The organism is Nostoc sp. LEGE 12447, assembly GCF_015206985.1.
Lineage (GTDB): Bacteria > Cyanobacteriota > Cyanobacteriia > Cyanobacteriales > Nostocaceae > Nostoc.
Map to the genome: position 1 here is coordinate 57672 of NZ_JADEXT010000027.1, position 49272 is coordinate 106943.

Below are 49272 nucleotides of genomic sequence, written 5' to 3' on the forward strand. Positions count from 1 at the left end.
TCACACTTGAAATTCAAAACAGTTCAGTTAAGAGTTGATCCTCCCTAACCCTCCTTAAAAAGGAGGGAATAGAGCAAGTCTTAAATTAGCCCCCCTTTTTAAGGGGGGTTGGGGGGATCTTCCAAGGCTAAATATTACTAACTGAACCGTATTGCTTCAAAATTCAAAACTTTAGAGAGGAGAATTACAATGAAAATAGCCTTCACGACGAGCGACCGAGTTCATATTAATGCTCACTTCGGATGGGCAAAAATGATTGATGTTTACGAAATTACCGATGAGGGATATCACTTCGTAGAAACCCTCACCTTTGAAGGCGAACTCAAAGAAGACGGGAATGAAGACAAAATCACCCCAAAACTTGAAGCAATAGGTGACTGTACGATTGTTTACGTAACAGCAATTGGTGGTAGTGCCGCCGCTCGGTTAATCAAGAAAGGTGTCACCCCAGTGAAGGCGCGATCGGAAGAAGAAGAAATTAGTGAAGTGCTAAATAAGCTAGTGAAAACCCTCAAAGGTAATCCTCCACCTTGGTTGCGTAAAGCTTTACAGCCAAAAACCACAAACTTTGCTGATGAAATTGAAGACGAAGCAACAGTATGACCGCAAATAATAGTGTGAACGGAACCGCTACAACTGAAGTCTTGAACTCACCTTTTTTGAAGGTCTTAATCAAACAAATCCGTGGTCAAGACAGTTATGGAGTTTATCGTACTTGGTCGGATGAGTTGATTCTCAAACCCTTTATTGTTACCAAACAAAAGAAACGGGAAATCTCCGTTGAAGGCGAAGTTGATGCGGTAACTCAAGCCCGGATTATGGCATTTTTTCGAGCTGTAGCGGCTGGTATTGAACAAGAAACAGGTTTGATATCCCAGGTTGTAGTTGATTTGAGCCATGAAGGATTTGGCTGGGCGCTAGTTTTTTCTGGTCGTCTTTTGCTAACTGTGAAAACCCTGCGAGATGCTCATCGCTTTGGCTTTGACTCGCTAGAGAAATTAGCAGAAGAGGGAGAAAACTACGTCAAAAAAGGTCTTGATTTGGCGAAGCGCTTTCCTGAAGTTGGCAAAATTTAATTAGTCATTGGTCATTGGTCATTGGTCATTAGTAAAAGACAAATGACTAATGACAAAAGATGAAGGACGAAGGACAAATGACAATTGAGGAACTACAAGGACAAATCAGACGGCTTAACAGCAAAGCAGGTCAAATGAAAATGGATCTGCATGATTTAGCTGAAGGGCTACCAACAGATTACAACCAACTTATGGATGTTGCCGCCGCAACTTATGAAATCTATCGCCAGTTAGATGAGCTTAAGCAACATCTGAAACAATTGGAGAATGCCAAATGACTCGAACTATTGATGAATTCAAGAAGCTCGTAGATGCAGAAGAATTTTTCCAATTCTTTAATATGTCCTACGACTTAGAAGTTGTAAATGTACATCGCCTACATATTCTGAAAAAGTTTTCTCAATATATGCAGGAAATTGATGATAATTCTCCTGATTTAAGTCAAGAAGAGAAATTAAATCAATATTCTTTGGCTTTGCAAAAAGCTTATCAGGTATTTATCGAATCGACAGCTTATGAACAAAAGCTGTTCAAAGTGTTTAACGACAAGCCGAAAAATGTAGTCACACTGACAGAAATCACTTCTGATTAGGAGGTATAAATTGGTTAACCTAACGCCTACCGAATTAGAACGCTATCGTCGCCAAATGATGCTTCCAAATTTTGGCGAAACAGCACAGAAACGCCTGAAGTCAGCGACGGTTTTGGTTACAGGTGTGGGGGGATTAGGCGGTACGGCGGCGCTTTACTTAGCAGTAGCGGGCGTTGGGCGGCTAATCCTAGTCCGGGGTGGTGACTTGCGGCAAGATGATATGAATCGTCAGGTTCTCATGACTGATGATTGGGTAGGTAAGCCAAGGGTATTCAAAGCTAAAGAAACTCTGGATGCGATTAATCCTGATGTCCAAGTGGAAGCTGTTCATGATTATATCACCCCGGAAAATGTAGATTCGTTAGTGCAATCTGCTGATATGGCTCTTGATTGCGCCCACAATTTTACAGAGCGCAATTTGTTAAACGAAGCCTGTGTGCGATCGCGTAAGCCAATGGTGGAAGCCGCAATGAATGGGATGGAGGCTTACCTGACAACGATTATTCCTGGTGTGACTCCTTGTTTGTCTTGTCTGTTTCCAGAAAAGCCTGAGTGGGATCAGCGCGGCTTTTCAGTTCTAGGTGCTGTTTCTGGAACCCTAGCTTGTTTAACAGCACTGGAAGCTATCAAGCTGATCACCGGGTTTAGTCAGCCTCTATTATCGCAATTGCTGACAATCGACCTAAATCGGATGGAATTTGCTAAACGCCGTTCTCACCGCGATCGCTCTTGTCCAGTATGCGGTAATAGTGCGCCTTGGAGACACGCACAATCCAATTCGATGGAACCCACAGGTATTGCACAAAATACTTAATTTTTGTCATTAGTCATTAGTGAATAACAAAGGACAACTGACAAAGGACAACCCCACCTGAAATCAGAACAACTAATCGCTACAAATCAGGAGAACTGATGGCCGTTATCTTATCAGAAAAAGCAGAATTTCATCTGCGAGCATTCCTCAAAGGTTCAGCACCCGACGCTGACGGCGCAACTAAAGGTGTCCGGATCTCGGTAAAAGATGGTGGTTGCAGTGGCTATGAATATGCGATCGATATCACCAGCAAACCTCAACCAGATGATTTGGTAAGTCACCAAGGCAAAGTGGTAGTTTACGTTGATGCCAAAAGTGCGCCGTTATTAGATGGAGTTATCGTTGACTTCGTTGAGGGAGTGATGGAAAGCGGTTTTAAATTCATCAACCCCAATGCAACTGATACCTGCGGTTGTGGAAAGTCCTTCAAAACAGACGACGGCACGCCTACTGGTGTACCTTGCAGCTAACATCATTCTGTTAGGGCCAAGTCTGATTGTAGAGGCTTCCCATAGATGCATTCCACAGAGTTTCAATGCCCTTAAGGTAGCCTCTAGTTCGCTTTGCATTCCTCACCCTTATAGAGAAGCCGACTAAACTTTGCATCTCTGTAAGAAGAAGGAGAACAAAAAGTAGGATAGGTTGCTCAAAAACTTCGGAAATAAACCAACTGTATAACGTTTGAGGAGAATCGGAAAATGGCTTCCTACCAAGTTAGATTAATCAACAAAAAAGAAGACATCGACACCACAATTGAAGTTGATGAAGAAACTACCATCTTAGAAGCAGCAGAAGAAAATGGTATTGAATTGCCTTTTTCATGTCATGCAGGATCTTGCTCTAGCTGTGTAGGTAAGGTTGTTGAAGGTGAAGTTAATCAAGAAGATCAAAACTTCCTGGATGACGATCAGGTTTCTAAAGGATACGCTCTACTTTGTGTAACTTATCCTCGTTCTAATTGCACAATCAAAACACATCAAGAAGCATATCTCGTATAAAGTATTACTTTGGTTGTTGTCTTTGGCAACCAAATAAAGCATGAAGGATGAAGGATGAAAATATACTTCCTTCTTCCCTTCAAAATTATTAATTTATAATTCAAATGTTTACCCCTTTTAGTATTACTGGCTGTTCATTAGAGTTATTGAGAAAGGGAGAGCGAGGAATCGTCACCTTCTATAAAAGTAAGGATGAAAGAATCTTAAACAGACTAATATCAATAGGGGTAACACCAGGAATTACTATTACTTTAGAACAAAACTTTCCATCATTTATTTTTAAAATAGAAAATACCTCTTTAGCACTAGATACAGAAAGCATTCAAGCTATTTATGTCCGCATTATTGATAATTGAACTAATTAAAATATATAATAAATAATATTCTCTTGAACAAAAAATTTTGAATTTGTAATTAAAACCATCTATAGCAATTACGAATTACGAATTACGAATTAAATTGGCCTCACTCCTATATTAATTCAAGGAGTGAGGTCATTAAATTGAGAGATATAAATGCAATTTGATATTAGTGATAGAGGCGCTTGCAATAAAAGGCAACTTGCCTATTTTTACTCAACAGCAACTATCACATCTGATGATTTAATCACGGCATAAGCCTCCTTGCCTTCTGCAAGTCCCAGCTTTTCTGCTGATGATTTTGTGATTATTGACACTAACTCTACTCCTGGTGCAATTTCTAAAATTATCTCAGTGTTAACTGTACCAGGCACAACTTTTTTTACAGTACCTTTGAGAGAATTGCGAGCGCTAATTTCCATGTTTTGTGTGTGTTTTACTTATTTATACTTAAATAAGTTAGCAAATTTGGCTTGAAAAAAGAAAATGTTTTAAATTTCTTAATAAGTCTTAGATGTATAAAGTAAATCTCAAGATCATAATTCGTTTTTATTAAAAACAACATTTAATGGAAAAATGGTATCAAATTTTAGCTTTAATAATGGGCTTAAGACCATTGTTAAAGCTAGGGGAACTTACGCAAAAGTATATTTGCTATTAGTCTGGATAATGAAATTAGATTGTAAACAATACTGCACTTTAATTGTTTTTAAATATTTTTTCTAGATATATCCAGGGATCTTTATAAATGATTCATAATTCAAACTTATCAGAGTGATAATATATAACTAAGCTAAATTGTTGCTAGTTAACTTAGTACTCAAGCAAACCAAAATCGAATTGCTGGGTAAGGGCGGAGACTAGGGAGTGGGGAAATATTTTTTCGTTTTACTAAACTTTTAAATACCTAGCAAAGTTGCTTTGGCAAACAACAATACTTTAGCTACTCGTATAAGATTTTAAAGTAATGGTGGGTAATGCCCACCATTAAGTTTTCCAAGCATAAAATTGCTTAGAAAATACTTAATCGTGTGACGTTGAAAAAATAATTATGAGTCAATTAAACAGACAAGACTTGAGTGAAGCCACAACCAAATGGCTAATAGCAAAAGGCTATAACCCTGGCGATTTAAATCAGCCAGGCGAAAATGGCGATACAGCTTTAATGAAAGCTACAAGAGAAGGAATGTATGAAGTCGTCAAAGAGCTAATTGATACAGGTGTAGATATCAACGCTCGAAATAGCGATCGCAACAATGCTTTGTGGTTTGCTTGTTTTGGTAATCACTATGAGTTAATTAATTTACTGTTGGCTGCCAACATTAATATTGATAACCAAAATGATAACGGTGCAACCGTTTTAATGTATGCAGCATCAGCCGGAAAAACAGAAGTCGTCAAGTTACTTTTACAACATCATCCTAACTTATATTTGAAAAACTTAGACGACTATAAAGCTATCGATTTTGCCAGCAATGTAGAAGTTTTAAGGATACTTAAAAATGCCATTAAGTCAGATGTCGGGCAAAGCTTATCATGACGCTACCAAGCATTCTTACTTATCAGTACAACTCGATCCAAATTATGTAGATGCTTCAACACAGCCATCTGCATTTAAAGTTTATCCAAAGTTTTATCGGAGAGTGAAATTAAATCTCAATAATCCTGTTCACTCTTTTATCTCGTTAACCAGTGCGATAACACTAGAAAAAGTATATAAAGATGGCCCTTATAAACTGCGGGTGAATCCATCAGCAGGCGCTCTATATCCTACGGAAGTTTACGTACAGGTTCGTGGAATTGAGGGAATGGTAAATGGTATATACCATCTAGAAGTTGAGAATAATTGTCTAACTCTCATCTATGAATTAATTGATGATGGGTTGGAGAATTATATTATACCGGGTAAATGTATCAACGGATTCATCTTTTTAATTAGTTGTGTTTATTATAGGTCTAGCTGGAAATATCAAAACAGAAGCATAAGATATTGCTTCTTAGATAGCGGACACCATTTAGGTGCAGTTGCAGCTTCAGCTTTTCTCCATAACCGAGATATACAATTAATTTTCGACTTTGATAAACTTGCTCTCAATTCAGATTTGGGATTTGAGAATAAAGAGTTTATTACTGCTTGTGCGATGTCAGGAGAAGTACAAGATAAAAAAATCAGACGATTAAGGCTGAAAGTTCCTTTTGTTTCTGGTACTGATTATTTTGAATCCAATCAATTTATTGAAGATGGCTATCAAGCAACTACTCTACAAAATAGCCGCCAGCAGCAATTAGAATATCCTCAATTTGAATTCGACAAAGATAAATTTTATCAAGTTGTTTGGGATAGACGTTCTATTAGACGTTTCCGGAAAGAGTCTATTTCTCAAGAAGATTATTTATATATAGTGCAGCAAATTCAACAGTCAATACCGACAGAAAACTATGAGGAAATAGAAATTTACTCAGTCGTGCATCGAGTAGAGGGAATGACATCTGGGTTATATAAAGGTACGTATCTGGTTAAGACAGGTAATTTTAGTGAAAAGACAGGTTACTTATGTATTAATCAGGCTATTGCTAAAGATAGCGCTGTAACTTTATTTTTTGTGTCAGATTATTTAAACTACCAAACTGCTATGCAAATAGCTGGTTTTTTGGGACAGAGACTTTATTTAACTAGTAATTATTTGGGGATTCAGTGTAGTGGAATTGGTGCTTATTATGATAATGAAACCCAGGAATTATTAGAAACAAATAAAGATGTACTTTATGGAATGGTGATTGGAAGATAAGTAGTAAGCTAAAGAGAGATGACTAGAAATATGTATTACTTTAATAGTGATGATTCGCATCCTATGCAACCGACATCAGCAGATATTATACTGCGGCAACAGCTAGAGGATTCTATTAGTAGATACTTTTATGAAGCGTGCGATCGCAATATTCAAAATCTGCTGTCTGATTGCCGGTGGTATGTCACAACCCACGCCAATGCTCTGACATTGGTAATTGAATGTCCTGATCAAGTTATTAATTGGCGTATTTTGCAAAAAATCGTGCCAATGGGGACATTACTCTATGGAATTGTTAACAGTGCTAAAATCCGTGTTTGTCCGCCAGAAAGTCAAGGTATACCTTTTGAAATGAGGGTAGATGAACTTTCTGTTTATCGGGATTGGGCTTGATTTGATTTTGGATTGTTAATTAAAAGTTGATATTCTGTTTGATAAGTGCAGCTACCTCTTCAAAAACTAAATCAGCAGAATGTTTGACAACAGGACTTAACTCTAGTCCCAAACCAAGATTTGCCGCCTCAATTAAATAAACTATCACATCTTCGGGAAAGTCATTTTGAAAGATTTTCCGTCCGGCGGCTAAAGCATTATCCCAGCGAAAATCGTGCAAGTTATAACTAGGTTCTGGCAACGCTTCCAGTTCTTTTCCTGGAACTTTAAACACAGCACCCGGTTCTGAACCAGTTGAACTTGCATCAATAATTACTAATTGTTTACTACCTCTAGCTTGAAACATTACTTCCATCCCTGCGGTGCCACAGTCATAAACTTGCACGTTAGGGTGAGGGTTTTCAGCTAGATATTTTTGTAAGCGTTGGGCAATGATTACGCCTACTGCGTCGTCATTGCGATTGAGATTTCCACAACCAATAATAGTTAGCATCGAATAATGACGATTACTTGTATGAACCAATGTATGAGTACTGGTATCGAGTAGGCTGTAGATCAGATAAACAGTAGTGACTGAAACAGAGGCTTTGTCTATATTATTAGTCAAAGCCTCTGAAAAATAATTTATCAGTCGGAAACTATAAATCTACACCATGTTTCTTGGCAACTTCAGTTAGTTTCTCATACTGATGTTGTGATGCTTGAGTTAATATCTCTTCAGCCTGTTCTTTAGTACTTCCCTCTTTAGGAATTAAATACTTGACATAAAGAGATACAAAATCAGCCGCAATCGCTAAACCGGATAAAGCGTGTTTGTCAGCTTCCTTGCCAGCGATCGCAGCTACCAAACCAGCTTTAATTGGGTCTGGTTTAACTTTCATGAACTGCTCGACAAGTTTAGGAACATAGTCTTCTGGTGGCAAATTATCTAACTTACTTCTATCAGGAGTAAAGTTACATTCTGCGGCTTGAGCCTGCTCTAAAACACACCATTCTATGTATTCTTGCAATGCTGCATCGGGAACGCGAGGGAGATAATTATGTAGCGCTAAATCAGACACAAGCTTACCGTGTAAATTGCTGTTTTATGCAAATGCATTAAGGCAAGCCTAACCCACTATTTCTATAAGTTTTAGTGTGGTACGCTACGAGTTTTGAATATCAGGCATTGGGAATAGTCCATTAGTTATCACCAGATTTTTACTAAGTTAAAAGAGTTGGTGGAGTGATAACCGAAATAGCAAATGTAGTCGCCGAAGTAGTAAATACGTAGACTTAAGATTTGGCTGCCCAAATTAGGGAAATGTCATACTTATTAAACATTGAATCGGCACTCACAAGCGTCATTTCTTCTATCTGAGCCTGTGCAATCAACATTCTGTCAAAAGGATCTCGGTGGTGCAAAGGTAATGCAGCCGCTTGTAAAGCATGAGAAGCTGTAATTTCTAGTGAGCGCATTGCCAACACCGTCATCCGACTAGAAATATAACTGTCTAAGGGGTCTGCCAGTGGTAACTTGCCGATCGCAACTTTTATCCCCATTTCCCAAATGCTGGCAACTGAGAGCCACAATTCATTGGTTTCATCCGCAATATGGGCGATTGCTGCTTCATTCAAAAGCTCTGGTTGGGTAAACCACCATAACCAGCACTGCGTATCTAGCAAGAGTTTCAATCTTCACCGCCCTCAAATGCTGCTAAAATTTCTTCTGGCAAAGGGGCATTGAAATCATCTGGTACTACGAAACGCCCTTTATCTTGTCCTAAACTATTGAGTCGATTTGATGAGGATCGAAACGGAACCAACTTAGCGATCGGAATACCTCGGTTGGAAATAATGATTTCTTCTCCAAGTTCTACGCGCGACAACAGCTTTGAGAGATTCGTTTTAGCTTGATGAATATTTACAGTTTCCATAAGATTAAACTAAGTCTGTAAACTAAGTTTAGTCTGGTTGTCATAGTGGTGCAAGAGCGATCGTTTTTCGTCAACACTTGGTTTATACGTATAACCGATCAAACAATTAGATACTAGTTTTTTGTTTCACTTTGCTGACATAGCTGATTACGAAGGCTATGATGAAGCGGCCAAAATAAAAAATTTGTCTAGGAGTGCGACATGAAACTACCAGAACCTCAAACCAAAATATTTTCAACTTTGGTAGGAGAAATTAAAAATGGTCAAATTAAAATTCCACAATTTCAAAGAGAATTCGTTTGGACAATGCAGAAATCTGCTGCTCTTATTGACAGCATTATCAAAGGCTATCCCATTGGTACATTCATTTTTTGGCGCACTAATGAACGTCTTCGCTCCGTGAAAAAAATTGGTAAGCTAGATTTACCTGAACCAAAGCCAGGTGAGTTTGTTGATTACGTTTTAGATGGACAACAGCGATTAACTAGCTTGTTTGCTAGTCTGCAAGGCGTTATTTTAACTAGAGAAGACGGAAGAAAAGATAATTTCTCACAAATATTCATCGATTTGGAAGCTGAAGATTCTGAGCAAATAGTCATTACTGATGTTGAGGATAAAGATCAAAAGAGTTTGATCAGTATTCTCAATTTACTTAAAGGGGATTTTATGCTTCTAGCATCATATCCTCATAAGTATCATGACAAACTTCAAACTTATAAAAACAGGATTGAAAGCTATCAATATTCAATAATTCAAGTCAAAGATGCACCGATAGATATAGCCACAGAGATTTTTACAAGGATTAACGTTAGTGGTCAAGCTTTGTCTTTATTTGAGATTATGGCTGCTAAAACGTTTGATTATGAAAAAAAATTTGATTTAACAGAAAAATTTCAAGAGTTGATAGAAAATCTCAAGCCTCTCAATTATGAGACTATTTCAGATGCTACTGTGCTACAAGTTGTTTCAATCCTTCTCTCTAAAGAGTGTCAAAGAAAAGTCATATTAAAACTAGATAAGAATAGTTTTATTGATGTTTGGGATAAAGCAATAGATTCTATTGAACGCAGTGTAGAGTATTTCAGAAATTTTTATCGTATTCCGGTTTCTCAATTACTTCCATATAATGCCTTAATCGTTCCCTTTTCGTATTTCTTCTTCCACCACCAAGATAGACCAATTGGTGATAAACAAAGATATCTAGAGGATTTTTTCTGGAGATGTTCTTTATCTGGACGCTATTCTTCTTCTGTAGAAAGTAAATTAGCACAAGATATAAAAAGAATAGATGAAATTCTTGTCGGAGATTTACCCAGCTATGACTGGTCAATTGATACTTCTCCAAAATTTATTAAGGATAATGGTTGGTTTAGTACGTCTAGAAGCTATATTAAAGCAATATTGTGTATATATGTGTATCATCAACCAAAGTCATTTAATGATAACTCTATCGTCAATGTCAGTAACTATTGGTTAAAACAAGCAAATAGCAAAAATTATCATCATTTTTTCCCAAAAGCACATTTAAAAAAACAGGATTATTTAGATTGGTACATCAACCATATTCTAAACATCACCATAGTAGACGACTTTTTAAATAAAAGAGAAATTAAGGCAAATGCACCTTCAAAGTACATGGCTAAATTTCAAGCAATAAATCATGACTTGGAAACTACTATGAGAACTCATTTAATAGAAAATTTAGATAGTTTTGGGATTTGGAATGATGATTATGAGCAGTTTTTATCTGAAAGAGCAAAAATTGTGAGTCGAGAAATTTCCAAAAGAATCATTAAGCAGGAAATAGACAAAAAAGGACAATCGAATTTAGTTGATGATTTTGAAGAAGAGTTAACAACTATTGAGTAAATACTACTATTTAAAAGTAAGATAGAGGTACGATAGAAAATTCTTTGCGTACCTCCGCGCTTACCTTCGCGCCACTTTGCGTTTAAACTTAAGCAGTCCGAAAACGCGCCAACTCTTCACCAGTTTTAGCATCATGGGCGTGGACTGTACACACCAAACATGAATCAAACGATCGCGCCACATGACCAACTTCCACCGGATCGCTAGAATCGTAAATGGGTGTCCCAATCAACGCTTCTTCAATTGGGCCGCGAATTCCTTCACCATCACGAGGGCCAATATTCCAAGTACCTGGGGCGATGACTTGGTAATTCTTAATCTTACCGCCCTCTATTTCCACCCAGTGAGATAAAGAACCCCGCGCTGCTTCCGTTGCACCCCAACCGCGTCCATCTTTTTCTTTGGGTTTGATATACCAAGGGTCATTTAACTTAAATTCGCGCAAACAGTGTTCGGCTTGGCGATATAACTTGACAATTTCGTGAAGTCGTGCAAGCTGACGCACATGAATACTAGGCCCACCCATTTGTTTGAAGACATCGAGGATAAAACCGTCGTAGTGTTGCCAAGATTCGCCATGTTGACCACCAGCTACTAATTGCCGCGCTAAGGGGCCAGTTTCCAAACGTCCGAAGTCTTTGTGAAGGACTGCACTCGACCAAGAGTAGGCGTTATCGAAGTCTTTGGTATTGATTGCAGTGGGTTTAGTCGTGCGATCGCTAGGGTGAATATCTGCTGTCCCTTCATCGTACCAAGAGTGAGTTGTATTCTCGCGGGTAAATGACTGATCCATTAAAACATGAGTGTCTGCGAAGCTGTCGTACACTCCACTTTTCATGATCATCGCCGCATTTCGCCCTTCAATAGTCGGCTTTTGGTATTTATCTTCATGGGCTAAATATCCCCAAGTCACATATTTACCAACACCAGCGCCATATCTATCTAAACCAATGTCTAAACCCATGCGCCAATAAAAACCTAAGTCGGAATCTCGATGATTTCGGTCTTCATCTAACCAATCTCTGAAATCGTCATAAGTTTGAATTTGTTCGTAGCGTTCTAAAGAACAACCTAACCACACTGGTTCTAACCAATTGGTGCGGAAATATTCGAGAATCGCCCAAGCGCGGGTGATGTCTGTTAAGGTTGGGGCGCACATCACACCACCAGGAACCATGTAGCTAGAATGAGGCCATTGTCCGCCTAATAGTGCATAAATTTCTACAGGTTTAGCAGAAATTGTTATGCCTAGTTCGTAAGATTTGCCAGTGAAGGCGGCAAAACGTTTAACAGCTTCCTCATAATAGCGACTATTGCGGTATTTTCTATTTGTTAAATCAATGGCAAACAGTCCATAAAAATAGCGGGGGATGCTTTGAATTGTCTCGACAATTTGGCCAAGATTTCTGGCTAAAATTGCATTACGGGGAACTTCTGTTTCCCAAGCTGTATCTAATGCCCAAGATGCAGAAGTTAGGTGAGAACCGCCACAAATTCCGCAAATGCGAGGTGTGACTATTAATCCGGCTTGCGGATCTTTACCGCGTAGGATAACTTCAAATCCGCGAAATAATTCCGCGTGTGTCCAGGCGTTGACTACTCTTCCATGTTCAATATCAACTCGAACATCTAAATCGCCTTCAACTCTACCGACGGGCGAAATGTCTAATGATTGAATTGTCATTTGTCATTTGTCCTTTGTCATTTGTTATTTGTCCTTGGTCATTTGTCATTTGTCATTGGTAATTATTCACTCGCCTCTCCTGCAAAATGGTCGAAACCCTTGATTTATCGTTGATGGGAGTGTGAAAGGTTATAGTCTAATACGCTTGGGTTTTCAAGACGCGATAAATCGCCGTCTCTACAAGTGTTTTGTTGCTCATTCTGAACTGTATTGGGTTATAGTCATTGGTCAAATCACAAAGGACAAATGACTAATGACCAATGACAAATGACTAAACTGTAAAAAAGTCTTCTTCTGCCCAAGGTGGTGCTGCGTCTTTGGCGACCATTGTGAGTAAGGCGTAGTCTTTTTTGTTCACTCCTGGCGGTAATTCTTTGGGAACTCCCATTACTGTTTGGGTTTTGAATACTGTTCCTGGTTTGAGATCAAAGAAGGGAAATTCTGGTTCTGTGCAACCTAAGCAAGGCATTCCAGCGCGAGTTTTAGAAGAGACGCGGTTCCATAAGACGCGGTTGCAGGAAGAATGAGTCATGGGGCCGCGACAACCCAAGTCATAAAATAGACAGCCTTTGCGCTGACCAAATTCGGCGGTTGATGCTTTGTAGGCAAAGTGGACGTTGCGGGTACAACCTGTTTGGGTGTAGGTGTTGAAGAAGGTTTGGGGACGATTTAGTTCATCGAAAGCAATGTCTGCTATGCGTCCAGTAGCGATCGCAACTAATATCTGCGTAATCCAGTCGGGATGGGCGGGACATCCAGGTATATTAATTACAGGTAATCCGGCTTGCGATACGAAATCTTTCCCTAAAAAGCCGCCTTCTTGACGTTTGAGAAATTGCAAACCTTCTGATTCGCTGGGGTTGGGTGACATTGCGGGAATTCCTCCCCATGTGGCACAGTCTCCCACAGCGACAATAAATTTAGCAACTTTGGCGAGGTCTGCTAACCAATCTTTCATGGCGCGATCGGCAAACCGATTCCATTCGCCAGTACCGTTGGGGGCGTTAACAACACTGCCTTCAAATACCAAGATATCTAAAGGAATTGTGCCAGAAATACAGTTTCGTAGCAGTGTTTGCAAATCGTTGCCTAGTTCCAGCCCCAAGGAAGGATGCCAAAGTATATTGATACCAAAGTCGGCAATTAAATCGCAGACTGTCGGTTCTTCAGCGTTGAGAAATGACATGGTGTTGCCTGAACAAGCACCACCTTGTAGCCATAGTACGTTAGTCATGGGCTAGGTGTTTTTGTATTGTTTGCCATACGTGACTTAGTAAATAATGCTTGTAGAGTCTCACGTATTTATCAATATTTATTTATTTATATTAGTGGATTTTCCATTGAATTATCTTTTGTTAAATAAAAATTAATCATTGCTAAGAATTTAAATGTACTTAAGATTGCTTACAATGTTGTAGCAAGAATATAATTTTTCACTATAGCTTGAATAATAAACGAAGCACACTGATTTTAGATAGCTGTTTTAAATCATTTTGAGATAGTTGTAATCTCAACTTTTATATATAAATGGGCTAATATTTTAGAGGTGAAAGTCTTGTAAGTTAAGAAATATCACCACTAACCAAAAAAAGTAAATAGTAAATAAAATTATTTTTAAATTCAAAGCCAATAGTTATATTTTGATAACAAAGTTAGGTCTTAAATATATAAGATGTTATCAATTCAATATAGAATAACTGCGTTGTGTCAGGTCATGATACAGAACACCTTATCAAAATGTAAGGTGTTTAAAGCTGACATTAATATTGGCAATTTCCCCCTAGAATTTTAGAAATAGAGTGTTTTATAGTAAAAAAATTGATTCACTCAATTTAGGGGATTGAGGATTAGGTATTAGGTATTGGGAAAAATTTTCTTAGTCCCTAACATCATTAATCCCTAGCCTCTAATTTCAGACAAAAGGGGAATTCCGCCTAAAGGACTCGAAGCCTGCGTAAATCGGTATGGCCCGTGATGAGATGCGTAAATGTGTCTCGTTCATTCATGGGTGTTGGACTCAATTCCCAATTGGCTAGAGTACGGCAGAGTTATGACCCCCAGCATTACAGATTCAGCAGTGAAGGCTGCGATAGCGGCTGTTGCTTCAGAGTCAGCCACAGCAGAGGAAAAAATCCAAATGCTGATTGAGATAGCACAGGGTTTTCAAAAAAAGCCCAAAGCGGCCCAAGACTTGCGGAATGCAGTTGGCTTATATTACCGGGCCTACGAGATGTGTGGTGAGGAGTATCCCTTATTGAAAGCCAGGGCCAAAGTGGGCATGGCGGGGACGTTACAGGCAATACCGGATGCTGATTACCAACTGTTGATGCAAGCTAAAGTCGGTTATGAAGAGGCATTACCGATTTTACAACAATTAGCTTTGCCAGAAGAAGTGGCAGAAACGCAGATGAATTTTGGGCTGGTGTTGCAGTCGTTAGTGCCATTCAATTTGGCGCGAATAACCGACAGCATCCAGGCTTATCATGAGGCTTTGCGGGTGTTCACTTGGGAAGATTACCCCCAAGAATACGCGATATTGTATAACAATATTGCGATCGCTTACCTTTCTATGCCCCTAGCATCAGAACGGGAATACTTGCGTCAAGGGTTAGCTGTGCAATCATTTGAGGTGGCGCTAAAGCATATTAATCTGATCGATCATCCCAGAGAATATGCGATGTTGCAAAATAATTTGGGTAACGCTTTGCAATATTTAGTGAGTTCCCATCCTGTCGAGAATAACTTACGTGCGATCGCAGCTTATGACGAAGCGTTAAAAGTGCGTAACGCCAAAGATACACCCCTAGAGTACGCTAACACAATTTCCAACAAAGCCAACGCCCTATTCAACTTACCAGACGACCCTGAAAAACCAGAAGCTGGTAATCCTCAAAATCTTTTGCAAGCCCGTATCTACTACCAAGATGCTTTAGAAATATTTACAGAATACCAACAAATTGCACAAGCAGAGGTAGTAGTCCAAGCATTACAAGATGTAGAAGCAGAAATGAAGGGTTAGGAGTTATGGGTTATGGATCTAATTTGATTCTTAACTCTTTAACTCTTTACTTAAACAATGAGGAAAAAACAGCATGAGAGACATTTTAACAACGCCAAATCTGATAAATTTTCTCACAAGTTTAGTAGATGGCGATCTTAACATAGCAACAGAATTGGTCTGGCTAATTATAGCAACAGCCTTGGCTATGGTTGGCGGTGCAATTGGTGGAATGCTATTAGCTGGTAAAGATATAGGATATCAGCTTTCAGCAATGCTTGGTGCATTATTTGCCCCTGCGGGTGTAATTCCTGCCATCTTCTTAGGGCTTGTTGCTTTAAATTTCTTGACAAATTATTAGGAGAAAATATGTTAGAGCTAGGATGGTTATCTGCCAAGTTATTTTTTAAAGGAAAGCTAATACGCAATCCAATATTTTTTGTCAAGCAAACTACTATTGGTATTGCTGTAGGTTTCTTACTGCTAGTGTTACTTGCACAAGCCCCCATTCCCTTCTACTTACCAATCATATTATCTAGCTTAGTGACGGGCATGATTATGCCGTTTCTCTTGAAGGATTTTAAAACGAAGTGAATTGTCATTGATAAACAACCAATCCCCAATGCTAATGACAAATGACAAATGACGAATGACGAATGACAAATAACAAATGACAAACCTTGAAGAATTAATTCAGGAAATTAATCGTTTTGAGGCAATTATATCCGAGTGGGATGAAAGCCAACGGTGTGTAGCAGTAGGTCTAAAAAGAGCGATTGAAGCTTTGCATAAAGCTGCATTGACTAATTTGATTAAAAGCCTAAAACAAGAATCAATGCCAGCTTTGCGTCATGCTGTTGCAGATGAATTAGTGTATGCAGTGCTACTGTATCACGAACTAGTCAAACCACCAAAACCCCCACTCTCACAACGCATTCAGGCAGCCCTTGAAGAAGTTCGCCCAGGTTTAAAAAGCCATGATGGGGATGTAGAATTAGTGGCAATTAAGTCACCAGATACAGTAGAAGTTAGATTAATCGGAACTTGCAGCAGTTGTCCGGCTTCTACTTTGACTTTATCTCAGGGAGTAGAACAGGCAATAAAAAACCATTGTCCTGAAATTACTAAAGTTGTTGCAGTCAATAATAGCCCTGCTGTTAAGAATGCGAATTCTGGTTTAATCAGTCCATTTTCTGCAAAAATCACTTGTACTTGGATGAAAGTAGCGACCCTTGATGAAGTTCCTGAATTTAGTGTAGTCGCAGTACAACTTGCTGGTACTTCACTAATTTTACATCGTCAAGGCGTTACAGTTAAATGTTACCGTAATGCTTGTACTCATTTAGGATCTCCCTTAGAAAAGGGTAAAGTTGAAAATGGTATTATTACCTGTCCTGCCCACGGATTCCAGTACAAATTAGAGACAGGTAAATGCTTAACCGTGCCTGATGTTTCGCTTCAGTCGTATCCAGTCAAGGTTAAAGAAGATAAGGTTTTTGTGAAACTACAAAAATGATAATACGAAGGTAAGATTTCAGCAAATTTACTTGGCAATTAGTCAATCACGGCTAATTTGCTTTTTCATTTCAGTAGTTCGCGCATTCTTTGTGCAAGCAAAATGCCTGAGTGCTTTCTCAATATCCCTAAATTCATTCTCATTTGTGTAATTCAGGTATTGATTTTAGTGTTTTGAGAAAGTAAAAAGGCATATTACTTTCTCAAAAGGTCATTTGACTTATTCAAACCCCAGTTTGCTTATTCATTTTAGTGTTTTCCGCAAGCAAAATGAGCTTTTACTTATTCAAACTCCAGTTTGCTTACTCATTTTGGTGTTTTCCGCAAGCAAAATGAGCTTTTACTTACTCATTTTAGTGTTTTCCGCAAGTAAAATAAGCTTTTACTTTCTCAAACCCCAGTTTGCTTTCTCATTTCAGTAAATCGCGCACTCATGCCAAAGATCCGCTATGTAGCAAAACTTACTAAAAGGTTTTTTGAAAAGTATTTTGCTGTGACTTTAGGCATTTTTAGATCCCCCCTAACCCCCCTTAAAAAGGGGGGAACCGGAATCAAAGTCCCCCTTAAAAAGGGGGATTTAGGGGGATCTAAAACTATTTAATACCGAGAATAGGACTTTTCAAACATCCTCTAAAGGCTATCTTGATTTTTTAGCTTGATTAATACAGAAGTTGATTAGAGGTTTGAATTAGATTTGAAAAAAGTATAATGCAAAACTGTTACTCTTGTTACACGCTAATCAACATTAATGTTTTTAAATAATTATCAGCGTCTATCTGCGGTTCATGGATATCCCAATCATAAGTAATCCCATATCACAATTACCGCTAGAAGCAACAGAAATTTCTCAATATTTGCCTCTATCACCTCAAGGTGCGGAGGTAATTTTAGGCAACATTATTGAACCCGAACAATTAGTTATACCTGTAGCGCCCAATGCCACAACAATGTTTGGGCCTCGTGGTGCTTGTTTGTTATCAGAAACTGGCCCATTATGGGTATCAGATACAGGACATCATCGATTATTAGGATGGCAGAATTTACCCACGAGAGATAGTCAACCGGCTGATTGGGTAATTGGACAACCTGACTTTTATCATGAAGGACAAAATGCTAAAAGTACACCGGGAAAGGCAACCTTAAGTGTACCAACAGGCATTTGTGCTTGTGGCGAAGGGTTAGCTGTCGCCGATGCTTGGAATCATCGGGTTTTGATTTGGAAAAACTTACCAGAAGATAATAATGTTCCAGCAGATTTGGTGTTAGGACAAGTTAATTTTACTGATAATGAACCAAATCGAGGTAATCAACAAGCATCTGCTAGTACAATGTACTGGCCTTATGGTGTTTACTATCATCAAGGACAGCTATTTATTGCTGACACTGGTAATAGAAGACTATTAATTTGGCATCAGTTACCAACAGAAAATGGTCAACCTGCTGATTTAGTTTTGGGACAACCGGATATGATATCTCGCAATGAAAACGGTGGTGATTCTCCAACCGCAGCGAGTATGCGTTGGTGTCACGACATCGCTTTTTGGGGAGAAAATTTGGTTGTCAGCGATGCAGGTAATCACCGAGTAATGATTTGGCAGGGAATGCCAACAGAAAATAATGCACCTTGTGCAGTGGTTTTAGGACAAAAAAGCTTTGATTTTGTGGAAATGAATCAAGGGGTTTATTTGCCTAGCGCTAGCAGTTTGAGTATGCCTTATGGTGTGGCTGTGGCTGGCGATTGGTTAGTAGTTGCAGATACAGCTAATTCTCGTTTGTTAGGATGGAGAAAGCCGGAATCAATTTTATCACTGCAAGGTGTAATGGCAGATGGGTTGGCAGGACAAATAAATTTTCAAAGTAAAGGTGAAAATCGGAATTTCGGGCTGCCTAAACGAGATAGTTTAAATTGGTGTTATGGGATAAAAATTTGTGGCAATAGGTTGGTAATAGCTGATTCTGGAAATAACCGAATATTGCTGTGGCAGTTTAATAATTCGTAATTCGTAATGGGCTACGCCCCGCTACGCTAACGTAATTCATAATTCGTAATTTTTGAAAGTCAGATTTATATGGCGACTGAAGAAATTAGAGTTCGCGGTACTGTTCAGGGAGTAGGATTTCGCCCTACTGTATATCGTCTTGCTAAAACCTGCGGTTTGTATGGAGATGTTTGTAATGATGGGCAAGGTGTATTAATTCGGGTATCTGGTAGTGAGGAAACAATAAACAAATTTATTGCCAGATTGCAAACAGAATGTCCACCGTTGGCAAAAATTAATCAACTAATTAGAACTCCTTATGAAGGTGAATTTAAATTTGATAATTTTGTGATTTCTACTAGTGTCAGTAATGCCATTAAAACAGAAATTGTCCCTGATGCAGCTATTTGTCCACAGTGTCAACAAGAAATATTTGACCCCTTTAGCCGCTTTTATCGTTACCCCTTTACTAACTGCACTCATTGCGGCCCTCGCCTGAGTATTATTCGTGCGATTCCTTATGACAGATGCAATACCAGTATGTCTGCGTTTGTTATATGTCCCGAATGTGCAAAGGAATACCACGATGTTGAAAACCGCCGTTTTCACGCCCAACCTGTAGCTTGTCATGTTTGCGGCCCTTCAGCTTGGTTAGAACGCGCTGATGGGAAATCGGTTACTGCTTCCATGTTCTCCATGCTGGATGATGTGGATGCCGTTTGTACCTTGTTGCAAAAGGGTGAGATTGTCGCAATTAAAGGCTTAAGTGGTATTCATTTAGCTTGCGATGCAACTCAGGAAACCGTTGTACAAAAACTGCGTCAGCGCAAAAAGCGCTATCACAAACCATTTGCTTTAATGGCACGAGATATTGAGGTAATTGAAGAATATTGTAGTGTCAACGCCAAAGAAAAAGAATTATTTACAAGTCCTGCCGCACCAATTGTTTTATTACAAGCGACAGGTAAAAAACTTGTAGCACCATCGGTAGCATCGGGGCAAAATACTCTTGGTTTCATGCTACCTTATACACCCTTACATCATTTAATTTTGCGGCGGATGAATCGCCCAATTGTTTTAACAAGTGGTAATCTTGCCGATGAACCACAATGTATTGATAATAAAGAAGCAAGAGAAAAATTAGGGACAATCGCTGATTATTTTCTCTTTCACAATCGAGATATTATTAATAGAGTAGATGATTCAGTGATGAGAGTTATCGGTGATAAAGTCCAAACAATTCGCCGTGCCAGAGGATATGCACCAGCATCGATTAGCTTACCGCCAGGATTTGACAATGTGCCGCAAATTTTAGCAATGGGTAGTGAGTTAAAAAATACATTTTGCTTATTGCGTGAAGGAGAAGCGATTCTATCTCAACATCTGGGAGATTTAGAAAATGCTGCGGTTTTCAATGCTTACCAAGAGACTTTAAACTTATACTTGAATTTATTTGAACATGCACCAGAAGTAATTGCCATTGATAAACATCCTGAATATCTTTCCAGCAAACTTGGTAAAGAACTAGCAGATACAAATCAAATTCCAATTCATCAAATCCAACATCATCACGCCCATATTGCTGCTTGTATGGCGGAGAATGGAATTCCTTTAAATTCACCTCCAGTATTAGGTATTGCTTTAGATGGTTTAGGTTACGGTGATGATAGTACACTCTGGGGCGGAGAATTTCTTTTAGCAGATTATCAGAAATTTCAGCGACTAGCAACATTTAAACCAGTTCCAATGATTGGTGCTGAACAAGCAATTTATCAACCTTGGCGTAATACTTATGCACAATTAATATCTGCTGACCTTTGGGATGACTGCCAACAACAGTATGCTGATTTAGAAATCGTAAAATTGCTGAATAAAAAACCACTAAAGCTACTAAATCAACTGATAGAGAAAAAAATTAACTCTCCTCCAGCTTCTTCAGTGGGGCGGTTGTTCGATGCAGTAGCGGCGGCTATCGGTATTTGCCCTGAAGAATGTAGCTATGAAGGACAAGCTGCGATCGCAATGGAAGCTATAGTAGATGTTAGTAGCTTAAATAATGATAAAGAAGCGCTAATATATCCTTTTAGTTTTAGCTTTTCAGATAGTATTTACTGTATAGACTCACGCCCAATGTGGCAAGCCTTACTCGATGACTTGCAACAGCAGATTCCCAAACCAGTTATAGCTGCCAGATTTCACAAAGGTTTAGCTAATGCGATTGTGGAAATGGTTAAGCATCTTTGTGAAGAAAATCTGATTAATCAGGTAGCTTTAACAGGAGGAGTCTTTCAAAATTGTATATTGTTACAGCAAGTTAGCAAACCATTAGAAACATTGGGGATAAAAGTACTAACTCATAGCTTAGTTCCAGCTAATGACGGCGGATTATCTCTAGGACAAGCAGTGATTGCAGCCGCAAAATTAATACATAAGTATTGATATTTGACAACCCTTTTCTGACAAAAAATTCTCTCTGTGTTCTCCGCGCCTCTGCGGTTAGTTTATCTTAAAAAAAAATGTGTTTAGGAATCCCCGGACAAATTATAGAAATTACCAACGTTAACCATAAACTAGCCCTAGTTAACATTGGTGGTGTGAAGCGCGAAGTAAATATTGCCTGCATCGTAGATGAACAACATCCTCCCGAAGCTTGTATTGGTGATTGGGTGTTAGTTCATGTTGGCTTTGCCATGAATCGAATTAATGAACAAGAAGCAGCAGAAACATTACAACTACTTCAAGAATTAGCAGCAGCACAAGCAGGGATTAGTACTTAAAAAATATTTTTTGTTTGACGCAGAAAGACAGTTACAAACATCTTCCTTTCTTCCTCTCTTCCTTCGCTCTCTGGTTGTCACGTACTCTTCTGGCTGTACCGTTACAAACATCTTCCTTTCTTCCTCTCTTCCTTCGCGCCCTTTGCGTCCTTCGCGGTTCGTTAAAAAAAACTCCTTACCACACAAGCGAAATTAACAGATACATAAAACTCACTACTCCTCACTCCCCATGAAATATGTTGACGAATTCCGCGAACCGGAAAAAGCCGAAGCCATACTCCGCGAAATCACCAAATTAAGCCACCAGCTAGAAAAACCCATCAAAATCATGGAAGTATGCGGCGGACATACCCACTCCATATTTAAATACGGTATCGAAGAAATATTACCCCAAACCATCGAACTAATTCATGGGCCTGGTTGTCCAGTATGCGTTATGCCAAAAGGGAGAATAGATGATGCGATCGCAATCTCCCAAAATCATAACGTCATTTTTGCCACCTTTGGCGACGCAATGCGAGTTCCCGGTTCCAAAACCACTTTACTGCAAGCCAGGGCACAAGGTGCAGACATCCGTATGGTGTACTCTCCCCTAGACAGCCTGCAAATTGCCAGAGATAACCCCGACAAAGAAGTAGTCTTCTTCGCATTAGGCTTTGAAACCACAGCCCCCAGCACCGCCTTCACCATTCTGCAAGCAGCAGCCGAAGAAATTCATAACTTTAGTATGTTTAGTAATCACGTCCTCGTGATTCCCGCCCTCAAAGCACTATTAGATAATCCCGATTTACAACTAGATGGATTTGTTGGCCCTGGTCATGTCAGTATGGTAATAGGCAGTGACCCATACCAATTTATTTCCCAAGAATATAATAAGCCGATAGTCGTCTCAGGATTTGAACCCTTAGATATTCTCCAATCAATTTGGATGCTATTGCAACAGTTAGTAGAAAATCGTTGTGAAGTTGAAAATCAATATAACCGAATTGTCCAAAAATCTGGAAACACAGTAGCCCTACAAGCCATAAATAAAGTTTTCACTGTGCGAGATAGTTTTGATTGGCGCGGCTTAGGTGACATCCCCTATTCCGGATTACAAATTAAACCTGAATATGCCCAATTTGATGCCGAACTTAAATTTACCATTCCTAATCTCAAAGTCGCCGACCATAAAGCTTGTAAATGTGGAGAAATTCTCAAAGGAGTCTTAAAACCTTGGGAGTGCAAAGTATTCGGTACAGCTTGCACACCAGAAACACCAATCGGTACTTGCATGGTATCTTCCGAAGGCGCTTGTGCAGCTTATTACAAATATGGGCGACTCTCCACCATTGCCAAAAGAACAATCACCCAAAAACCAAAAATAACTCAAGAACCCCTCCCCGCCTGCGGCTTCTCCTCAGACTAATACTCCGCGTACCTTTGCGCTTCCCTCTGCGTCCCTTTGCGTTTAAAAAAAATTTAATATGAATATTTCCCCCACAAACCCAACACAAAATCCCCTATTCCAAAAAATAGAAAAAGTCCGCCGTCGCCAAACTAAAGTGCAAGACACTCATATCACTCTCGCACATGGCAGCGGTGGTAAAGCCATGCGTGATTTAATCGATGATATCTTTATCAGCAATTTTGATAATCCAATTCTCTCCCAACTAGAAGACCAAGCCAGCTTCAACTTAACCCCTCTCCTCCAACAAGGAGACAGACTCGCATTTACAACAGATTCTTATGTTGTAGACCCGTTATTTTTCCCCGGTAGTGATATAGGAGAATTAGCCGTAAACGGTACAGTTAATGATTTAGCTGTCAGTGGTGCTAAACCTTTATATCTAACTTGCAGCGTAATTTTAGAAGAAGGATTACCTGTAGAAATCTTACGCCGTGTCGCAAACAGTATGAAAGCAGCCGCAGAAAAAGCAGGTATTCAAATTGTCACTGGTGACACAAAAGTTGTACACCGTGGTGCTGCCGATAAACTCTTTATTAATACTGCTGGTATTGGTGTCATCCCACGAGGAGTTAACATTTCCGCCCACAATATTAAACCTGGAGATGCAATAATAATTAATGGTGAAATAGGCAATCATGGGACAGCAATTTTAATTGCCCGTGGAGAATTAGCCTTAGAGACTAATATTGAAAGTGATTGTCAGCCGTTGCATAATTTAGTAGAAACTATTCTGCATATATGTCCACAAGTTCATGCTATGCGAGATGCTACACGCGGTGGTTTAGCTACAGTATTAAATGAATTTGCTCTCAGTTCAAATGTGGGAATTCGTCTTTTTGAAGAATCTATTCCAGTGCGTGAAGAAGTCAACGGAGTTTGTGAAATTCTCGGTTTAGACCCATTGTATTTAGCTAATGAAGGTAAGTTAGTTGTAGTGGTTCCAAAAGAGAATTCTAACAACGTTTTATCTGCTATGAAATCTCACCCAGCAGGCAAAGATGCTTGTATTATTGGCGAAGTTATTCCTTCACCCCCAGGTATCGTATTGTTAAAAACAGTTTTTGGTGCTGAAAGAATTGTTGATATGTTAGTAGGCGACCAATTACCACGAATTTGTTAATCTTTAATATATTTATAGTATGCACGAATTTGGAATTACCCAAAATATTGTGGCAATTGTGACTGAAAATGCCAAAGGCGCAAAAGTGCAGCGAGTTTTATTAGAAATTGGCAAACTTTCAGCCATTATGCCCGAAGCTATCCGATTTTGTTTTGATATTTGCACCCAAGGCACAGTTTTAGAAGGGGCAATATTAGAAATTTTGGAAATCCCTGGCTTAGGGCGATGTCGCCAATGCGGCGCAGAAATTTATTTAGATAAACCTTATGGTATCTGTAACTGCGGTAGCGTGCAATTAGATTTAATTACTGGTGAAGAACTTAAAATTAAAGAAATAGAAATCGAGGAATTATGTGTGTAACCTGCGGTTGTTCTGATGATGGCGAAATAAAAATTACAAATTTAGAAACAGAGAAAGCGGAACATAATCATACTCACACTTTACCAGATGGAACTGTCATCACTCATTCCCACAGTCATGACACTCATATAGAAGCACCTCAAATTCATGCCAAAATACACAATACAACCATATCTTTAGAGCAAGATATATTAGCAAAGAATGACCTGCTAGCTGCCCAAAATCGGGGATGGTTTAAAGGTCGAAATATTCTCGCCTTAAATTTAATGAGTTCTCCCGGTGCAGGGAAAACAACTCTTTTGACCCGAACCATCAATGATTTAAAGCAGCAATTATCTATTAGTGTCATTGAAGGCGACCAAGAAACTGCTAATGATGCCAAAAAAATTAAAGAAACAGGTTCTAAAGTCATTCAAATCAACACCGGAACAGGCTGTCATTTAGATGCATCAATGATAGACAGAGGTTTACAACAACTGAATCCGCCACTAAATTCAGTTGTGATGATTGAAAATGTCGGAAATTTAGTTTGTCCAGCCTTATTTGATTTAGGAGAACAGGCAAAAGTGGTGATTCTCTCAGTTACAGAGGGAGAAGATAAGCCGATAAAATATCCGCACATGTTCCGTGCTAGTGATGTAATGATTATCACTAAAATTGATTTGCTACCTTATGTAGATTTTGATGTGCAAAAGTGCATAGAATATGCTATAGAAGTGAATCCCCAAATTCAGATTTTTCAGGTTTCTGCAACTACTGGTGTAGGATTAGATAATTGGTATAAATGGGTAACTGAAAAGGTAGTAAATTAATTAACTTGATTATCACGTTTAACTATTAGCGATTCGCAAATCGAAATTCAGTGGTCAAAATTGAGTGTAATTTGCCTATGATTGAGGCTCCCCAGGATGCCCGATTACAGCAGATAAAGTAGTCAATAAATCTGTCGCTGTGTAAGGCTTAGGCAGAAACTTCTCAGCACCAACGGCAATAGCCTTTTGCTCGTTAGCGGGTAAACCACTGGTGGCAATAATCTTAATATTGGGGTTGAACGTTCGCAGGATGGAGATAGTTGTTAATCCGTCCATATTGGGCATGGACATATCTAGCAAAACTGCACTAATTCGTTCCTTATACTGGGCATACAAAGCGATCGCTTCAATGCCATCGTTAGCTACAAGGGTTTTGTAGTTATAATCTTCTAAAGTTTCCTGATTGGTTTGTTTTACTAAGTCTTCATCATCAACAACTAAAATCAATTCGCCATTACCTGAAGGTAATTCTGCCTTTGTTATTGTCTCGGTTGCTTTGCCTTCTCCTCTGGGCAAAAATACCTGAAATCGTGTCCCTTTACCTACCTGAGTTAATACTTCTACAAAACCACCGTGGTTTTTGACGATACCTAAAACTGTTGACAGTCCTAGCCCTGTACCTTTACCAACTTCTTTAGTTGTAAAAAAGGGATCAAATATGCGCTCTAAGAATTCTGGAGGGATTCCCGACCCTGTATCTGAGACGGTAACAACGATGTAGCCTCCTGCTTTCGCGTCCAGGTGCATTCGGGCGTTTATTTCGTCAATCATCCGGTTTTCGGCATTAATTGTGAGCATACCATCATTGGGCATAGCGTCACGGGCATTGACTGCCAAGTTCATAAATACCTGTTCTAGTTGGGTGGGATCGGCTTGCACCATCCATAATGTGTTTATGGGAATGTCATTAACAATTTCGATGGATTTAGGAAATGTCTGTTTGATGACTTTGACCAATTCTTGAAGCAAATGCCCAGGTTGCAACAAGATGCGCTTCCCTTCTGTACCACGGGTAAAGGCAAGAATTTGTTTAACTAAGTTCGCTCCACGCTGCGAGCTGTTTTCTAGTGTTTTAAACAGTTCTTGAGTCTGCAAATCCACATTTTTGGATCTCAAAGGCAGCAATTCGGCAATCATGATTATGGGAGCAAAGACGTTGTTGAGGTCGTGAGCAATGCCACTGGCTAGAGTTCCTACACTCTCCAAGCGTTGAGCGCGGTAAAATTGTTGCTCTAGTTGTTTTTTTTCGGTGATGTCGGTGTTGACTGATAAGATAGATTGGCTTTGTCCGAATTGATTGTGTACCAGTGTCCACCGACTAGCAACGATAATTTTTCTCCCAGTTTTGGTGGTTTTTTCTAACTCCCCTTGCCAATAACCTTGTTCCAGAGTGGTTTTGAAACCTGCTGCTAGTTGAGACAAGGATTCTACGTTGAAAAGTTCATGGACTAATTTCCCCATGCTTTCCTGTGCTGTCCAACCGTATAACTTTTCAGCACCTGGACTCCAGAACAGAATGCGGTTTTCTAAATCGCGGACAAAAATGGCATCGGTAGCAATATCAATTAAAGCTGCTTGTTCGGCAATTTTCTGTTCGGCCAGCTTGCGATCGCTAATATTGCGGCTGACGGCTGCCAGACCAATTAGCTGGTCGTTCATGTCTTTGACGCAAGAAACGCTGTAAACCATCCATAATGCTTCTCCCGTCTGGAAATGACGGAAAGGAATTTCTACTTCCGCCCGTCCCTCACGCAAAACACGCGGGAAAAATTCATTGATGATAAAGTCCTGATCTTCGGGAAAGAAAAATTCCCTGACTGGCGTTTCGCTATATTGCTGAGTGTCATTTAGGCCGACTAGTTGCATACCCGCCGGGTTCAAATAGAATGGCACAAAATTCATATCACACATACCGATAAATTCTGTGCTGTTATCGGCCAGAGAAACAAATTTACGGATTTCAAGTTCCGATTGTTTGCGTTCGGTGATATCTATATTCACCCCAATCATCTGGAGTGGCTTATTAGTAGTGTCATCATACAATACTTGACCCTTGCATACTGACCAACCAACTGTACCATCTGAGTAAATAAACCGGAATTCGAGATTATGGGGTACTTGCTGGTCAATTGCTCGCAAAACTGATTGATGCAGCAATTCGCGGTCTTCAGGGTGGACAATGAGATTTAAAAAATTTTCATAGCTGACATCAAAGGTATCAGGAGTTAGACCAAATAAAGTAAACAAACTCTCAGACCAGATAACCTGATTGGTTCTCAGATTCCATTCCCAAGTGCCAATGTTACCAACACTAAGTGCCAGTTGTAACCTTTGCTCGCTTTCTCTGAGAGTTTCCTCAGTCTGTTTACGAGCGCGCAACATGGCTTGGCGATCGCTCACATCCCGCAGTATTGAAAGATGACGATGTGGTATAAAATTGGCAACCGCCGCAAATTCAGTTTCTCGCACTGTGCCATCGGGACAATATAAGTTAAACTCACCCAACATTTGTCCTTGTTCGTAGAACTGTTGCAAAGCTTGGGTAAAATCAAATTCGGGTGCTGCAAAATCTGCGATTGTGGAACCTAACAGTTCTTCCTTCGATACACCAAATAGCTTACAGGCTGCTGGATTTACCTCTACATAGCGCCCCTCGTCATCTGCAATCGCGATCGCATCAAGAGCACGATCAAAAAGAGCTTTCCACTGATGTTCACGCTGCTGGAGTGCTATTTCAGTCTGTTTGCGCTCCTCAATTTCCCGTTTCAAACGTACATTTGCTTGCAGTAGTTCAGCTGTACGCTCCGCCACCCGTAACTCTAATTCTTGTTGAGCTTGGCGGCGTTGTTCAACTTCCTGTTCTAACTGCTGGTTGCATTGTCTAAGTTTAACCGTTTGTTCCTCAACTTTTGCTTGCAAAACTTGAATTATGCTGTCTATTTCTAGGGGATCAAGCACTTGTAGGAGATTCGTTTGTGTCACCAGTCCTTGCAATTCGCTTTGTTCTCCAACTACGGTTAATCGCCGCACCTGTCGCTCTTGCATCAACTGGTGAACAGTCCATAAAGATTCAGTGGGAGTGATGCTTAATACAGGGGTACTCATCACATCTTGCGCCTGGGTTTGGGCTATATCTAGTCCCTGTAAATGGAATTTAATAATATCTTTTTCAGTGATAATCCCTACCGGGATCAATTCCTTCTTCTGTTGGGCGACAATTACCACACAACTAATCTGGCGATCGCTCATGATTTGAGACAATTCCAGCACAGATGTAGTCGGGAGAGCATGAATAACTTCAGTTACCATTACTTCCGTCACACATTGCAATTTCAACAGGTGAACTGGTTGGATAACCTGACGAATTCTGTCTTGGGTAATTAAGCCTACCAATTGTCCAAGATCATCTACTACAGGTAGATGGCGAATACAATGTTGACGCATGAAAGATAAAGCTGTGAGGGCATTTTGAGCCTGAGCCAACCCCAGGCTGATGACTGGTTGTGTCATCACCTCTGAGATTTTGACACTGGATAAATCTTTGCCCATCCCAGTCAGTCGGATTACATCCCGTAGAGTTAATATACCTATTAAGTTTGTTTCTTCAACTACTAAAACATAACTACTAAAATCAAACTTAGACTCTACTATACTGCTATTTACCCTATTCATTAGAGCAATAACATCAATAACTGGGGTATCAGGTAATACAGTTAAAGGAGAACATTCAACTATCTGCTCTAAAGTAGGTAAATCCACAGGAGAAAGTGAGCGCATTAGTTTAGTCTGTTGGTTAAAGCAATTAAAAAATTGATTTCAAAAATCAGAGGATGACAAAATAAGCTTAAAATTTATCAATCTTCAAGCCATTTTGACAAAATTTAGCTTTCTGATTTAATCAAAGTTATGATTTTAAATTTTTGCTAAGGAACACCACACGAATAAATTACCTTTTTTAATCGCTGAACCCCTACTAATCAAGGTTAATATTTTTCAAAAGTGAAGTTATTTCACGATTCCTAATGTATTTAAATAGTTTTTTGTAATTTGATAACTTTCTTATAAAAATGTATCAGATTGATTATATAACCTAACTTGTTAATTACAAAAGTGCCTATATAAGGTAAAGACAAAGATAAAAGCTCTGAGGTTAAGCATAAAACCTTTATTCGTGACTACATGAATTGATTTGGGTAATTTTTGAGTAAATCTCTTCCAAAAGTGGATGCTCCCGATCTGAATTGTCAGGACAAGCAAAACGGGGCAATTAATTAATTGCCTCGTTTTGACTACTGTTTGCGTAAGTCCTGAATTAAATCTCAAAGGCACCTAAAGCTTTGAGAACATCTTTTTGAGCTGTGGTGATTCCTGTCACGCCTGTAATATTACTTCCTTGATAAGGTCTGTCAGGATTCAGTATTTTCAAACATTTACCCGTTTGGGCATCCCAAATCTGAATAGTCCCGTTTTGGCTGCCACTAGCGATCGCATAATGTCCTGTAGATTTGCCAAATGCGATATGCGATCGCATTGCATGAGGTAGGACAGGCAGCACTTTCAGACAAACTCCTGTATGCCTATCCCAAATTCTCACTGTTTGATCTAAGCTACTACTCGCCAAAATATCACCTTCTGGACTAAAGGCAACTGACCAAACACTATTACTATGTCCCTGAAAAATATTCAGACATTCACCTGTATCAACCGACCACAGGCGAACTGTTTCATCTTCACTAGCGCTACTGAGGATTTGCCCATCTGGACTAAAAGCGATCGCCTGGACTCTACTCGTGTGTCCTTCTAGGATTTGGAGACATTCACCAGTGGAAATAGACCACAGGCGAATGGTTTGGTCTTCGCTACTGCTAGCAAGTATTTCACCATTTGGGCTAAAGGTAACACACCAAATCCAACTGGAATGACCTTGCAAGATGTTGAGGCATTTTCCTGTATTAATAGACCATAAGCGAATGGTTCGGTCGTCACTGCCGCTTGCTAAGATTTGTCTATCAGGACTAAAGGCAACTGATTGCACCCAATTTACATGACCTGTCAAGGTTTGCAGACATTGCCCAGTGCTAACAGACCAAATACGAACGGTGCGATCGGCGCTGCTACTGGCTAGCAAATCTCCATCTGGGTGAAACGCTACGGAAGTTACCCAGCCACTATGTCCAGTGAATTTTTTCAGGCAAATCCCCGTATTGACATCCCATAATCTCACGGTTTGGTCTGTGCTGCCACTGGCAATTTGACCATCTGCATTAAAAGCGACTGAAAATACCGAATTACTATAGCCTTTTAAGGTTTTAAAGCATCTACCTGTACTAACATCCCATAGCTTTACGCTTTGGTCTGTGCTACCACTGGCAATGGTTTGACCATCTGCATTAAAAGCAACTGAAAATACTGAATTGGTGTGTCCTGGTAAAATATTCAGGCATTGCCCTGTACTAGTTTCCCAAATTCTGAGTGTTTTATCGTCGCTGGCGCTGACCAGCATTTGGGCATTGGGACTAAAGGCTACTGAACGGACGCGATCGCTATGTTCTTGTAATATATTGAAGCACTTGCCAGTACCAACTTCCCAGAGTCGAATCGTGAAATCGGCACTACCACTGGCTAGGGTTTGCCCATCTCGACTCCATGATACTGACCAGATGCGATCGCTATGTCCTTCTAAAATGCGATCGCATTCTCCGCTAATTTTCCAAAGTCGAATTGTGGAATCCGCACTACCACTTGCTAGGGTTTGACCATCTGGACTCCATGATACCGAGAGAATTCGATCAGTATGACCCGACAAAATTTTATAACAGTCCCCAGTGTTGACATTCCATAATCTTATTGTTGGTTCATCGCCTCCACTCGCAAGCATTTGACCATCGGCACTAAAAGCAACTGACCAAATCGAACTTGTGTGTCCTGACAATGTTCTCAGACATTTACCAGTGTTGACATCCCACAGCCGAATCGTTTTATCACTACTACAACTTGCTAATAATTGCCCATCTGGACTAAAAGCAAGCGACCAAACCCAACCCAGATGTCCGGCAAAATTCATAACCAGTTGCCCAGTTGCAACCTGCCACAAACGAAGCTCACCTTCTGCATCTCCTGTAGCTAATAATGCTCCATCTGGACTAAAAGCAATACCAGCAAACACCATACCAAAGGTTTCAGCAAAAACACACTGACTCAAATCAGAATATTCAAAATTAACATTATGCAAATTTACATCCTGTAGATAGGCTTGCCAAATCGTTAAATTTGAAAAATTATAGTTAGTTAAAGTTGATTGCAATTGACAAAGTAAATTTAAAATATTACCACCTGCATACCCAGTTTTAAGTGACGATGCACCTCGGAGCTTCGTCAAGCATTGAGTTAGCAAGTCCTCAATTGCAAGTTGTTCGCTGACTTCTATTAATAAACGATCGAGTAATAAGCGTTCCAGAATCGGCTTGAGAATAAAACGAACTTGTGTTTCTCGCACATAATCTTTTGCTTGAGCTTTGAGTAATGCATGAGTTTTGAACAGCAAATTTTTTTGAGCGGCATTCGCTTCTAAACCTGCTAAAAGTTCTTGACAAACTTGAGCAACCAGTTTCTCGGTAGCATATTCCATTACCACAGGCTGAAGTGAAAACTGGGTCTGATGTTTTCCAATCAGTGTCGCCTTGGTCTTCTCAATTAAAGAGCGTTGCTCTAGTGATTCTAAAATATCAATTAATTCTTGGGGCGATCTGCGTGGAAAAATATCCGATCGCAGTTCCGAAAAGGAAGCGGAATCACGATATATAGCAAGCCAATAAATAACCGTTTTTTCGGATTCAGAAAGCCGTTCAAATTGCTGCTCAATGAGATTGCGAATATTTCCAAAAACAAAAGCTTGCTGGTTGAGAAAATCAGAAATACTGCCATCAAACAAGTTTTGAATCGTAGTCGCAATAATTTTCAATGCTAAGGGATTTCCGGCATAACCTTCAACCAGCCGACTCCATTCTTCTGTTGAGCCTTGGAAATTCCCCTTTAAATGCAAAAGTTCTTGTGCTTCTGCTTTTTTCAATCCACCCAATTGAAAAGCTCGGACGGGTAAGCTTGCTCCTTCTAGAAGACGAACTTCTGGAGGTTGATCTCGGCTGGTTAACACTAAGCAGCTTTGATGGCGAATTTCTCCAATTTGTCTAAATATTTCGCCATAAGCTTCATAGCCTTCGATATAGGATGATTTAGATTTATCGTTATGTTGTAAGATAGTTTCGATATTATCAAAAATTACCAGACAACGCTGCGATCGCAAATAATGTAACAGGCGCGAAATTTTTCCCTCAACGGTTTCTGGATAATCAATTTTTTGCTGATTAGATAATAACTTTAATAACTCGGTTAATATCTCTTGTACTGGTGGTGCATTTCGCAAACTCCGCCAAATCACACATTTAAAATCACTCTGTAATTGTTGCGCCAGCTTGATAGAGAGAGAAGTCTTTCCCATTCCGCCCATTCCTGACACAGTCACCAGCCGACACTGATCAACCAAAATCCACTGCTGTAACTGAGCTAGTTCTGCTTGTCTTCCGTAGAAAAAATCAACATCAATTGCATCTCCCCAATCTTGATAGCAAGTCTGCGCTTCTACAACTAGCAGATTCTCAGTCAATTTTACTCGCGTTTTTTCTTCAATATCTTGATTTGATTGTGCCGTCGCCCGCTCGATTGCTCTTCTGAAACTTGTTTTATTAACTTTTTCTCCTAACACTTCTGAAAGGAGTTTCCAAAGCTTGGGGCCAACATCATGTTTTAAGTAAGTTGGAGAATAGCCATAAATGTCGGCAATGCGATCGTAACTTTGGCGTTCCAAAGACCAAGACTCACGCAACATAGCTTGTTGGAGATCGCTTAAATGAATTCTTGACTTGGCAAAAACAAGAGCGTCTGTAAATGCGAGTGCTTGATCGATATCCATTGCTGCGATCGCCAAAAGTTAAATACACTTTAAATTTTATAAGTAGAATGACATAATTCATTTATCAGATAACAGCAAAAACAATATGCAATCTTTTACAAATTCTTTACACAAAGTTTATGCTTCAGCCATTAATTAGTCGAATTTGGCAATCGCTTTTACGTTTACTGTTACAGAGAATTACTCTTGTACTCACGCTGATGTTATGTGCAGCGATCGCGATCGCAATTTCTAATATGTCTGCGCTTTCATCGAGCTTGATTGAAGCCCAAGCAGTGCAAAATGCTGCCTTGAATATCCAATCATTAACTCAAGCTTTTGACCTCTACAGTGCCGCAGCCGCAGATCGAGCTAAACTCGTGCCTGGAATTACCGTCACCCACGCTTACCTCAATACCAAAGGTGCAATCCCCCTACCCTCAACTTTTGCGATCGAACTCGGTGAGCAAATTAGTGAAAAAAATGCCGAAATGTCTGTAAGACTATATAGTAACTATCCATATCCTTGGCGCACGAAAGGGGGAGCAAGAGACGAATTTGAGCGCGATGCACTCAACTTCTTGAAAGAAAACCCTCGTCAAAAATTTTACCGTCTTGAGAAGAAAAATGGAAATACCACCTTGCGTTATGCACAAGCTAGCCTCATGAAAGCAAGTTGTGTAACTTGTCATAACACAGATGCTACTAGCCCCAAGAAAAACTGGGAAGTAGGAGATGTTGCTGGAGCTTGGGGGATTTCTCAATCTCTCGATAATTTAGTAACCAAGACCAATCAAAGTCTCCAAGGAACCTTCGCTATGTTAGGCGGTATGTCAGTCTTAGGACTTTCAGGATTGACGCTTGTTGTTGGGAAACTCCGAGAAAACAGCAGAAATTTAGAGCATCGGGTTAAAGAACGAACTACAGATTTAGCAGAAGCCAACACTGAATTAGAAAAAAGAAACCAATTAATTCGCCAAGTTTTTGGACGGTATTTGAGTGATACGGTTGTTGCTAACTTGTTAGAAAGTCCAGAAGGATTAAAACTTGGTGGTGAACGCCGCAAAATTACTATCCTCACCTCTGACTTAAGAGGCTTCACCGCTCTCTCAGAACGCTTTCCACCAGAAGAAGTTATTCACATTCTCAACCTCTATTTAGAATACATGGCAGATGTGATTAATCATTACCAAGGCACAATTGATGAGTTTATGGGAGATGGTATTCTGGTCTTATTTGGTGCCCCGATCGCTAAAGAAGATGATGCCCTCAGAGCAGTTACCTGTGCCTGTGCTATGCAGTTAGCAATGGGTGGCGTTAATGAAAAGATGAAAACCCTCGGCTGGCCACCATTAGAAATGGGGATTGGGATAAATACAGGTGAAGTTATAGTCGGCAATATTGGTTCCGAGAAGCGGACTAAATATGGAATTGTCGGTAGTCAAGTAAATCTCACTTATCGAATTGAGTCATATACTAGTGGCGGTCAAATTCTCATTTCCGAGCAGACTTTCAAAGAAGTCGGCTCAAGCATCAAAATTATCGGACAAAAGCAAGTTCAGCCAAAAGGTGTGAGCCAGACAATTACCATTTACGAAGTATATGGTGTGGGTGGAAGATACAATCTTTATTTACCCAAAGAAGAAGAATTATTTTTACCTGTTCCTCAAGAGATTCCGCTTTTATACACTATTTTGGATGACAAGCAAATGGGTAATCCTGTCTTTTACGGACGTTTAGTCAAACTATCAGCAAAAGGAGCTGAATTACAAGTAGATATTGCCAATGAAGTACCACCGAAGCTAACCAATCTTAAAATCAATCTTTTCATATCTAAAAACTCAGCGCAAGTCAGTGAAGATATCTATGCCAAAGTCTTAGAAAAACCGACAATTAGAGGAAAATTTTATATTCATTTTACATCTGTCCCTCCATCACTCATAGCTCAGTTTGATAACCTTTATCAGATAATTTCTCAAAAACCTAATTAAGAATTTTAATTTTATAGCAGTCTTATACTATTGGTGAAAACTCTATTTATTATCCTCCGTATTTTTTGTGTTCCTCCACACTTTTTTTGCGTTCCTACCCTACAGTCAGGCTGGAAGCAAGCTACGCGTAGCGTCTCGTAGAGAAGGCATCACGTTTAAACTAAAATCTATCATCGAAAAATAAAGTCGCTAATTTACAAAATCCCCCCGCAGGTTAATGAAAATTTAAAGTATGTTTTCTAACATCTAAAATGCATACTTCCATTTTCCTATCTGTGTGTAAATCCTCATGGCTAAAGTTGAAGAATTGACACCCCAGCAACTCTCCGAAACAGACCTAAAACCACGAGGGAGAGTTTATCCGAGTCCTATCAGTTGGCGCGACCAGTTTTTGTACCAATTGGTATTAGATAGATTCAGTGACGATAATGAAAATCAAAGAGAGCTTTTTGACCACACCAATCTTGCAAAATTCCAGGTTAAGGATAAAGCCAACTGGATGGCAGCAGGGACAAAATTTGTTGGTGGTAATCTTAAAGGAATTAAGAGTAAATTAGACTACTTGCAACGATTGGGAATAACAACGCTGTGGATTAATCCACCTTGGCGGCAACGTTCTGAGTTAGAAGTTTACCATAGCGATCGCATTCAAGAATTTTTAGATATTGACCCGCACTTTGGCACCCGTCAAGATTTAAGAGATTTAATTGATGCTGCCCACGATCGCAGGATGTATGTCATCCTAGATGTAATTTACAGCCAGAGTGCTGATAACTGGTTTAACAGAAATGACGTAATTGCAGCTCTAGCAAGAGTTTATCAATATTGGATTGCTCTTTCTGACTGTGATGGCTTGCGGATAGATAGCCTCAAGCATGTTTCTCCAGAAGATTCCCGCAAATTCTGCACAGCTGTCCGTGAATACGCCGAATCTATCGGTAAAGACAACTTTTTACTGACTGGGGAAATAACCTCTGGTAGTATGGCTGGTGCTTACATAGACATTATTGCTCGCAACCTTAGTGCTGTATTAGACATCGCACAGACCCCTAATGAATTGGCTGCATTCGCCAAAGGGTTAGTAAACCCCAAGCAATTTTTCGATTTGTATAGCGAAAACAATCTCGCTGGAGAATATCGCCAAATTGGGACATATCATGTCTCCATCTTGGATGACTATGAGATGTCATCCCGGACTAATAAGCAGCGATTTGCCGCATACAGTAATGTACCTAATCTATATGAGCAAGTTGCTCATGCTGTTGGTGTGCAATTAACTATGCCAGGAATTCCTGCTATTTATTATGGAACAGAGCAGGCTTTTGATGGAAATGAAGGTTATCACGATTACAGCATAGAGGGTGGAAGGTTTGCGGAAGATAGATATATCAAAGAAGCAATGTTTGGCGGTGCTTTTGGCGCATTTCAAACAGCAGACTGTCATTTCTTCGATATCGATCATCCTACCTATTTGCGGATAGCTGCGATCGCGCGTATCCGCAACAGTCACGATAAAATTGGTAAAGCCTTGCGCCGTGGACATCACTACCTACGCGAAACATCCTTTTGTAATTCCCCCTTCTCGATTCCCGGACAAGGCGAATTAGTTGCTTGGTCACAGACTTTATTTGACACAGAAGTGCTGATGGTACTAAATACCAACGGCTTAGAAAATCGCGGTGCAGAAGTGACAGTAGATACTTATATACATCCCCAAGACTCGACCATGACGTTTTTATACAAAAGCGATTGGAGCGATTCATATTTACGCCACCCACCCCGCGACCAAACTGTAGCTGTGCAACATCATAACGACCGTCGCGCAACTGTGCGAATTGATTTGCCACCTTCGGGAATGGTGATTTTGGCGTAAGCAAACATTAGCTTTTGGGCAAAGCTTTGAGATAAAAAACCTGGTTTAAATTTATAACCTTTTACCAGAAGCTTTGCCCCTGAAATTACTAAATATCTATGTTCTAATTTTTATTAACTATTTTTAATCTAATACGGTTTAGTCAAATCTAAAAGTATTTGTCAAATCAATTTTTTAATTAGACATATTTATAGCAAAAAGTTTTGCTAAATACCTCTGAAGATTCATGAAAACCTGGATAAATATATTCCAATATTGAAGACTCAGATTTTAATTAGCAAAATTATATCTCAAAGCAGAGAATTACTATGGAGAATGTAATTGCTTACAACAACGATAAAGGACTTCTTGCTTACATTCAATTCCTGGCATCTAGTTCCCTAAAATTTGGAGATGGTAATACTGATAGAGTATTTGACTTCGAGGACGCACTTGACCAAACAGAAATGGCACAGCTAGCTGTTAATGAACTAAAAAAAATCCCTGAAGTGAATGCGTTGTTTACAGAACGTTGGCTACCAGCACCTTTCAATTTAGATGATTTAGGTAAACTCCCAGAGGGAACTTTAGGTCATGTTTATGCTAGAGAAATGAAAGCTAGAGGATTCGATCCCTACTTTTATAAAAAAGTTCCTGTTGTTGATGATATTTCCTATCTTAAAATGCTTTGGAGATCCACCCATGATATATATATATCATGTAGTCGCTGGATTTGACACAAATGGAATTGGTGAAATTGGTCTCCAAGCTTTTTTCTTAGCTCAGACTCCAATTCCCATCAGCGTCATGCTTTTGAGTTTTGGCATGGTGATGATTAGCCTTTACCAACCTAATAATTTTAAAGATTTAATGATAGAAATATCTCGTGGCTACAGGGTGGGTTCTCATACTCCAGGTAAGTTGATCGCGCAAAAATGGGATCAACTTTGGGATGTACAAGTCAGCGAAATTCGTGAGCGTCTGGGTGTGAATTCTATTTCGTAAAACTGGTATTTTGAGAGGTGGATTTGTTGAAGGAGGCAGGAGGCAGGAGGCAGGAGGCAGAAGGAGTTTTTCAGTTGGGGATTCGACCCCTACTGATAGCGCAGCGTAAAGCCTGCGGCATAGCAACTCTTAGAGACGCTACGCGTAGCTCGCTTCTCCGTAGGAGTACGCTTAGAGCGAGTCTGCGAGCGTCTTTAGAGCCACTGAACTCTCGTAAGAAAGCGGGAAGCTAACGCAACAGTGGGGGTCTTGGGCTGTTACAGAGCGCAGTTTTCCTCCTGCCTCCTGCCTTCCTCAATAAAAATTGCAACACCCTGCACTTTAAGAGTACAGGGTGTAATACAGCTATATTTTGTGTGATTCCCAGTTTCTATTTACCTCAAAGCCAATCCCGATAAGCAGATATTTCATTTACGCTGATTTCAAATGGCATCCCCTTGCCAAATGGCGGATAAACGCGGATTTTTCCATTGCTAGCAAACCGTTCTAACCTATTACCCAACTGAGCAATATTGCTAACTATATGCCAGTAAGATACTAAGTCGGGGCAGTCAACAATTAATGTTAGGATGCTAGCATTTGTCGTGAGATACCACTGACAATTAGACAACAAGACTCGCGTAATGCGATCGCAAGCTAGATAAAAGCATCTACCAGTAGACTGTTCTAGCTCCATCTGCAACATTCCATCCTCTTTCGTTACCTCAGTTGGAGGTAAATCATCGGGAGGAAGCAGGTATAGTTTAGAAGACATAATTTCGCACCTCTTGGTTGTAGCGCGTCAAACTCTCCAGGTTTTTTTGCAAATCCGCAGACGAGGGTTTGAGGGCTAGGGTAGCTAAATTTAATTCGTCTTGAAATTTCTTGATTTTGTCTCGACAAGTCTCCACATCACCGATAATTGAGTTCTCAATCAAATAATCTTCGTCGAAACAAATGTTTGTACGGTCAAATGGTTTTTGGTTGGGGTTTGCACTATTCTGCAATACTTGAGCCGTATTAGCTTTCATTTTCTGGCTAAATTGGCGGATGAAAGGCAATGCCTCACTCACTGCTTCATCAAATGTTTTACCAACATAAAAAAAGCGTGCCAGCACGAAGTTTTCTGCACCACTAGAATTTAAGGCTCGATATTTAGCAACAGTATCCTTCAATCTGTGTAGGGAGAATGGTGGCCCACCCATCAAGCTGAAGGAATGTTTAGCAGCAAGTTCGATACCATCATCGCCGCCAGTGGCAACATACACTGGTACTTGACTCTGCAATGGTTTTGGGTAAATTGTCAGGCGATCGCACTGATAATACTTGCCATTAAATGATACATCAGTTTCATATAAAAGCTTTTGAACCAATGCGATCGCCTCTAGCATCTTAGGACGAGCTTCACTTGGGAGTGTCGCAAAATGCTTATTTTGTTGGGGAAAGGGGCCGCCTTTAGCAACTCCAAATAATAATCGTCCATTGCACAGGTTATCAAGAGTGGCGATATCTTCCGCTACCCGAATCGGGTTATGGAATGGCAGTAACACCGCCGCAGTGCCCAATTGGATAGTTGAAGTCAATCCCGCCAAGTGTGCCATCAACAGCAACATAGACGGGCTGAGATTGGATTCACTAAAATGATGCTCACTCACCCAGGCTGACTCAAAACCTAAACTTTCTGCCTGTTTTATCAGCGCGACTTGCTCAGAAATGGCACGACGAGCATCTTGGTGATGATTATCGTAATTGCAGAAAATTCCAGTTTTCATTACTTGCTTTGATACTTTGTGCTGGCTATTCTAGTGGTCAATAGGTTTGAAGTAAGCACTTTAGTGCTTCAATATTTGAGGACTAAAGTCTTCACTACAAACACCTTTACTCCTCTCCATTAATGCGATCAAAGACTAATTTGCAACCCACTGCAACTCCAACCATAGCCGTGGGTTGTTATGTTTGATGTTCGACATCGGATCGCGCAATAATCGTTTGGCATTCATGCAGACTACTTGGACTAGTCCCATATTGTCTGCAACTTCTCTGAGAATTTCTTTGTGGGCTTGCACATAGGAAATCATTTCGTCAGAGCAATAAATTCCTATATATTGCAACCGTCGAGCAGGTCGTCCCCAAAAACAGGTGATGACTTTCACATAACACCCATCTAGTAATTCCCCAACTTTTGGGTAGTAGTGGTTGAGGACTCTTGTGAATTCTTTGGCTAAGATATCTTCAGCAATCATTGGAACTGATATTTCTGTAGCGTCCATCACGCTATTTAATATAACATAATTTTATCAATTAAATATGACAAAATACCTTATGAGGCTTAAATAAAATATTAAATATTACATAAAAAAAGAGGTGTACCTTATTTGGTATCACCTCCGATTTGCGTAAAGCATCTTTATATTGAATGAAATATCAAAGTATTGATTTGAATACCTCGAACGCGGCTATTAATGCAAAACCCACCTCGTAGGTTAGTTTTTTAGTTAGCGTGCAAGATTAACCGCAATTTCTCATCGACAGGTATATTTGCCAAGGATAGATGCTCCCAAATACTCTGATATCAAAAATCATGAATTCAAATAAAATGTATTTAATTAGCACATTTCAAGATTGAATTCTAAATGTTGAATTTTTAATTATTATCGAGCATTGCGTTCACAAACTAATACCTCTGCTATGATATCTGGCACATTTACAAAATCTGTGAATCCTTCAGAACCACGGATTGGTGATATAAATGTATAGTTTGGATCGCAAGCTCCAGTGTCATATACTTGAATAAACCATCTATCGGGAAATCCTTCTACACCTAATTCCACAGTGTACCAACTCTCGCCAATCAGACGAGAGTTAAAGATTGTGAACCACTCCCGATTCTCTTCTGAAATATTCCAATCTGCCATGAGCAGTTCTAAAGCGATTTGTCCTGCATCCGTTGAAGTCAACAACATTTTTACTCCTTATTGGCAACTTCAGGATTTTCAACTTCAGTATTGGGAACTTCAGGGTATAAACCCAATTCTTTAGCTAGCTCACGCGCCACAAAAAATAAAAACTTGGCACCATCTTGATTGCCTTCATGGGCAAACATCGTTGCTACTTGTAACATTGTTTCTACGAAACCAGAGTCAATTAATTCTGGCTTAGATTCTAAAATTTCTGGTTCTTGACCATTAGGGCACTTGAGCAATTCATCAATCAGATTGAAATACAGTTGCTGGCGTTGTTCTGACATGGTGTTTTGTTTTGGTTGATTTTAGTGAGTTAATTGGAAATTGGTCACTGTTCGATACCTTGCTGCCACAGTCTCTCCAACATTTCAACTTGTTCTTTTAAAACAGTTGCACGATGTACAAGATATCTGTCGTAAAAGAGAATTCCTAACCCAACACAAATAGGGGTTAACAAGAAGAACCATTGCAAGATAGCGGCAAATTTATATTGTTCAGCAACAGTCAGCATTTGATTAATCACATTACGGTCAGAGGATTGGATGCTAGTCTGAGGGGAATGTGTAACCTCTGTCTGGGGAGCCAAGTCGGGAGCATTTTTAGTCGTCTTGTTAACTTCGTAGGCTAAATTCTGGGATTTTACTAAATCCAAATGTCGCTCCCAAACTATACCAAATACTACTAGTTCTGGAGAAAGCACTGCTAAAATAACTACGCAAACTGTCAGAACATTTAAAAGTTTGGCTTTCATCTTGGCTCTCCCTTGCTAGGTAGTATGCACCCAGTAAGAAAATATCATTTGCTGTTTATCTGAAACAGTTTTGATATTAAAATATGTGTAAACGGGAATTTTCACAATTGTTAGCTATCAGTTTATTTTCTAATTACCACTGACTACTGATCACTGAAAAGTTACTAACATTTTTGCAAAACGTAGGATTATTCAATCAGAAATAACACACTTATATTCTGGGATGTGGTTTCATCTTGCTCTCAAAAGGGAGATTAAGAAGTCCCCCCTAGTTCACTCAGCTTTCGCTCAGGAATGTTGGGGGGTAGAGGGGAATCTCTGCGTAAATCCTATACGATTTATATCAGTCGCTCTCCACAAAACAGTTTACCCCAGCCCTGTTAAGATTATTAAATTCATTACAATAGTACTCAACGGCTGTAATCCTTATCAGATAGGTATTATAAAAAAATATTGGGGTATGGGTGCTAGTGTTTTTGAGATGGGGTGCTAGTGTTTTTGAAGTGGGGTTCTGGTGTTTTTGTACTCAATCTAAAAGCAATGTAGGCAAAGCTTTAGAACTGTTTTTAATGCAAGTTTTAGTAGATAAAATCTGCACTCAAAAGTAAATATCGATGTCTCTTGATAAAGATAAACTAATAAATTCAGAAAATCCATTAAATGTTTTGAAATTTAGTTATATTTCCCTAACAAATAAAGAATGATGATAAAAATTATTCATATATACAGAATTATAAAAATTGATCTTAGCCTAAGAGACAACAGTCAGCAATTCCAAATGGTAAAATAAAAGAATGGCAAGCTAAACATCTGCTGAAGATAGAATCAATGAGAGCATCTGCTAAAAGTTCTTTCTAAACTTTCAGATTTTGTGGTTTAGTTAGAATATATAGTATATGCACTCATTACCACTAAACTGCAAATTAAATACACAAAAGCTTATTGTTATAAGTAAATACTCTGTACTAAGATTTAGAATTTTAGGAGTTAAATAATGCGGATTGCTCAAGATATAACAGAACTGATCGGACGAACTCCTTTAGTTCAACTGAACAAGATTCCTCAAGCTGAAGGAGTAGTAGCAAGGATAGTTGTCAAATTAGAAGGTATGAACCCAGCAGCTTCGGTAAAAGACCGCATTGGGTTAAGTATGGTACTTTCAGCAGAAGCGGCTGGCTCAATTAAGCCTGGAAAGACTATTTTAGTTGAGCCTACTTCAGGTAATACAGGAATTGCTCTAGCAATGGTAGCAGCAGCACGTGGCTACCGTTTAATTTTGACAATGCCAGAGACGATGAGCCAAGAACGACGCGCTATGTTGAGAGCTTATGGCGCGTCTTTAGAATTGACACCAGGCGCGGAAGGAATGCGGGGAGCGATTCGCAAAGCCGAAGAGATTGTGGCTAATACTCCTGATGCTTTTATGCTGCAACAGTTCCGCAACCCTGCCAATCCTAAAGTTCACCAGGAAACTACCGCCGAAGAAATTTGGACAGATACAGACGGAGAAGTAGATATCGTCATTGCTGGGGTAGGTACTGGTGGGACGATTACCGGGATTGCAGAGGTACTTAAAGGTCGTAAAAAGACTTTTAAGGCGATCGCAGTTGAACCCAGCAACAGCCCAGTTCTCTCCGGTGGTGAAGCCGGACCACACAGAATTCAAGGTATTGGTGCCGGATTTATCCCCGATGTTCTCCGCCTAGAATTGGTTGATGAAGTAATTAGAGTCAGCGATGAACAAGCGATCGCTTACGGGCGACGTTTGGCAAAAGAAGAAGGCTTACTATCTGGGATATCCTCTGGTGCAGCTTTGTGTGCTGCCATTCAAGTAGGTAAACGTCCAGAAAATGCCGGACGTTTAATCGTGATGATTCAGCCTTCCTTCGGCGAACGTTACCTCAGCACCCCCATGTTTCAAGACTTATCCTTAGAAACTGCTGGCGTGCGTTAAAGATAAGACTTACGCAAACAATAGTCAAAAAGAAAGATTTTCCGGTAGGGGCAATTCATGAATTGCCTAGGGCAAACGCATCTAAATTACTCTTGATCACAACGAAGCTTAAGAACCAACGAAAAAATCAGGATTTCGCGTTTGATTATTTTTAAAGCCCCAAAGCGATCGCCTAATTATTCGCAATAAGCAAAGGTTAATGACATTAATTTTAGCTCTATTGAGAATAGACTTTGCTTATTGACATGATGCGGCCGCCCTAATGAATTGCCCCTACCGCGTGTATTGTTTCGTAAGTTTAAAAGAGAGCAAGAAAGGAGACAAGATAAAGATGTTTCTATCTCCTACCCCAATACTTTTTGGTTAAACCCAATAATCTCTCTTTTGGTCTGGGGAAAGGTTAAAGGGCAATGGGGAAAGGGAAATTCAAACCCTTTCCCTTTCCCCTTTCCCCCAAAACCCGAAAAGTATTGCCTCCTACCCCCTACTTCTAAATGCTAACTACAACGTTCTTGCTAACTTCCTGGCAAATTGGAATGCGGATTTGAAACTCTGCCCCCTTACCTGGTTCTGAGATGCAAGAGAGTGAGCCACCATGTTTTTCAGTGATAATTTGGTAGCTAATCGACAAACCCATACCTGTCCCTTTACCCACAGGTTTTGTGGTGAAGAAAGGATCGAACAAGCGGCGCTGAAGAGACTCCGGTATACTTAGACCATTGTCTGCAATCCGAATTTCGATTTGATTAGCATCAATTTGTTCAGTGTAAATAGTTATGGTTGGAGTTATTATTTGTCCTTGATTATCCGCTAATGACTCTTCCAAAGCATCGATCGCATTACTCAACACATTCATAAACACTTGATTGAGTTGCCCTGCATAGCATTCCACTTGGGGTAGGTTGCCGTAATGTTTAACAAGCTCAATACCGACACGATCTGACTTTTCTTTGAGGCGATGTTGCAGAATCATTAGGGTACTATCAATCCCCTGATGAATATCAACGGCTTTAATCTCGGCTTCGTCCATGCGTGAGAAGGTTCGCAGAGAAGCGACAATTTGCCGAATTCGGTCTGCTCCAACCCGCATAGAAGACATTAGTTTAGGCAGGTCTTCCAGCAAAAATTCTAAGTCAATTGCTAGAGCTTCTTCCTGAATTTCTAGATGGGGAGATGGGTAATGTTTTTGGTAAAGTTCCAATAGTGTTAGCAACTCTTGAGTATAGCCGTTGGCATGGGTCAGGTTGCCAAAGATAAAATTGACGGGATTGTTGATTTCGTGAGCAACACCAGCTACCAATTGCCCTAAGCTTGACATTTTCTCAGTCTGCACAAGATGAGCTTGGGTTTGTTGCTGTTTGTACAGAGATTTTTCTAGTTGTTCGGCTTTTTCTCGCTCTCGCATTTCAGATGCTTGTAAAGCTTCATTATTAGCTTCCAGTTGTTGCGAGTATGCTTGTAGGTTGGTGTACAGACGGGCGTTCTCGATCGCAATCGAAATTTGTGCTGTCAACAGACTCAGCACATTCACTCGTTCTGAAGGAAAAGCACCAGAAATAAGATTATTTTCCAGGTAAAGAAGACCAGTAAACTTGCCAGAGTGAATCAATGGTAGGCACAAAATCGATTTAGATTGGTGAGTGGCGATATAAGCATCAGCCGCAAAGCGAGAGTCTTTAACAGCATCATCTAAAATCAGGCTTTCTCTGGTTCTTTCTACATAATTGAATAAGGCAACCGGAAGTAAGAATAAATGAGTTTCATGCTCAAAGTTAACAACAACGTTAACGTTCTTACCTTCAACAATTCCCTCTGCTTCTAGCATCCATTGATGATTGTGCTTGACAAGAAAGTAACCTTGTTGAGCGCCAGCGTTTTCGATCGCATTTTTCATCAATTTTTCGAGCAAGCGACTCAGCACCATTTCTTCTGACAAGACTTGTGAAGCTTTCATCACCGCCATCAAGTCGAGAATTTGAGCGCCTCCGCTAGTCGTGGAGTTTGTTTGAATATTGTGCAGGTAATTCGGTTCTAGTTTTTCTGTGTTTGATTGCACAATCAATTGCGGATAGCGTGCTTCTAAATCTTTGACTTTAGCGATCGCACCCCAATGGCTGTAGGTGTAGTAAGCATTTGTCATGTATGCTTGGGCAATGGCTTGTTTACCCCATGACCAATAGAATTTGGCAGCGAGTTCGTGAGCAAGTGCTTCTTCGTTGATATACTCGTTTTCTTTAGCAAGTGCGATCGCTTGATCGTACATCTCAATCGCTTCGATTTTTTCCCCTAAAACCCGATGCCGTTCTGCCTCTACTAGATAGAATTTGTGTAAATGATTCATTGGGGCATGATCTGCCCATTTTTGCATTTTTTCTTGATTAGCTTGGACGCGATCAATAATTGCGTGTTGTCCTGATGCTTGGCGATCAGGATACACCGCTAGCCGTACTAAAGAATCATAAAAATTGAATAGAGGAACAAGGGGCATTCCTACCACTGCATCTAAATACTTCTCCGCTATAGCGAGATTCTCAATCGCTTCCGAGTAATTTTCAAACCAATAACAAAGCAAAAATTTGTTCAAATATATGTAGCCAACTCCCGCATTGTCGTTTGCTTGCTGGTGTAGTGGCAATCTTATCTGTTCATCGCAGGCTTCACCCTTGAGAAGGGAGGGATTTTCACTTTTTCCAAGTAGATTTAAGGTAGCCTGCCAATAGATTTCTATATAATTAAGCGCTGTTTCTTGCTTAATATTATGAATAGCATTTCTATTTCTTGCTATCTCTCTTTCAAGGACAGTCAGTTCTTTACCGCTAAAGTAAGCTAAACAAGAGTACTGTAGTAGACTATAGCCTGCATATTCTAAGTCTCCTGTCTCCATTCCGCTAGAGTAACTTGACAGCAAAGGCTCTAAGGTTTCTCTCAGATGCTCTTTCCAATGTCGGATAAATAGATTTACGATGAAAACTGTCTTGGCTTTGATTTCTTGAGCATTTAACTTTGACACTAGATTTAAAGCCAACTGACCAAATTTATAACCTGAATCAATATCTCCCACAATGGCACAAAGAAGAAAACCATAATTGGCATAAGCAAAGGGAGAAACGGTAGCATTACCATATTCGACGGATAATTGTACTTGTTTGCATACCGTCAAGGGCAACAGTGCAGGAGCAGCAATATATGCAGGAGCAAAGATACTTGACAAAAGTCTAATGGCTGCTAATTTATAGCGATCGCTCATTTGAGGTAGTTCAATTAAATCCTCAATTCGCGTTCCACTCAAAATTGCCGCAGTGTCTGCCAATCCTTGCCCAATATCTGACGCGTTCGGTTCTTGAGGAAACTCCACCCCTAGCAGCTTTAAAACTTGTAGCGCTGTGTTAACCGCTTCTAGCAGCCGGTTCTGCGCCATATAAGCTTGCATCTGGACTTCATACACTTTAATTTTGTCCAGTAGCGTCACAGCACAGTTTTGGACGATCTCAAACAATCTCTGCATTTCTTCAAAATCACCGCTCAAAAAAGCTGCCTCTGCTGCTTCTGAGTGCAGTGTTAATGTCAGTTCATATTCACACTTCCAGCTTTCTTCTGTTAACAATCCCAAACCAACTTGGAAATATTTGATGGCGGAATCGTGTGCTGTGGCTGCTTTTGCCCTTTTACCTGCAATCAGATTGAGTTCTGCAAGTTGAGATTTTTCTATTTCAGATATTAGTAAATCAGTACCGTAATTCAGTTGGTTAACTAAAGCAAATATATTTTCTTTGCGTTCTTCTGGTGTAGTCTTTTGCAGCAGTAATTGACCAATTTTCAGATGCGTTGCTTTCTTCTGCTCATCGGGAATCAGAGAATACGCCGCTTGTTGTACTCGGTCATGTAAAAACTTGTAGTCAACTTTAACATCTGTTAAAGTAACGCCGCCTGAATCCTCCTGAGTAAACGCTAAGGGAATTTTGTAATCCTGATTTAACGGCAAAATTAGCCCAGCTTGCAGGGCTGGCCACAATTGCGCCGCAGTTGTTAAAGAAGATGCTTCATTAACGATCGCTAATACATCCAGATTGAACGTGTTGCCAATACAAGCAGCCAGTTTAAGGACTTCCTGTGTTTCTGGTGACAATTTGCGAATATTTCTCGCCGTTAATTCAACCACGTTTAAGTCGGTAAGACCGATCGCTTGAATATGTTGGATATCCCACTGCCAAACTCCAAACTGGAAGTCATACGTTAACAAGTCTTCTTGATGTAGAGTTTTCAGCAGTTGTGTTAAGAAAAAAGGGTTTCCTCCAGTTTTGTGAAATAATAATTCTGCTAGTGGCTTGCTGGCTTCTGTGTGATTCAAGGTATCGCTAATTAACGCTTCCACATCTGTTAACTGCAACGGTGATAAGACAATATGATTCACCACTGCATTTGCTGTTTGAATCTTGTTCAAACCCATCATCAGTGGATGGGTAGGCGACACTTCGTTATCGCGGTATGCTCCAATTAACAATAAATATTTGCGTGGCTCGCCGCCGTAGGCATCGCTATCTGTCATCAATAGCTCAATTAAGTTCAGCGATGCCGAATCTGCCCACTGCAAATCATCGAGAAACACAACCAAGGGATGGTCTTGGGTCGTGAATACGCCAATGAATTGCCCAAAAACGCGATTGAAACGATTTTGAGATTCAGCCGCACCCAGTTGTGTTACTGGTGGCACAGTTCCAATAATTAGTTCGACTTCGGGAATCACATCGATAATGACTTGCCCATTCTCTCCCAATGCAGTTAAGAGTTTCTCTTTCCAAACTTGGATTTGGGCTTCGCTTTCGGTAAGTAATTGCTGAATCAAGGATTGGAATGCTTGAATCAAGGATGCATAAGGAATATTGCGCTTGAACTGGTCAAACTTGCCTGCAATGAAATAACCCTTTGCTCCCACAATGGGTTTATGAACTTCATTGACGACACTCGTCTTTCCAATCCCCGAATAACCAGAGACGAGCATGAGTTCGCTACTACCTCCTGCCACACGCTTAAACGCAGCCATCAATGTTGCTACTTCTGCTTTGCGGCCGTATAGCTTTTGCGGAATCAAAAAATGCCCGGATTTGTCTTGTCTTCCTGGTACAAAGTTTTCAATTTTTCCAGTTGTTTGCAGTTGAAACAAACATTCCTCTAAATCAGCTTTCAATCCCCAAGCGCTTTGATCAGTAAACCAAAAAGTTTTTGAGAGAAGAGCAATCGCTAGACACAATGTAGCTTATAATACTTAGAAATACAGAATTTTCTGACTAGCAGACATAGTATAGATTATGATTACTTATAATTAGCTA

General features: G+C 39.9%; 42 protein-coding genes and 1 pseudogene. 27 read left to right on the forward strand and 16 right to left on the reverse strand.

Annotated elements, in window-relative coordinates; translation table 11 throughout:
• Positions 1-189: 189 nt before the first annotated feature.
• From nifX to IQ274_RS23940, 8 genes are all read left to right on the forward strand, one after another.
• Positions 190-603 (forward strand): nitrogen fixation protein NifX, encoded by a 414-nt coding sequence (gene nifX, locus IQ274_RS23905; RefSeq protein ID WP_012407194.1) that lies wholly within the window; start codon positions 190-192, stop codon positions 601-603.
• Positions 600-1076, forward strand: coding sequence for a NifX-associated nitrogen fixation protein (locus IQ274_RS23910; protein ID WP_100900532.1), 477 nt, complete (start codon positions 600-602; stop codon positions 1074-1076). The genes nifX and IQ274_RS23910 overlap by 4 nt, the downstream gene beginning before the upstream one ends.
• Positions 1077-1153: 77 nt before the next feature.
• Positions 1154-1354 carry a CCE_0567 family metalloprotein gene (locus IQ274_RS23915; RefSeq protein WP_100900533.1) on the forward strand — a complete coding sequence of 67 codons (201 nt, stop codon included), beginning with the start codon at positions 1154-1156 and terminating at the stop codon, positions 1352-1354.
• Positions 1351-1668, forward strand: a complete 318-nt coding sequence (gene nifW / locus IQ274_RS23920; RefSeq protein ID WP_163926945.1) for a nitrogenase-stabilizing/protective protein NifW — start codon at positions 1351-1353, stop codon at positions 1666-1668. Before IQ274_RS23915 ends, nifW begins: the two co-directional genes overlap by 4 nt.
• A gap of 10 nt (positions 1669-1678) precedes the next feature.
• The gene (locus IQ274_RS23925) at positions 1679-2482 is read left to right on the forward strand and encodes a HesA/MoeB/ThiF family protein (protein ID WP_163926944.1); all 804 of its coding nucleotides are present in this window, start codon (positions 1679-1681) and stop codon (positions 2480-2482) included.
• Positions 2483-2580: 98 nt separating this feature from the next.
• Positions 2581-2952 carry a HesB/IscA family protein gene (locus IQ274_RS23930; RefSeq protein ID WP_012407189.1) on the forward strand — a complete coding sequence of 124 codons (372 nt, stop codon included), beginning with the start codon at positions 2581-2583 and terminating at the stop codon, positions 2950-2952.
• Positions 2953-3180: 228 nt separating this feature from the next.
• The gene (locus IQ274_RS23935; protein ID WP_094339973.1) at positions 3181-3480 is read left to right on the forward strand and encodes a 2Fe-2S iron-sulfur cluster-binding protein; all 300 of its coding nucleotides are present in this window, start codon (positions 3181-3183) and stop codon (positions 3478-3480) included.
• A gap of 104 nt (positions 3481-3584) precedes the next feature.
• Complete coding sequence (locus IQ274_RS23940; RefSeq protein ID WP_194143643.1) at positions 3585-3836, forward strand: FeoA family protein; 252 nt, start codon at positions 3585-3587, stop codon at positions 3834-3836.
• Positions 3837-4051: 215 nt separating this feature from the next.
• Here IQ274_RS23940 and IQ274_RS23945 read toward each other — a convergent pair whose 3' ends face one another.
• Positions 4052-4261, reverse strand: coding sequence for a TOBE domain-containing protein (locus tag IQ274_RS23945; protein ID WP_194143644.1), 210 nt, complete (start codon positions 4259-4261; stop codon positions 4052-4054).
• Between the two features lie 629 nt (positions 4262-4890).
• Between IQ274_RS23945 and IQ274_RS23950 the strand changes: the two genes are divergently transcribed.
• Genes IQ274_RS23950 through IQ274_RS23960 form a run of 3 tightly spaced genes read left to right on the forward strand, consistent with a single transcriptional unit; the run spans position 4891 to position 7021 of the window.
• On the forward strand, positions 4891-5379 hold the full coding sequence (locus tag IQ274_RS23950) for an ankyrin repeat domain-containing protein (RefSeq protein ID WP_194143645.1): 489 nt from the start codon (positions 4891-4893) through the stop codon (positions 5377-5379).
• On the forward strand, positions 5342-6628 hold the full coding sequence (locus tag IQ274_RS23955; protein WP_194143646.1) for a nitroreductase family protein: 1287 nt from the start codon (positions 5342-5344) through the stop codon (positions 6626-6628). Before IQ274_RS23950 ends, IQ274_RS23955 begins: the two co-directional genes overlap by 38 nt.
• Positions 6629-6646: 18 nt before the next feature.
• Complete coding sequence (locus tag IQ274_RS23960; RefSeq protein ID WP_194143647.1) at positions 6647-7021, forward strand: hypothetical protein; 375 nt, start codon at positions 6647-6649, stop codon at positions 7019-7021.
• Between the two features lie 19 nt (positions 7022-7040).
• Here the strand turns inward: IQ274_RS23960 and IQ274_RS23965 are convergent, their stop codons facing one another.
• The 4 genes from IQ274_RS23965 to IQ274_RS23980 all read right to left on the reverse strand — a co-directional run bounded on the left by IQ274_RS23965 (position 7041) and on the right by IQ274_RS23980 (position 8937).
• A complete protein-coding gene (locus IQ274_RS23965) occupies positions 7041-7514 on the reverse strand; it encodes a hydrogenase maturation protease (RefSeq protein WP_194143667.1) in 474 nt (157 codons plus the stop codon).
• Between the two features lie 145 nt (positions 7515-7659).
• On the reverse strand, positions 7660-8082 hold the full coding sequence (locus IQ274_RS23970; protein WP_114083647.1) for a hypothetical protein: 423 nt from the start codon (positions 8080-8082) through the stop codon (positions 7660-7662).
• Positions 8083-8296: 214 nt separating this feature from the next.
• Positions 8297-8695: a type II toxin-antitoxin system VapC family toxin gene (locus IQ274_RS23975; RefSeq protein ID WP_194143648.1), complete on the reverse strand. Its 399-nt coding sequence runs from the start codon at positions 8693-8695 to the stop codon at positions 8297-8299.
• A complete protein-coding gene (locus IQ274_RS23980; protein ID WP_194143649.1) occupies positions 8692-8937 on the reverse strand; it encodes a type II toxin-antitoxin system Phd/YefM family antitoxin in 246 nt (81 codons plus the stop codon). The genes IQ274_RS23975 and IQ274_RS23980 overlap by 4 nt, the downstream gene beginning before the upstream one ends.
• A 201-nt stretch (positions 8938-9138) precedes the next feature.
• Between IQ274_RS23980 and IQ274_RS23985 the strand changes: the two genes are divergently transcribed.
• Positions 9139-10806 (forward strand): DUF262 domain-containing protein, encoded by a 1668-nt coding sequence (locus IQ274_RS23985; RefSeq protein WP_194143650.1) that lies wholly within the window; start codon positions 9139-9141, stop codon positions 10804-10806.
• An 88-nt stretch (positions 10807-10894) separates the two neighbouring features.
• Here IQ274_RS23985 and IQ274_RS23990 read toward each other — a convergent pair whose 3' ends face one another.
• Positions 10895-12490, reverse strand: a complete 1596-nt coding sequence (locus tag IQ274_RS23990; protein WP_194143651.1) for a nickel-dependent hydrogenase large subunit — start codon at positions 12488-12490, stop codon at positions 10895-10897.
• 271 nt (positions 12491-12761) lie between these two features.
• On the reverse strand, positions 12762-13724 hold the full coding sequence (locus tag IQ274_RS23995; protein ID WP_194143652.1) for a hydrogenase small subunit: 963 nt from the start codon (positions 13722-13724) through the stop codon (positions 12762-12764).
• Positions 13725-14540: 816 nt separating this feature from the next.
• On the opposite strand from IQ274_RS23995, the gene IQ274_RS24000 reads away from it, so the two are divergent.
• From IQ274_RS24000 to hypB, 11 genes are all read left to right on the forward strand, one after another.
• Entirely contained in the window at positions 14541-15509 is a 969-nt protein-coding gene (locus IQ274_RS24000) for a hypothetical protein (RefSeq protein WP_194143668.1), read from the forward strand.
• A gap of 73 nt (positions 15510-15582) precedes the next feature.
• Entirely contained in the window at positions 15583-15849 is a 267-nt protein-coding gene (locus tag IQ274_RS24005; protein WP_163931214.1) for a hypothetical protein, read from the forward strand.
• 8 nt (positions 15850-15857) lie between these two features.
• Positions 15858-16082, forward strand: coding sequence for a hypothetical protein (locus IQ274_RS24010; protein ID WP_163931211.1), 225 nt, complete (start codon positions 15858-15860; stop codon positions 16080-16082).
• Between the two features lie 76 nt (positions 16083-16158).
• Complete coding sequence (locus tag IQ274_RS24015; protein WP_194143653.1) at positions 16159-17004, forward strand: NifU family protein; 846 nt, start codon at positions 16159-16161, stop codon at positions 17002-17004.
• A 784-nt stretch (positions 17005-17788) separates the two neighbouring features.
• A complete protein-coding gene (locus tag IQ274_RS24020) occupies positions 17789-19003 on the forward strand; it encodes a hypothetical protein (RefSeq protein WP_228058331.1) in 1215 nt (404 codons plus the stop codon).
• 69 nt (positions 19004-19072) lie between these two features.
• A complete protein-coding gene (gene hypF / locus IQ274_RS24025) occupies positions 19073-21421 on the forward strand; it encodes a carbamoyltransferase HypF (protein WP_194143654.1) in 2349 nt (782 codons plus the stop codon).
• Between the two features lie 77 nt (positions 21422-21498).
• Positions 21499-21759 (forward strand): HypC/HybG/HupF family hydrogenase formation chaperone, encoded by a 261-nt coding sequence (locus tag IQ274_RS24030; protein WP_163931202.1) that lies wholly within the window; start codon positions 21499-21501, stop codon positions 21757-21759.
• A gap of 229 nt (positions 21760-21988) precedes the next feature.
• Positions 21989-23167: a hydrogenase formation protein HypD gene (hypD, locus tag IQ274_RS24035; RefSeq protein ID WP_194143655.1), complete on the forward strand. Its 1179-nt coding sequence runs from the start codon at positions 21989-21991 to the stop codon at positions 23165-23167.
• A 58-nt stretch (positions 23168-23225) separates the two neighbouring features.
• Complete coding sequence (gene hypE, locus IQ274_RS24040) at positions 23226-24329, forward strand: hydrogenase expression/formation protein HypE (RefSeq protein ID WP_194143656.1); 1104 nt, start codon at positions 23226-23228, stop codon at positions 24327-24329.
• A 19-nt stretch (positions 24330-24348) separates the two neighbouring features.
• Positions 24349-24690 (forward strand): hydrogenase maturation nickel metallochaperone HypA, encoded by a 342-nt coding sequence (gene hypA / locus IQ274_RS24045; protein WP_163931196.1) that lies wholly within the window; start codon positions 24349-24351, stop codon positions 24688-24690.
• Positions 24681-25502, forward strand: coding sequence for a hydrogenase nickel incorporation protein HypB (gene hypB / locus IQ274_RS24050; RefSeq protein WP_194143657.1), 822 nt, complete (start codon positions 24681-24683; stop codon positions 25500-25502). Before hypA ends, hypB begins: the two co-directional genes overlap by 10 nt.
• Before the next feature lie 75 nt (positions 25503-25577).
• Here hypB and IQ274_RS24055 read toward each other — a convergent pair whose 3' ends face one another.
• Positions 25578-29279 (reverse strand): PAS domain S-box protein, encoded by a 3702-nt coding sequence (locus IQ274_RS24055; protein ID WP_194143658.1) that lies wholly within the window; start codon positions 29277-29279, stop codon positions 25578-25580.
• Positions 29280-29814: 535 nt separating this feature from the next.
• On the reverse strand, positions 29815-33471 hold the full coding sequence (locus IQ274_RS24060) for an NB-ARC domain-containing protein (protein ID WP_194143670.1): 3657 nt from the start codon (positions 33469-33471) through the stop codon (positions 29815-29817).
• Positions 33472-33590: 119 nt separating this feature from the next.
• Here IQ274_RS24060 and IQ274_RS24065 point away from each other — a divergent pair, with 119 nt between their 5' ends.
• The 3 genes and pseudogenes from IQ274_RS24065 (at position 33591) to IQ274_RS24075 (ending at position 38298) form a co-directional block, all read left to right on the forward strand.
• Positions 33591-35441, forward strand: coding sequence for an adenylate/guanylate cyclase domain-containing protein (locus IQ274_RS24065; RefSeq protein WP_194143659.1), 1851 nt, complete (start codon positions 33591-33593; stop codon positions 35439-35441).
• Between the two features lie 289 nt (positions 35442-35730).
• Positions 35731-37314, forward strand: coding sequence for an alpha-amylase family glycosyl hydrolase (locus IQ274_RS24070; RefSeq protein ID WP_194143660.1), 1584 nt, complete (start codon positions 35731-35733; stop codon positions 37312-37314).
• A 308-nt stretch (positions 37315-37622) separates the two neighbouring features.
• Positions 37623-38298: pseudogene (locus tag IQ274_RS24075) on the forward strand (Coq4 family protein).
• A gap of 379 nt (positions 38299-38677) precedes the next feature.
• Here the strand turns inward: IQ274_RS24075 and IQ274_RS24080 are convergent.
• From IQ274_RS24080 to IQ274_RS24105, 6 genes are all read right to left on the reverse strand, one after another.
• Positions 38678-39052: a hypothetical protein gene (locus IQ274_RS24080; protein ID WP_193946535.1), complete on the reverse strand. Its 375-nt coding sequence runs from the start codon at positions 39050-39052 to the stop codon at positions 38678-38680.
• Positions 39042-40049, reverse strand: a complete 1008-nt coding sequence (locus tag IQ274_RS24085) for an LLM class flavin-dependent oxidoreductase (protein WP_194143661.1) — start codon at positions 40047-40049, stop codon at positions 39042-39044. The genes IQ274_RS24080 and IQ274_RS24085 overlap by 11 nt, the downstream gene beginning before the upstream one ends.
• Positions 40050-40184: 135 nt before the next feature.
• Positions 40185-40547, reverse strand: a complete 363-nt coding sequence (locus tag IQ274_RS24090; protein ID WP_167306207.1) for a hypothetical protein — start codon at positions 40545-40547, stop codon at positions 40185-40187.
• 381 nt (positions 40548-40928) lie between these two features.
• Positions 40929-41240 carry a hypothetical protein gene (locus IQ274_RS24095; RefSeq protein WP_012407155.1) on the reverse strand — a complete coding sequence of 104 codons (312 nt, stop codon included), beginning with the start codon at positions 41238-41240 and terminating at the stop codon, positions 40929-40931.
• A gap of 2 nt (positions 41241-41242) precedes the next feature.
• Positions 41243-41524 carry a hypothetical protein gene (locus tag IQ274_RS24100; RefSeq protein WP_012407154.1) on the reverse strand — a complete coding sequence of 94 codons (282 nt, stop codon included), beginning with the start codon at positions 41522-41524 and terminating at the stop codon, positions 41243-41245.
• 44 nt (positions 41525-41568) lie between these two features.
• The gene (locus tag IQ274_RS24105; RefSeq protein ID WP_194143662.1) at positions 41569-41991 is read right to left on the reverse strand and encodes a hypothetical protein; all 423 of its coding nucleotides are present in this window, start codon (positions 41989-41991) and stop codon (positions 41569-41571) included.
• Positions 41992-42985: 994 nt separating this feature from the next.
• Between IQ274_RS24105 and cysK the strand changes: the two genes are divergently transcribed.
• Positions 42986-43945, forward strand: coding sequence for a cysteine synthase A (gene cysK, locus IQ274_RS24110; protein ID WP_194143663.1), 960 nt, complete (start codon positions 42986-42988; stop codon positions 43943-43945).
• Between the two features lie 490 nt (positions 43946-44435).
• Here cysK and IQ274_RS24115 read toward each other — a convergent pair whose 3' ends face one another.
• Positions 44436-49130, reverse strand: coding sequence for an AAA family ATPase (locus tag IQ274_RS24115; protein ID WP_228058332.1), 4695 nt, complete (start codon positions 49128-49130; stop codon positions 44436-44438).
• Between the last annotated feature and the right edge of the window lie 142 nt (positions 49131-49272).

Excerpts from the sequence above, each read along its gene's own strand:
- IQ274_RS23985 (WP_194143650.1), top strand. The coding sequence starts at position 9,139 with ATGAAACTACCAGAACCTCAAACCAAAATATTTTCAACTTTGGTAGGA.
- IQ274_RS24095 (WP_012407155.1), bottom strand. The coding sequence starts at position 41,240 with ATGTTGTTGACTTCAACGGATGCAGGACAAATCGCTTTAGAACTGCTC.
- IQ274_RS24015 (WP_194143653.1), top strand. The coding sequence starts at position 16,159 with ATGACAAACCTTGAAGAATTAATTCAGGAAATTAATCGTTTTGAGGCA.
- IQ274_RS23990 (WP_194143651.1), bottom strand. The coding sequence starts at position 12,490 with ATGACAATTCAATCATTAGACATTTCGCCCGTCGGTAGAGTTGAAGGC.
- IQ274_RS24020 (WP_228058331.1), top strand. The coding sequence starts at position 17,789 with ATGGATATCCCAATCATAAGTAATCCCATATCACAATTACCGCTAGAA.
- IQ274_RS24030 (WP_163931202.1), top strand. The coding sequence starts at position 21,499 with ATGTGTTTAGGAATCCCCGGACAAATTATAGAAATTACCAACGTTAAC.
- IQ274_RS23935 (WP_094339973.1), top strand. The coding sequence starts at position 3,181 with ATGGCTTCCTACCAAGTTAGATTAATCAACAAAAAAGAAGACATCGAC.
- IQ274_RS23930 (WP_012407189.1), top strand. The coding sequence starts at position 2,581 with ATGGCCGTTATCTTATCAGAAAAAGCAGAATTTCATCTGCGAGCATTC.
- IQ274_RS24070 (WP_194143660.1), top strand. The coding sequence starts at position 35,731 with ATGGCTAAAGTTGAAGAATTGACACCCCAGCAACTCTCCGAAACAGAC.
- nifW (WP_163926945.1), top strand. The coding sequence starts at position 1,351 with ATGACTCGAACTATTGATGAATTCAAGAAGCTCGTAGATGCAGAAGAA.
- IQ274_RS23965 (WP_194143667.1), bottom strand. The coding sequence starts at position 7,514 with ATGCTAACTATTATTGGTTGTGGAAATCTCAATCGCAATGACGACGCA.
- IQ274_RS24060 (WP_194143670.1), bottom strand. The coding sequence starts at position 33,471 with ATGGATATCGATCAAGCACTCGCATTTACAGACGCTCTTGTTTTTGCC.
- IQ274_RS23915 (WP_100900533.1), top strand. The coding sequence starts at position 1,154 with ATGACAATTGAGGAACTACAAGGACAAATCAGACGGCTTAACAGCAAA.
- hypD (WP_194143655.1), top strand. The coding sequence starts at position 21,989 with ATGAAATATGTTGACGAATTCCGCGAACCGGAAAAAGCCGAAGCCATA.
- IQ274_RS23995 (WP_194143652.1), bottom strand. The coding sequence starts at position 13,724 with ATGACTAACGTACTATGGCTACAAGGTGGTGCTTGTTCAGGCAACACC.
- hypE (WP_194143656.1), top strand. The coding sequence starts at position 23,226 with ATGAATATTTCCCCCACAAACCCAACACAAAATCCCCTATTCCAAAAA.
- IQ274_RS23945 (WP_194143644.1), bottom strand. The coding sequence starts at position 4,261 with ATGGAAATTAGCGCTCGCAATTCTCTCAAAGGTACTGTAAAAAAAGTT.
- IQ274_RS24065 (WP_194143659.1), top strand. The coding sequence starts at position 33,591 with ATGCTTCAGCCATTAATTAGTCGAATTTGGCAATCGCTTTTACGTTTA.
- IQ274_RS23940 (WP_194143643.1), top strand. The coding sequence starts at position 3,585 with ATGTTTACCCCTTTTAGTATTACTGGCTGTTCATTAGAGTTATTGAGA.
- IQ274_RS23950 (WP_194143645.1), top strand. The coding sequence starts at position 4,891 with ATGAGTCAATTAAACAGACAAGACTTGAGTGAAGCCACAACCAAATGG.
- IQ274_RS24000 (WP_194143668.1), top strand. The coding sequence starts at position 14,541 with ATGACCCCCAGCATTACAGATTCAGCAGTGAAGGCTGCGATAGCGGCT.
- IQ274_RS24085 (WP_194143661.1), bottom strand. The coding sequence starts at position 40,049 with ATGAAAACTGGAATTTTCTGCAATTACGATAATCATCACCAAGATGCT.
- IQ274_RS24010 (WP_163931211.1), top strand. The coding sequence starts at position 15,858 with ATGTTAGAGCTAGGATGGTTATCTGCCAAGTTATTTTTTAAAGGAAAG.
- IQ274_RS24055 (WP_194143658.1), bottom strand. The coding sequence starts at position 29,279 with ATGCGCTCACTTTCTCCTGTGGATTTACCTACTTTAGAGCAGATAGTT.
- hypA (WP_163931196.1), top strand. The coding sequence starts at position 24,349 with ATGCACGAATTTGGAATTACCCAAAATATTGTGGCAATTGTGACTGAA.
- IQ274_RS24005 (WP_163931214.1), top strand. The coding sequence starts at position 15,583 with ATGAGAGACATTTTAACAACGCCAAATCTGATAAATTTTCTCACAAGT.
- nifX (WP_012407194.1), top strand. The coding sequence starts at position 190 with ATGAAAATAGCCTTCACGACGAGCGACCGAGTTCATATTAATGCTCAC.
- IQ274_RS24080 (WP_193946535.1), bottom strand. The coding sequence starts at position 39,052 with ATGTCTTCTAAACTATACCTGCTTCCTCCCGATGATTTACCTCCAACT.
- IQ274_RS23955 (WP_194143646.1), top strand. The coding sequence starts at position 5,342 with ATGCCATTAAGTCAGATGTCGGGCAAAGCTTATCATGACGCTACCAAG.
- cysK (WP_194143663.1), top strand. The coding sequence starts at position 42,986 with ATGCGGATTGCTCAAGATATAACAGAACTGATCGGACGAACTCCTTTA.
- IQ274_RS24105 (WP_194143662.1), bottom strand. The coding sequence starts at position 41,991 with ATGAAAGCCAAACTTTTAAATGTTCTGACAGTTTGCGTAGTTATTTTA.
- IQ274_RS23960 (WP_194143647.1), top strand. The coding sequence starts at position 6,647 with ATGACTAGAAATATGTATTACTTTAATAGTGATGATTCGCATCCTATG.
- IQ274_RS23910 (WP_100900532.1), top strand. The coding sequence starts at position 600 with ATGACCGCAAATAATAGTGTGAACGGAACCGCTACAACTGAAGTCTTG.
- IQ274_RS24100 (WP_012407154.1), bottom strand. The coding sequence starts at position 41,524 with ATGTCAGAACAACGCCAGCAACTGTATTTCAATCTGATTGATGAATTG.
- hypF (WP_194143654.1), top strand. The coding sequence starts at position 19,073 with ATGGCGACTGAAGAAATTAGAGTTCGCGGTACTGTTCAGGGAGTAGGA.
- IQ274_RS23980 (WP_194143649.1), bottom strand. The coding sequence starts at position 8,937 with ATGGAAACTGTAAATATTCATCAAGCTAAAACGAATCTCTCAAAGCTG.
- hypB (WP_194143657.1), top strand. The coding sequence starts at position 24,681 with ATGTGTGTAACCTGCGGTTGTTCTGATGATGGCGAAATAAAAATTACA.
- IQ274_RS24090 (WP_167306207.1), bottom strand. The coding sequence starts at position 40,547 with ATGGACGCTACAGAAATATCAGTTCCAATGATTGCTGAAGATATCTTA.